The organism is Streptomyces sp. NPDC001709 (genome assembly GCF_053596375.1).
Map to the genome: position 1 here is coordinate 1 of NZ_JBSFGB010000005.1, position 56,567 is coordinate 56,567.

Here is a 56,567-nt window from a genome sequence, read left to right on the forward strand (position 1 = left end):
ACCGGCCCCTTGGCCAGTTCCTGCTCGAGCACCTGAAACAGTGCCTCACTCAGCTTGGGCTGGGACGCCGGCCCTTTCGACTCCAGGGCCGACGTCCCGCCGTGCTCCCATGTCTGGTGCCACCGCTGAACGGACCGCACACTGACACGTAACTGCTTGGCGACGGTGGCGTTGTCGTGTCCCAGGGCGAATAACTCGGCCGCCTGCATCCGGATGTGCTCGCGAAACGCCCGTCGCTCCGCGGTGAGCCCGCCCCCTTGCGGATACCTCATGTGACCGGCCTACCGCGACAACCACCACTTGTCAGCCACGACATCACGCCAACAAGGTCAGTAACCGCCAGGGCGATCGTGGGGAGCTCTCGAGGGGATCCTGATCGTGCGTGTGGCCGACGCACTGTTGTTGAGGTCCGACGATGGGGGGTCATGCCGATCGTGGAGCTGCCACACTGCCTGTGGCGGCTGCCGTTCGCTGTCGGTTTCCCTATGGGCATGATCGACCCGGCGGCCCCGGCCGCTCCCTGGTGGGCTCCGTTCTACGTCGTCGGGCTCAGTGTGCTCACCGAGGCGCTGGCTCTGCTCACCACCGGCTTGGTGAGCGGGTGGGGTGAGGTGGTGCCGCGCTGGGTGTCGTTCGTCGGGGGTCGGCGGGTGGCGCCGCTCGCTGCGGTGATCCCGGCGGTCCTGGGCGGTCTGGCGCTGGTGACGATGTTCGATCTCTACCCGCTCGCCTGGGCGGGTGTTGTGCCCGAGGTGGGGTTCAGCAACGGATGGTGGACGGCCCTGGCCCGCGTGTGCATCAGCCCGGCGATGCTGTGGGGGCCGATCGTGCTGGCCCTGGCCTGGGCCTACTACCGGCGGCGCCGACCTGCCTGAAGGGTTCGTCGGTCCAGGCCGGCCGAGCCCGGATGGCTCCGTGCATGCGAGCGCACGCAGGGCCGGACAGCATGATTCGCCGCGGCACAGTGGTCGTGATCGCCCGGCTCCTGGCAAAGGGGGGGACGCCCTAGGATGGGTGGTGGGGTGCCGGGTGTAGCAGGCTCGCGTCCACGGACGCGAGGTCGGTGCGGCCGCAGAGTGCCATGGCGGTCTCCAGATCGGCGCGCAGGATGGACAGTATGTCCCGTGCGCCCTGGGTCCCCGAGACGGCCATGCCCCACAGCACGGGCCGACCCACCAGCACTGCTCGGGCGCCCAGGGCCAGGGCGACCAGTACGTCCGAGCCTCGGCGGATACCCCCGTCGATGAGGACTTCACAGCGTCCGGCGACGGCGGAGACCACCTCGGGGAGCGCGTCGAGAGCGGTGACCGAGCCGTCCAGCTGTCGGCCGCCGTGGTTGGACACCACGATCGCGGCCACCCCCAACTCGGCTGCGTGGGCGGCATCCTCGGCGGTGAGAACACCCTTGAGGACGATCGGAAGCCGGGTCAGCGAGCGCAGCCAGGCCAGGTCGTCCCAGGTGAACGTGGGGTCGATGCGCCGGGCCATGTGTGCGGCCAGCTCGGCCGAAGAGCCGTCGGCGGGAGCGGAGGGAAAGTTTCCCGGTGCCAGCCCTGAGGGGAGGGTGAAGGCGTTGCGCAGGTCCCGTACCCGGCGCCCCCGGACCGGGGCGTCGACGGTGACGACGAGCGCCCGGTACCCGGCCGCCTCGGCCCGCTTGACCAGGTCCTCGCTGACCGTGCGGTCCCGGAAGACGTACAGCTGCATCCACAACGGTCCCCGTGCCGCCCGTGCCACGTCCTCGAGTCGCGTGGTGGCGAACGTGCTGACGACCATCAGCGCGCCCACCTCGCCCGCGGCGCGAGCACAGGCCGGTTCGGCCTCCGGCGTCACCAGCCCGTGAAAGCCGGTGGGGGCCACCGCGATGGGCAGGGCGACCGGGGAACCGAGCAGCGTGGTGGACATGTCGCAGCGGGAGACGTCGACGAGGATGCGCGGGCGCAGCCGGTAGCGCCGGTAGCCGGCCAGGTTCTCGCGCAGGGTCGTCTCATCTCCGCTGCCGCCGTCGATGTAGTCCCAGGCGGAAGGTTCGACCGAGGTACGCGCCGCGGCGTAGTAGTCATCCAGCGTGACCATGCTCCGGCCGCTGGTATCAGGGGAGTTGCCAGAGTTGCCTTCGCCAGAGTTGTCTATGTCCGCGTTGTCCTTGTCCGCCGCCACGACGGTCACCTCACCAGGCCGGCCCACTCGAGGCAAGCCGGGTTCCGGCCGGGATAGGCCGTGGCCGGGTGCCTGTCCGAACCGGACGGGACGTGGTGGCGACCGGCAGTGGACCTGTGGCCGTGCCTCGCTGGCTGATTCGGGGGCTCTCGGCGACACGGCGGTTGCGTCACGCGGGGGCGCGGCGTGAAGTACTGGGTGTCACTACAGGCGCGGAGGGGGTCGTCGTGGTCAAGACCAACCCCCTCTCCGAGCCGGACCGGCCCCGAGACCATCGACGCCGCGACCCGCCTGCCCGTTCACGCCGTTCGTGCCGAAGGTGGAGAACGCACAGGAGGCGGAATGGATCCACGAGATCTGCGAGAAGAACGACTTCACCGGTGGCGAGGAGGATCTGCGGGCCGACCTCGGCTGCGCGCGCTCCGAGCTCGGCTAGGCGCTCTCGCGGACCGTCATCGCCTCCCGCGCCGCTCGGCCGCTGCCTCCGGTGGTGTCAGTGTGGCCCTTCGTCGAAGGCCTTCGCGGGCTTGAAGAGTCGTCGCGGGAAGGCCGGGCGAAGGGTTGGGGCGCTGGGGGCGCCTGTGCGTCCGCCCGTCCCAGATCCCACCCGTCGACGAGGCGATCAAGGGCCGCGACGGCAACTACCTGTCCGTATGAGCCGGGAACGCCGCCCAGCGCACGCTGGCCGTCCCTGCGGCGTTCGGCACGGTCCAGGACGGCACGAGCGGCGCCCACCGGATCTGCCCGGCGCCTGGCGACGATCCGGACGCGAACGCCTAGGCCATTGGCCGCTGTTGAGGGGAGCACGCGAATGAGGGTCTTCATCTCGTCGGACATGGAGGGCACCGCTGGGGTCGTCGACTGGGACCAGTGCCGGCCATCGGGTTCCGAGTACGGCCACTATCGGGAGCTGCTGCAGCAGGAGGTCAACGCGGCGATCGAGGGCGCGGCGGCGGCCGGCGCACGGGAGTTCCTGGTCAACGACTCGCACTCGGCGATGTCCAACTTGCGGCCGGGCCGCCTGGCGCACCGGGCCCGCTACCTGTCCGGCCGGCACAAGCCGCTGTACATGATGCAGGGGCTGGACGCGTCGTTCGACGCGGTCTTCTTCGTCGCTTACCACGGCTCGATGTCCGGCGCCCCGGCCACACTGTCGCACACCTACAATCCGAGCGCGATCGCCGAGGTCCGGCTGAACGGCACTCCGGCCGGGGAGGCCGGAATCAACGCCCTGGTCGCGCTCGGACACCGGGTTCCGGTCGTGTTGATCACGGGCGACGACGTCACAGCCGCGCAGATCGAGCCGTTCTGCCCCGGCATCCGGGCGGCGGTGGTGAAGAACTCGGTCTCCCGCTTCGCCGCCGACAGCCTGCACCCGGAGCAGGCCCGCGAGGTGATCGCGCAGAGCGCCGCTGACGCGGTACGACGGCTGGCAGACGCCCCCTTGCCCGAGATTGCCCTGCCCGCCACGCTGACCGTCCGCTTCCGCAACGCCGACCTGGCCGAGATGGCGACCTGGATCGCCGGCGTGATCCGCGAGGACGACCTCACCCTCCGCCTCCGCGACGACGACCCCATCCGCCTGTACCGCACCTTCGTCACCATCGTCCTGCTCACCCGAGGCATCGCCGAGTAGCCCGCAGACTCACCAAATGCAACGACGTCCAAGGGTGGGCCACGGTCAGCGGGTGAGCAGCCGGACGAGCAAAACCGTCACCGTACCCACTGTGAATATCGACCCCAGTACGGTGAACAGCAGGTCGACTGCCCTCATGTCCCAGCCCTCGATCGTAAACCGGTGTGGGGCTTCCGGATCGTATCGGACCACGACGTGCGTCCCCACGCGGAAGTCGCTTCCGACGACTCCCCGGCCGAACCTGGAGGAGTACTCGCACGTGCGCCCGTCCCGGGCCGTCCAGGCGGCGACCGGATGGTAAAACGTGGCGCCTTCGTCGTCCCGCCTGACATCATGGCGGACAATCCGAGCCTCGGCAGTGACCCCCACGCGGCGAAGCGCGGCGGCGCGGCGGAGGCCGTGCACGCCGAAGGCGAGGAAGGCCACGCCGATCGTCAGAGGGATGAGAGAGAAAAGCCATTCGCGTTCCACGTGTTACGCGACGCGTGCGCTGGGCTGTCGGTTGCAGGTGGAGCGACAGCGAGAATCCTCAGGTGGGGCTCTTGTTGAGCTCCAGACCCCGTCATGGCCGTCACCCAGCCGGCCCTCTCCGCGGCTCAAGTTGCCCACATCTCCGAACTGCTAGCGCAGATCGACTTTCCGGCCCTCCTGGCCACTCTGCCGACCAACGACACACAGGCCGTCTCCTTGATCGGCAACGGCGCGGACCAGATCGTCGGTGGCCCGAGGACGTACCTGCTGCAACACTTCAATGCCCTAGGAGAGTTCTACCGTCGAGCGGCCCAGCGGCATCTCCTTCTCGTGCTCTGGTGGGACCGACACAGGGCGCGTCCTCCCCGCCTGCTCACACAACACCCAAAGAATTACGTGAACTTCCGCCTGGGACCTGTGTGCTGTGCGGGTGCGGAGAAGGCGAAAGGAGGCGCCGAAGTGGTGAGGCAGGTAGTCGACCGCCGACAGCACCTGTAGCGTCACGGTGTGGATCAGGGTGAGCGGCTCCTTCACTCCTCGTCGTTCGGCGCGGCGGCGGTCGCATACGCCGCACACCGTCCGGACTACGCGCAGGCCGCGGTGCGCTGGGCGCTTGAACCCGCGCCCGGCCCGCGCGTGCTCGACCTCGGCGCCGGGACCGGCAAGCTGACCGCCACGCTGGTCGCACTGGGTGCCGAAGTCATCGCGGTCGAGCCCGACCCGGGGATGCTGACCGAGCTGCGCCGCTCACTGCCGGCTGTCCGTGCCCTCTCGGGTAGTGCCGAGGCGATACCGCTGCCGAACGCTTCGGTCGATGCCGTGCTGGCCGGCAACGCCATGCATTGGTTCGACATGGCCGTCGCGGGACCCGAGATCGCCAGGGTCCTCGCGCCCGGTGGCATCCTGGCCGGCCTGTGGAACCTCATGGACGACCAGGTCGAGTGGGTTGCCGGACTCGCGCGGGTCAGCGGGAGCGCGGCCATCGGCCCGCGTGACACGCCTGCCAGCTGGCGCGCCGAGACGGCCGACATACACCTCCCCAAGACTGGCGCCACCGCCCGGTTCGGCTCGCCGGAGCAGGCTGAGTTCCCGCACGGGCAGCGCCGCACCGCCGACTCTCTCGTCGCGACCATCGCGACGCGCGCGGGAGTGTTGGTCATGTCAGAACAGGAACGAGAAGTCACGCTGGGCCGGATCCGCGCATTCCTCGCCGGCAGACCGGAGACCGCCCGTGGCGAGTTCACTCTCCCGATGCTGACCGGCGTGCTTCGCGTCCGACGGCTGTGAAGTCACGTCGACAGCGAACGGACGCCAGACGCCGTCTCACGAGGATGACGGATCCGCCAAGTTGGCCGTCAGGTTCGTGAAGGCGTGCTCCTCGGCGAGCAAGCGGTTCTGCGCGAGGCCCGCAGGCTCGCCTTACCGCACCGTCCGCAGGTGAACGCCGTACCTGCGCGCCAGAGCACGGAGGGGTTATTGTTCCGATCGCCTCGCGGTCAGAGCCTGCGGCGTGGGTCGGCGTCGGGGGTCCAGGGTGTGCGGTAGCGCGGGGCCGAAACGCCTGAGGTGAAGGCATTGACGCTGCTGGCGGAGGTGGTGATCCTCCAGTCGATCACCTTGACCGCCTCATACCAGATGACGCCGATGATGTCGGGGTGCCAGGGCAGCGACCGGAACATGTCCGCGATCCACTCCGCCTTGCGGCCGTCCGCGTCCGTGGCGCCTACCTCGGTGATCACGAGGGGCTTGGTGGTGAGGCGGCGCAGCCGCTTCTCGGAGTCGGAGAACAGCCGGTCGAACGACTGGTAGCTCTCCTTGCCGACGGTTCCGTAGTAGCCGGAGAGTCCTACCCAGTCCACGTATGCGTCGCCGGGGTAGAGCCGCTCGAACGGGGTGGCGTTCTCGTAGCCGACGTTGGGGCTCCACACCCAGATCGCGTTGGTCGCGCCCGCCCGCTCGAAGATGTCGTGGACGTGCCGCCAGGCTCGCACGTACTCGCCGGGGTGGTTGCCGTTGGACTGCTCGCACCACGGATACCAGTAGCCGTTCATCTCGTGGGCGAGGCGGATGCCCACCGTGTAGCGGAGTGAGGCGATGCCCTTGGCCCATGAGCGGAGGTAGGGGTCGTAGGTGCCGTCGATGATCCGGGCGAGCCGGTAGGCGGGCTGGTCACCGTGGAGTTGCGCCGCGTCCCCCTCCTTGCGGTGGTCCCAGGGTTCCCAGGCGAGCAGGGGCATCATGCCGCGCCGGGCCACATTGTCGATCAGGTCCGTGTCGAACCGGTCGTGCGCCCAGTCCTGGGAGAACTCGTAGACCTGCGGTCGGTGTCCGGTGCGGCGGGTGAATCGGGCCGCCTCCGTCAGGTCGTGTACGCCTGCGTCGGTCATGATGCCGACGAAGGCGTCACCGCGGGCGGGAAACACCCGGTGCCGACTTCCGGTCGCACGACTGTCGCCGGTGGGTTTCATGCTTGCGGTGGGCGGCAGCGCGGCATCGATGGCCGCATTCCGCCGCCGCTCCTTCTCCCCTGCGAGATGCGGTCCGACCACGAACACATATCCCCCGAGCGCGATGACGAGCACCGTGACGAGAAGCCTGGTGACCGTGAACTTCATCGGCGCTCCCCCTGCTGGGTGGGGAGGGGGGCACCTGTGGCGGGCGAGGCGGAAGGGGGATGTACTGCGGCATGCGAGGTGCAGGGGGTGGGGGCGGGGCTTGCGCCGGGTGGGGCGCAGGAGCCATGCCCCGCGCCGGGCGGCGCGGAAAAGCCGCTCGTTGTGCTGTGTTCGGCAGGCAGAGGCGGTCCGGCGGTCCGGGCGACGTATGCGGGGCCCTCGAGGTGCAAGGGGTACTGGACCGGTGCTGGAGAGGGAGTTGGCCCGGCGCCCGGCGTAGTGGGGATCGAAGACTCCGCGCCCTGGCGGGCGGATCCGGACGGCCCGGCGGCCCCCACAGCAGGCAGGTGAGCGACGTCTCCCTGTGGGACGGCTCGGGCGCCATGAAGAGCAGGCTCTGGAGCCTGTGGGACATGGACGGAAGGCTGCGCGGTGGCGGGGGCGAGAGCCGCGGGCCGGGGGGCGGAACGGGTCGACGCCAGGAGGGGTGGCAGCAGCCCCGTCAACACGGCCAGCATCGCCCACAAGCGGGGGGCCGGGTTGGTGTGCCCGAGGGCGTAGCTGGCCACCAGCGGAGCCCCGATGAGGGTCGCCCACACCAGGTGGAGACGGAAGGTGCGCAGTGAATCGGCGCTGCGCAGTGCTCCCTTGGCGGTGACCGCGTAGGCCAGGGGCCGGCGCAGCAGGGCGGAGACCGCTGCCGCCACGTAGACGGGGCCGGCGAACAGCGCCAGGGCAAAACCCTGGATGCCCAGTTCGCGCCTCTCGTGCTCAGCGAGGTTGAAGCGGCGCAGCCACCACCACAGCCACAGCCAGGCACCCATCCCCGCGGACCACAGGGCCAGCCAAGTGGGGCCGGGCAGTCCGGCCGACGTGACACCGAGGGTCAGCGCCAAGGCTGTTGCCGCGGTGCCGAGGAGCAGGGTCGCGGCGACGCTCGGGTAGTAGAACTGGACAAGGGTGTAGAGCAACCGCTGGCGCCGGTCGAGACGGATGCCCTCGGTGAGGCGGTGGTTGAGCTTGATCTCCCAGACGCCGTAGGCCCAGCGCTTCTGCTGGTTGAAGTAGTCGGTCCAGCTGGTGGGGCCCTCGCCGACAGCGATCACGTCCGGGGTGTAGACGCCCTTCCACCGGTTGCCGGTGGAAGGGTTGACCGTTCCCTGGACGCGCATGCTGGTCAGGTGGTCCTCGATGATCGAGTCCTGGTAGCCGCCGATGCTCCGCCATGCGGTCGGCCGGTACAGGTGGTTGGTCCCGATGAGCAACGGCGCGTCGAGTCCGTTGCCGCCGCGCTCGACGATGCCGCTGAAGAGGTACTGCTGGACGGAGGCACCGTGGGCGATCCAGTTGTCGTACATGTTGCCGTACACCTGGGGAGCAACGACGAACGCCACGTCGGGGTCGTGGAAGTAGCCGAGGGTGCGCTCCAGGAAGCAGGGCAGGGGGACGTGGTCGGGGTCCATCTGCGCGACCACGTCGTAGCGGCGCTCGTGCTCGGCGCGCCAGGCGTTGTGGTTGCCGGCCTTGGTTCGGGTCCGGAAGATGCCCCAGGGCCGGTTGTACTCGGGGCGTCCCTTGCGGGTGAAGTGGTGAACGCCGAGCCTGGCGGCCAGGGCTCGAACAGCGGGGTCGTCGCCCTCGTCGAGTATCCATACGTCGACGCTGCCGCCGTAGTAGGTGACCCGCAGCATGGCCTGAAGGGTGTGCTGGACGACGTCGAGGGGTTCCTTGCTCGGCACGATGGTGGTGAGCATCGCGATCCGCAGGCCCTTGGGAGGCGTGAGCGGCAGCGGGTCCTTGGCGTGCCAGGCGAATGTCCATACGGCGAAGACCTGCACCACCTTGATGAGTTCGATGGCAACGACCGCGCAGAAGGCGAGCCGGGCGAGCACGAGTCGCCAGTCGCCGGTCCTGGCGAGCCCGGGTCCGGGGATGTGCCCGGGCAGCAGCAGCCAGCCGACGAGGGTCATGCCGCCGACCGCTGTGAGTGCGGCGAGCGCGGTGAGCAAGCTTCGCTGGCGTGTGCTCAGGACGGCCCTGAACCGGACCCGCACCGGTCCCTCCGGGACAGCCGTCAGTGGTCCGGTGATCCAGGCGCAGCGCCGGTAGGCGGTCTGCGCGTCCTCGTCTCGAAGCCGGGAGACCGGCATGGTCCCTCCCCCCAGGAGCGCCGCACCCCCTGCGGCGCCAAGAACTCCGGCCGAACTCTACGCACGGTTTCAGACACGGTGCGCGGTCGGCCGGTTCCTGCTGCCGGGCGCGTGGGGGCGTGCCAGAGGTGTGTGGGGGCGCGCGAGCGGTTACGCGCGGACGGCGTAGAGCTGGCTGTCGGCCCCGCCGAAGTACACGGCGTCGGCGGTGACCGCCGGCGGGTGCACCTCCGCGCCGGCGGTGAAGGTCCAGCGTTGCTTTCCGTCGGCGGCGTCCACCGCGTACAGCTTCTGATCGCCGCTGCCGACGTACACGACCCCGTCCGCCATCACGGGTGCGCCCACGTCGCCCCCGGTGTTCAGCGACCACCGCTTCCTGCCCGTGATGGCGTCATAGGCTCGCAGGTCCCGGCCGCCGCCGCAGCAGACCAGGCCACGCGCCACCGCCGGCCCCGCCTTGGCGGAGACCCCGCCGGCCCGCCACACCTCTTGGCCCGTGCTGGCGCGGACGGCGTACAGGGTCTCGTCGGTACTACAGAAGTACACCAGTCCGCCCGCCACCACAGGGATCCAGGAGACGGCGCCGGCCGTGGTGAACGTCCAGCGCTCGCTGCCGTCGTAGGCGTTGACGGCGTACAGACGCGTATCGCTGCACCCGACGTAGACGGTGTCCTCGACGACGGCCGGACAGTGGGTGTCATGGCCGGTCCTGAACCGCCACAGACGCTTGCCGCCGGACACCTCGACGGCGTACAGGTATCCGTCGGAGCTGCCGACATAGGCGACTCCCCCGGTCACCACCGGCGAGTGCACGATCCCGCCGGTGGTGAAGACCCAGCGTTCCGCGCCCGTCCTCGCGTCGAGCGCGTACAGCTTGCCGTCGTCACCGCCCAGGTAGACCACTCCGCCCACGAGATACGGGGCTGAGCCCAGCGCCGCTTTGGTGGTGTACGACCAGCGCCGCTCGCCTTTGGCCGCGTCGACCGCGTACAGCGTGCCGTCATTGCTCGCCGCGTACACCAGATCGCCCGCGACCCCGGGATGGTTGACCAGGACGCCGGCGAGCGGGAAGCGCCACAGCCGGGTACCGGCCTTCGAGGGGTCGCCGTCCAGCAGCCGCCAGCCGGTGAACCCCAGGGCGGCTGAGACGGTGAGACCGGCGGCGGCCAGCAGCACACGCCGCCGGCCTGGCGCTGTGGCCACCGGAGCGGGGACCTCGCTCGGACCCGATCCGGTCGTCAGGGGGCGATCACCGGTGTCGCCGCGGCCGCCCGACGCGCGCACGAGGATGTGCCGCGGGTCCATGGTCGGCGTGGCCGCCACCGGGCGGGGCAGCCAGCCGGATTCGAACAGGGCGGCCGTGGGCCGGCCCCGGCCCAGCACCGCGCCGACCTCGGGCAGCCCGGGGCGCCGCGCCGCGTCCTTGTCCAGACAGACGGCGGCGATCCCGCGCAGCCGATCCGGTACCGCGCCGAGATACGGCTCCTCGTGCATGATGCGGTACAGCAACAGGTGGGCCGTGCCCTCACCGAACGGCCCCATCCCGGTGGACGCGAAGACGAGGACTGCGCCCAGCGCGAAGACGTCCACGGCGGCCCCGACGCCCTTGCCACGGATCTGCTCCGGCGCCATGTATCCGGGTGAGCCCATCATGGTCCCCGTGCCGGTCAATGCGCTCGCTTCGACGACCCGGGAGATACCGAAGTCGATGACCCTGGGACCGTCGGCCGCCAGTAGCACGTTGCCCGGCTTGAGGTCGCGGTGCACCACGCCGGCCGCATGAATGGCGGTGAGCGCCTGGACCAGCCCAAGGCCCAGCTCCCGCACGGAAGACTCCGGCAGCGGCCCCCGGGCCAGCACCGCATCCTGTAACGAGGAGCCAGGGATATAGGCGGTGGCCAGCCAGGGCGGCTTGCCGTCGGGCTCGGCGTCGACGACTCCTGCGGTGTAGGGCCCGGACACCGACCGGGAGGCGGCAACCTCCCGGGCAAACCTCCTGCGGAAGGTGGGATCCTCCGCGAGATCGGGGCGAATGACCTTCAACGCGACCAGTCGGCTCTCCGGCGACTGGGCCAGATAGACCCGCCCCATCCCCCCACTGCCCAAGCGGGCAAGCACCCGGTAGCGACCGACCTCGCGAGGATCGTTCGGCGTCAATGGCTCCATGCCGCCCGCCCCTCCCTGACTCCGTGGGGAGAGGAGCCTTCCCAGAGCCGCACAAGTACACACTGGTCGCAGCGCCCGCCCGGGACGCGCGCACAGCACGACCGGTACACGCGCGCCCACAGCCTGGTTGACGCCCCCGACCGGCTCGCCTCGCCCCGTTCTGCACAACTTGGCCGACCGTGATGACCACGACGAGGGCGGAGCCGCCGGGATCCGGGCCGTCCTGGAGACCGCTGGCGCCCGCTACGGCGTCGAACGGCTCATCGCCGACTGGCACCAACAAGCCCTGGCGGCCCTGGACCAGGCCGTGATGTGCACGCGCCCACCGAAGTACCGGGTTACACCGCGGCCAGCGTGAACGGCGTATGGGCGGCAACCTCGGGGGGGTGGAGCAACGGCCACGTCGACAACAGCAAGTGCGGCAAGACGCTGGTCGGCGGACGGCACGCGGGACAAGATCTTCGCGGCTGTCCGGGCTGACGCCACGGCGCCGTCATCGTCGCCTCGATCCGACTCCGGCTCCGCTCGTGATCCGCGACTGGCTAGTCGTCCGAGCCGGTAGCCGACGGCGGTACCTCGACGACGAAGAACAGGAAGCAGGTTTTGGTCGAAAGGTCATGGAAGCCGTCGGGGAACGCCTCACGGGCGGCGGGATCCGGCTGCGGCTCGCTGATGTCGGAAAGGCGGAAGCCGGCGGTGGTGAAGGCATCGGTCATCGCGTGCAACGGCCTACGCCAGAACCTCATCGGGACGGACTGCCCCTTGAACGTCCAGTCGAAGGTATAGCTGGTGGTCGCGAAATAGTCGGGCCGAGGATCCTCGATTGTGTAGGCCACGAAAGGGTGGTCCACCGACGCGATCAGCCGGCCGCCGGGCCTGAGCACGCGCCGCAACTCGGCCAGCGTCGGCCCCCAGTCCTGCAGGTAGTGCATCACCAGCGACGCGACCACGTCGTCGAACGCACCGTCGTCGAACGGCAGACGGCGCCTCAGGTCGACCACGTGCAGGGCTACGTCATCACCGAGCCGCCGCCTGGCCAACGCCAGCATCCCGGCGCTGGCGTCGATGCCGGTGACGACCGCACCGCGGTCGCGCAGTGCAGCGGACAGGGGGCCCGAGCCGCAACCGGCGTCCAGGATCCGGCGACCGGCCACGTCACCGGCGAGAGCCAACATCGCGGGCCGCTCGTAGTACGCGTTCACAAGGTTGTTCTCGGTTTCCGCCGAGTACGCCTCGGCGAAGCTGTCGTAATCATTCACCCGGCCCGGATCTGCAGACTGGGCGAAGCTCTCGGGCACGTCGGTTAAGCGTTCCATCGCCGCAGCCTAAAGGCTTTCCCTATGCCCGACACGCACATCGGGGGCGAGATAGAGCGAGGTTGGATGCATGTTGCCGGATGTAGGCAGAGTTCAGCGAAGGCATGCCCTCGGGGTGGACGAGGTGGCGGACCGTCGGGTCCTACCGCTCCGGGTCCCAGGCCACCAGCTGGTCGAACAGACGTCGGTTGCCGTCCAGCTTCAGGGAGTCCAACGGAATACGGCCGTAGAGGGCGAGGACCATTTCGTTGGCCGTGCCTCGGGCGGAGGCGACGGCCGCGTCCGGGGCCTCGCCGGTGGAGGTGGCGGTGACAGTGGCCGTGGCGGTGGCGGTGGCGGTGGCGGGCATTGTGCCGGGTGTGGGCAGGCGGGCGGCCCGTGAGCCGTCGCCGGAGAGCGTGTTGCGCCAGGAGCGGCCCTCGGTGGCGTGGTAATCGACGGCAGCGGGCTCGTGCGGCCAGGCGACCGTCGTCGTGCAGATGGTGGACAGGAACTCCTCGACGCCGTCGAGAGCCACCTCGTCCGGCAGCGGCTGCGGGGCGCCCAGGGTGAGCTGGGCGTCATAGGTGTGCACCGCGATCTCGTGGAGTTGGCGTCGGGCGGCGGCACCGCAGGTCTGCGGCGACTGCGACTTACCCCACCACGCCCAGCAACCGCGATCCGGGCCGGCCTCCCGCAGTGCGTCCAGTAGCTGCTGCGTCGATGCGGCCAACCAGGCCAGCAGGGCCTCGCGCTCCCTAGGTGCGGCCGGGTCGCCCTGCGGTGTGGACTTGGCCGTGGCGTCAGGCCCTGCGGCGATGGTGGCGGCCCAGGCTCGGCGCCCCTCGCCCAAGTGCTGCACCAGATCGAACAGCGTCCACTCGGGGCAGGTCGGCACCTGCACGTCGAGGCTGGGCGCGGCGGCGACCGCGGCGCGGAAGGCCGTCGACCGTTCGTCGATCAGTCGCAGCAGGTCAGGGAAGTCCAGAGTGTGTTGCACTCCGGATGTCTATCACTGTGCTGCGGCAACCGCAGAGCGATTGCCCGGCGCCCGCCGCGGCGGGCGCCGGCACGGGCCGCGCCCCGTATCCCTTCGTGTCGGGGCCTCTCGGGTTCTTCGTTCAACTGGCAGAACTCTCGTTGAGGAGTGAGGCTAGGCCGTCGAGGAGGCGCTGGAGGCCGAACTCGAAGAGGGCGTCGAGGTCGAGGTCGTAACTGGTCTCGGCGAGGCGGGAGAGCGCGGGGAACCGGCCGGTGGCCAGAATCGCCAGGAGTGCGGGCTCCTGGGTGTCCATCCACTCCTCGCTGTCCAGACCGCTGTGCGCCTCCGCATCCTTTTCCGCCTCCAGATTGACGGCGATTCCACGGGCGTAGTTGAGCAGCATGAGGTGCGCCGTGAAAGCGGAGTGCAGATCGAGTCCGTGCGCATGCAAGGTGGCGAGCATCCACTCGCTGTACGGCAGTGCCGAGGTGATCACCTGAGGCCGGGTCACGGACAGGGCCGGGGCTAGCCACGGGTGGCGGCGGAACAGGCCCCAGAGCTGCCGGGCCGCCAGCTCGATCGCTTCTCGCCAACCCGCCGGTGGGTCGGCGGGCAGCGGGCGCTCCGCGATGACCGTGTCCATCATCCGTGTCAGCAGGTCGTCCTTGTCGGCCACGTGCCGGTAGAGCGACATGGCTGCCACCCCTAGTTCGGCGGCCACCCGGCGCATCGAGACCGCGGCCAGCCCTTCTGTGTCGGCGACCGTGACAGCGGCGGCGACGATCCGCCCGAGCGTGAGTGCCGCCTGGCCCGATGAGGCATCGGTCGGCCCGCCCGAGCGTGGGGCGGTGGCGGGGCGGGAGTTGCGTACCGGGCGGCTCGGGGCCTCCACGACCGTCCCGACGCCGGGAACGGCGCGGACCATGCCCTCGCGACGCAGTTCGGTGAGCACCTTGGTCGCGGTCGCCATCGCGACGCCCCACTGCTTGGTGATCTCGCGGGTCGAGGGCACGCGATCGCCCGGCGCCAGTTCGCCCATCTCTATCTGCCGCCGCAGTTCGGCAACGATCTGCTTGTAGCGCGGTACCGCCTGTCCGCTCACCCCGACACCCTCCGCACTAGTGCACCTGGATGGGCGCCATCGTAGCCCGTCGACACCGGGCGATACGGCCCGCGCGACACATTCCACCTATCCCCGCACTAGTGCGGCACTAGCCAACGTCGCACAATGAGAAGGCATTTCATGCTTGCGCACTACTACGCGTACGGCGTACGTTCGCCATCATGCCGAACAACGAGATACTCATCTGCGGTGCTGGCATCGCGGGGCCTGCTCTGGCGTACTGGCTACGCAAGAGAGGCTTCACGGTCACGATCGTCGAACGCGCGCCGAGACCGCGGCCCGGCGGGCAGACCGTCGATCTGCGCGGTGCCGGCCGCACCGTGATCGAGCGGATGGGCCTGATGGACCAGGCAAGGGCGGAGAGCGTGGACCAACGCGGCCTCGCCCTCATCGACGCCTCCGGTCGCACCACCGCGCGCGTGCCTGCCGACAGCTTCGGCGGTGAGGGGATCGTCTCCGAGATCGAGATCCTCCGTGGCGATCTGGCCCGTCTGCTGTACGAGTCCACCCTGCCCGACACGGAGTACCTGCTCGACGACACCGTCACCGGGATCGCTCAGGACGCGGACGGGGTCACCGTCACCTTCGAGAAGGCTGCCCCCCGCCGGTTCGGGCTGGTCGTCGGCGCGGACGGACCGCACTCCGTGGTGCGTGCGTTGGCCTTCGGCCCGGAGCAGGAGTTCGTCCATCCGCTGGGCCTCTACACAGCCTGGTTCACCGCTGCCGACGACTTGGATCTCGACGGCTGGTACCTGATGCACAACGCGCCCGGCGGCCTGGTCGTCTCCGCGCGACCTGGCCGCGTCACCGGCGAGATCAAGGCCGGCCTCAGCTTCCGCTCGGCACCGATCACCTACGACCGCCGCGACGTCGCCGCCCAGCAGGAGCTTGTGGCCCAGCGTTTCGCCGACGTCGGCTGGGAGACCCCGCGCCTGCTGCAGGCGATGCGCACCGCCCCGGACTTCTTCTTCGACTCCATGGGCCAGGTCCGCCTCGACCGCTGGTCGCGCGGTCGCGTGGCGCTGCTGGGCGACGCCGGATACTGTGCAACTCCGTTGACCGGCCTGGGGACCAGCCTGGCTCTGGTCGGAGCATACGTACTGGCCGGTGAAATCGCCGCTGCCGCGGGCGACCACCGCGTCGCCTTCCGCCGCTACGACGAGGCGATGCGCCCGTACGTGAGCCAGGCCCAGCAGCTCCCGCCGGGCGGAGCCTCGGGATACGCCCCCTCGGGCCGGCTCGGCATCCGTCTGCGGGACCTCTCCATGCGGCAGATGACCCGCTGGCCGATGCGCAACCTGCTCGCCGCGCAGTTCGCCAAGGCCGGGAACATCGCACTTCCGGAGTACAGTCTCGCCGCGGACATACGGTGAGCGGCCTCAGCTACGGGGAGTCGTTTCACTTGGTCAGCCTGCGGTAGCCGATGAGGACTGATGACGCCGAAGGCAAGGAAGCGCTCGGCCGTGCGCTCGTAGCGGCGACGTAGGCGGCGGCATCCGGCCAGCCAGGACACTGTGCGTTCGACGACCCAGCGGTGCCGGCCGAGTCAGCCGGAGGATTCGATGCCTTTGCGGGCGACGGGGTGACGAATGCCGCGCTCGGGAAGCCAGCGGCGCAGGTGGTCATAGTCGTAACCCTTGTCCCCGTGCAGCTTGGTCGAGCGTCGACGTCTCGGTCCTCCCCGGGGTCGGACGGGCGGGATGCCGGGGACGACGCGGCTTGAGCGCAAGGTGTTGGTCAGCGGCTGTGCCTGGTCGGCTCTTCCGCCTTGGCTTCGGCATATCGAAGTCGACAGTCCACCGTCGCTTCCTCGTCTCCCGCGTCGTCCTCGACTCCCCCGCGCTCAGCGCCTCCATGCCCCGGTCACAGACGATGATCCCGGGGTGATCAGCCGCCGCGCGGCAGCATGTTCCAGGCCCGCCTCCAGGGGCAGCAGCCTGCGGTACGGCAACACCGACCACCACCCTGACCGGGACGCGGAAGGCATCACGCCGACGAGCGACACCCGCCAGTCGACGAGGACGTTCCCCGGTCCTCGTGACTCTTGACCTTGCCCAAAGGTGAAGGCCGACAGTGTCTGCGGCAACCAAGCCGGCGAGCTGAGCATGATGGGCTTTGACCGAACCCGGATGAGAGGAACCTGTATGGATGACGACGCTCTCCTGGCAGAGCAGAGGGCGTACTACAGGGCCGGCGCGGCCGAATACGACCGGCCCTACGCAGAGCACGAAGCCCTACAGGAATTGCTGGCTGTCGTCGATGACCTCCCGATTGCCGGGGATGTGCTGGAGCTGGCCTGCGGAACGGGCCAGTGGACCCTGAGGCTTGCCGAACGGGCACGTTCGGTGACGGCCGTCGACGCGGCAACCGAAGTGTTGGCCCTCGCTCAGGCGCGCACCGCATCCCACTCCGTCCAGTTCCTTGAGGCCGACCTGTTCGAGTGGCAGCCGCCACGACGCTACGACACCGTGTTCTTCGCCTTCTGGCTCTCCCATATCCCGCCGACGCGGTTGCCCGACTTCTGGAACACCGTCGCCGCCGCACTCGCGCCAGGCGGCAAAGCGATCTTCATCGACGACGGTCCCGCCGCAGCCGCATACGAGGAAGTCCTCGCGGACCAGCCGGCCCCTGCGGCGCTGCGCCGGCTCGATGATGGCAGCCAGTACCGCATCGTGAAGGTATTCCACGATGCCCAGACCCTCACGGACGATCTCACCGCGCTGGGGTGGTCAGTCCGTATCCGGACCATGGCCGGGAACTTCATCGGCATTGCGGAACCGCCGACCAGCGCAGGCTAGGAGACGCGGCGGCGTACTCAGGATGCTCGGACAGGTACTGGCGGCACCCCCTACAAGCACGTAAGCGAACCAAGTCGCCTGAGACCGAGCCAGATCGTGTCCTGTGCCACTGGGCCTTGAGCGTGTGCCATCGACGAGGCTGTCGAGAATGGCTTATCGCGCCGTCTCGGGGGCAGATACGGCCACCGTCGCCTACCAAGCGAAGACGTAAGCGGTGAGTTTCGAGGCGGAGCCGAGTCCACCAGTGCAAGGGAAACCGACGAGAGGAACGGCCATGGACGCCAAGCCCCCTCAAAGCACCGCCATCTCGCCCGCCCCTTCGCTGGTGCGCACGGAACGCCGGAGTGCAGGGGGAAAGGTGCTCTGGCACTTCACCATGTCGTTGGACGGGTTCGTGGCGGGGCCGAATCATGCGATGGACTGGATGACCGGCTTCTCGTTCCGGCCCGGCCTCATCGATGAGTATGTCCAGACGACCGGTGCCGTGCTGGGCGGTCGGGACGGCTGGGACGCCTATCCCGATGCCAGCACCATCTACGGGGGTGCCTGGCAGGGGCCACTGTTCGTCCTGACACACCACCCTGAAGACGCGCAGCCCGCCAACGGGGTGACGTTCTTGCGCTGCGACGTAGCCGAGGCGGTCCGGATCGGGCTGGAAGCAGCCAACGGCAAGAACCTCGAGGTCTTCTCGCCCACGATCGGCCGACAACTCCTGGAGCGCGGACTAATCGACGAAATCGATCTGCACATCGTGCCGGTGTTGCTCGGTGAAGGAATCCGGCTGTTCGACAACCCCGGAGGCACCCCTGTCCGGCTTGAGCTACTCAACGACGATGATCGCTCGGCGGCAGTGAACCTGCGGTATCGCCCGCTCCCAGCGAGCTGACACAAGCCGGGCGAACACTGCCAACCGCTCAAAATGCGCTTGGGCTTGCCGCCGGGGCGGCCGTGAATGCCGGCTTCTCCTATGAGGATGCCGTTGAGGGCTTTCAGTCGGCCGGTAGGTGCTGCTGTGGAAACTGGAGGCAGGTTGCCGTGGAGCCACAGTGCCGGGCCTGTCCACTGCGGCGTAGTGGCAGCGTCCGTCCAGACGGCGTGGATGGCGCACCGGGTTGGGGCTCAGCTCCAGCTCGGTGGCCTCGGTCAGCTGCCGGGCGAACTGCTCGGCGCGGTCGGCCAGTGGCCCCGCGGCTGCGGCCGGTCGGCGCTCCGTCGGGGGCCGGTCCGTGAAGAGCGGTCAGGGAGGCGCCCACGGTGTCTGCTGCCTCCGCAGCGGTGGCGGGAGCGCGGTCGGCAAGCGAGCTCGGCATCCAGATGGTGACGATCCAGAGCCGCGAAAACCGCTCGGTAGGCTCGCGGAGGCGCTGCGCGACGGGAACCGGCAGGGGAAGGTGCGGGACGAGGGAAGGAAGCCAGGCGGGCTCACTGCGCAGCAGCGCGTCCGGAGACTGCGTCGCTCAGGGCAATCGGACGGCGAGGTCGTCACCGAGCCGCCACAGCCGGTTGTCCCAGCCGCGCCCGCCAAGCCCCAAGGGGTGATCAGCAAGGTCGGGGTTCGTGCTGGTCGTGCAGCAGATCCCGGACCATCTCTGCGGTGATCTCGATCGCGGTGTGAGTCATACGGAGACAACGGTAGTCGGATGGTGATCCGCCGTTCCCGACGCCCCGCACCGGCTTCGTCGTCCCACCCCGCTGGGCCGTCGAACCAGCCCTGACCTGGACGATGAACGCCCACAGGCACGCGCTAGACTACGAACGGCTTGTCCAGCCCTCCGAAACCCTGATCACTTGGGCCGCCATCACACTGATGAGCCGTCGCCTCACACGCATTGCCTGGGCCTGACTTTGTCTCATCTCTGCCCCGGCTCCGCTGGCCGGGGCAGGCAGTTTCATGTTCGCGAGCAGGCGACCACACTGGGCACATGACGGAACCGGATCCCGAGTGGGACGCCCGCATCCAGCATGCGCCCGAGACCGACGATCATCTCCGGCGCATCAACTCGTGGGTGCCACCGGTCGAGGAGCTGCTCTGGCGGACGGCCAGGGCCAGCTCGCTCGTGCGGTTCATCCCTTTCTCCAGCCACAACTCCCTGCGCCTCGCGAGGGCCTTCGACTTCGCCGATGGAGACGTCGACCTCCTGGGCCCATGCATCCTGTACCGCTATGACGACTACGAAAGCCCGGATCGCAGGCCGGAGTACTGGGTCTGGGACGTCTGTCCGCAGGACTGGCTGTGCAAGCCCGTCCTGCGGACATACGACGTCCACGACGCCGTACACGAGCTGGAGCGGCTGACCGCGGGCTTCAGACCGGCAGAGGTCCCGGACCGAACGGCTGTCCGTCCGCATGCGATTCCGTCTTGAAACTCTGACAGAAGCCGTCGCCACAGCGGCACTCCGCGACCAGGCGGAGATCCCACGCGCAGAGTGGGACCAGTCCCAGATCACGCATCTCAGTCTGCATCGTCCCCCATCGCCACGTCATTACAGAAGGTCTCCCAGAACCCGTTCTGCACGAAGGCGGTTTCGTCAATGCCGGAGACGAGACGACGTAGCTCTTCCGTCACCTCCTCGCACTTCTCCTCGTCGCGTTCCGCAGAGAACGGGAAGCGCGCAATCCCGGCTGCGACGCATCGGTTGAAGGAGCCGAGGTCTCACCGATCCCCCGAAGTACATCGGCTTGCTCAGCGGCCGGTACTCGTATCCGATCAACCCGCCTGGGATACCCGTCTCCCCGAGATCGACAGCAATCCGGGTGGGCACCTCGCGATGCTCGCACGCTGAGTGACGGCTGACGCTCCGATCGGGCTCCGGAACGTTGCCTGAAAAATTGCATCGGGCGTCAGCTCCAGATGACCCACCGCACCGTCAAGAGCCTCGCCGACGCTGCGAAGCCGGAAGACCTCTTTCGTGGCCCGTGGCAGCACAACAGGACCTCCGTCCTCGATGAGTACAAGCCCTACCTGGACGAACGTTGACACGAGGGCTGCACCAACGCCTGGAAGCTCTGGGCGGAGATCCTTCCCTCGGGCTATCGACGCAGCTACGGCCGGGTCAGCGCCTACCTGTGAGGGAAGCGCACCTCGCCACGGCCGGTCACCGCGCAACCGCCGGCACCCCGCGTGGTGACGAGGTGGATCCTCAGTCGACCCGAGACGCTGACCGGCATCGAACAGCTCCGGCTCAAGGCCGTCCTGGCCAACTGCCCTGAACTCGACGCCGTCATCGCCGGCCTGACCCCGCCCTGGAACTCCGGCGTCGTCGAAGGACACGTCAACAGGATCAAGATGCTCAAACGCCAGATGTTCGGCCGAGCCGGTGTCAGCCTGCTACGCAAGCGCGTATTGCTGGCCACCTGATCAACCACCCGGCTCTCGGTGATAGGACTTCCTTCTACGGAAAGATGGATGAGAAGGCGACAGCGTGGACGCAGTAGTAGCGATCAGCCTGATCCGCATGGCCGCTGCAGACTTGGCCATGGAACTCTGGCGGCGCCCCTCGGACGCTTACCTGGTCCAGTTGGGCCTGGACGCCCTGATGGCTGACATCGACACTCCCTCGCTTCCCCTGCTGGCTGGCCTCGCGCGTGGTGAGTATCCCCAGGCCCGCGAGCTGTTCGACCATGTGCTGGAAGAGATGGGTCTGCTGTCGCTGACCTCGGAAGATCTTGCCAAGGCCCGATGGACCGCGGCCCAGTGGTGGGCAGGCCAGATCGTGGCGTGCCAACTCGATCCCGTGCACGGAGCGAAGCTGATCTTTGAGGAAGCTGCAGCCGAACTCGACTACCCCGACGCGCTCCAACCCATCGTTGATCTGGCGAGAGCACTCGACCTGTCGAACGATCAACCTCTGGACCAGCAGCACCTTCGCGACCGAATCACCTCCGCGGCGCGAGACTTTCTCGCCGCAGAAGCGCACCAGAACCACAGCCATTGAGCTACGTCGCATGGCCCACGGTGACCGGTTCAGGGAAAGCGAGCCAGAATCCGCTTTTCATGAACAGAGCCACTCGGGCGCTGTCGAAGGCGCGAGTGCCAGCCTGCCTCTTGGCGGCGGCCAGCGGCTCCGTTGAGGTTCGTAGGTCAGCGGAGCCTGTCCGGCGCCTCCGGCCAGGGCTGCATGTCCGAGTCGTCGTCCATCTGGTCTCCTTCGTACCCAACACGTCCGTCGAGTCAGGTCTGCAGCCACTCTCGGCCACGACTACGCGGCGTCGGAGCCGTCCGGGGAAGCGAGGGTGACTTGTTCCAACAGACCAGTCGACCCCGCATCTGCAGAGTGTGAGGCCGTCGCACGCCCGAGAATATGGGTGTGTGTTCCCGAATCAGGCGCTCGACGGCTCGCCTCGCGTCGCTGTCCAGTCGAAGTCACGGTCGGCCCTGGCGGAATTGCGGCGTCATGCGAGCAGGTGCTCCGCTACGGCCGTGTCCGTCACAATTCCGTTGAACAGGCCGGTCTTCAGGGCTGCGGAGGTGGCGGCGGCCCGCTTCTGGCCGTCGGCCAGGAGAATCACATCGGGTACGCGTCGTAGTTCTTCGAAGCTGATGGCGATAATGCGGTCGCTCAGTTCCGGGGCCACGATGTGTCCCTCGGCGTCGAGCAGCCGGCCAGATACTTCAGCGCACGCTCCTTGGCGCCGGTAGTCCTCACGCTCGGATTCGCTGAGGGCGTCGTAGACGGTGGACAACCCTGGTCCCCATGCGCCGACGGTGATGATCGCCTTGGTGATCTGGCCGAACCGGCTGACGGTCTCGGCGATGCCTGGCTGCCGGCGCAGCATGGTGGCTGCGGCACCGTCCGGCAGGAGGAGCGGCGCGTAGATGGGGTAGGCGGGACCGCGGGCCACCGACGCGGCTCGGCGCACGGCCTCCACGGCGTTGGCGTCCACCGGGCGCAGCGGTGTCACGCCGCACAGTTGCACGACCGTGCACCGGGGCAGGGTGGTCAGCTCAGGGCCGAGCGCCTCGATCTCGGGACCCCAGATGAGCCCCAGGACGTCTCCCTCGGTGACGATCTCGGCGAGCAGATCCGCCGTGACCGCGCCGAGCCGGTGAGTGACCAGCGCCGCACCGCCAGGATCGTGTGCTCCTGAGGTGAAGACGATGGCGTGGCGAAGGTCGTACCGCGTGCGCAGGGCGTCGGAGCGTTCGGCGTCCAGATCGGCGGGCAGGCGGATCTCCAGCCGGATCAAGCCGTCGCGGACGGCGGTCTCCAGGGTCCGGGCCACCTTGAAACGGCTGATACCGAACTCTTCCGCAATGTCGGTCTTGGACTTTCCCTCGAGATAGAACATCCGGGCCATGGCGGCCGTCTGCACCAGTTCCTCCGGGCCCGGGTGGTGTGCGCGGGCTCCACCCTTCGGTTTCTGCTGCGTGCGCATATGGCTACTCACTCATCGTCTTGACGACATTGTCAGCCGGACGCGCGGTGAAACGCATCGCTCGCGCCGAGGTGGGTGTACGGACGCCGAGAACCAGGACAGTTGTCAGCCCGCGTGGGCGTACCCGCGCGAGAGAGTGGCCCTGACCCATTTGCCGCCACCCCTCTCGCGGCCGCAGGTCCAGGACTCGGCGAGAGCGGCGATGATCGCCAGTCCGCGTCCGCAGTCGTCGTCGCACCCGGCCGCACGCCGGACAGGCAGGACTGCGGACCCGTCACGGACCTCGATGTGCAGCACATCCGGCCGCAACGCCAGGTTGAGGGTGATCGCCGAGTCTCCACCGTACTCACGCCCTGTGCGTTCACTCAGTCGCTGAACGCCGTAGCGGATGGCATTCGTGACCAGCTCGCAGACGACCAGCATGGCCGCGTCGACGACCTCCTCGCCCTCGCCCCAGAGTCGCAGAAATCCTTCCGTGAAGGCTCGTGCCTGACGCGCGGCGGAAGGGACTGCCCGCAGTTCCAGCGAGGCAGAGGCGGCTTCTGTATCAGGGGGAACGGCGCAATCCGCCACAGAATTCATTTTCTCGGCCCTTCAAGGAGGTGCGGCGACCCTTGAGGCCGCAACGGCCTCAACGACGGGATCCCCCCGTCTGCTGCAGTGCGGAGATCCAAGACCTGTACGCCTCGCAAGCGACTGGGACCGGGATTGACCGCGCTGCCACCTGTGCTCGATTGAGCACATACTTCTCGGATGTGCTCCTACTTCCATTAAGGCGCCCCGTCAGGCGAGGTCAACAGCAGAGGACCCGCTTACCCGAGATCTTTTGAAAAACGAGCGAATACTGCTCGAAAGAGCAGAAGGGGGGCGGCTTTGCGTGACGTCATGCAGTGCCCTGACAGCGATGGGTTATCGACTTTGGGGTGTGGGTGGGGGGTGGGGTGGGGTGCGCTGACTGTGAAGACACGTTGGCGCTGCACCGCGCTCGAAGTCGATCGTGGTGCGTGCCTCCCGAGGCGGCTGTCACCACCGCACAGCAGTGCGCAATTTCGCGGCCCGGGACGGCGGGCCGTGACTGGTCGCGGGGACCTGTGGGGAACCGGCCGCAGGACATACCCGGGATTGCCCCGACGGGAAGCGGCGGGCGGTGCCCGGAGGGTCAGGCCTCGTTCGCGAGCTTCTGGCGCACGACGATCGCGTTGAGCCGGACCGCGAACGGTGCGGTGTCGGTGAGGCCCAGGGTCCCCACACGGGACTTGCCAAAGCCGACGGTGACGTCGGCGCAGAAGGCAACGGCGTACAGGTACGGGCCGGCTTCCTGGTCCTGGAGGGCGAAGAACAAGTCGCGGTAGTAGCTCGTGTGGTCCGGACCCTCCTCGTAGTAGGCCAGTCCCGGTTCGCCCTCCTGCGCCGCGAGACCAGTGAAGGCATCCATGAGGTCGCGCTCGATGGTGTCCCAGAACGACGCCTGAGCCGCCTCGGGCGGTAGCGCTTGGCGGACGGCCTCCTTGAGGGAGAGCGCCATCACCAGGATCGGCGCCTCCTCCTGGAGCCCCCAACCCCGGATCATCTTGACGATGTCGCTGTCGGGAAGCACGGCGGCGGCATCGCGAATGTGACCGAAGTCGTAGTTGACGGTGGCGGGCGCGATCGCCTCCTGGAAGGCGCGGCCCAGGGCTTGCGCTTGGGCAAGGTGAGCCTCTCCCACCTCGGTGACTGTCCTGAAACGGGCTGCCAACTGCCCCTCCTTAAACATTTTGTTGCACTGGTGAGGCGTCAGTATGCCGTAGCGGTGCGCCACCCCGACCCGCGGGGCGCCAGTGCGGCAGACGCCCCGCATGACAGCGACGGGAACAGCAACTCCTCGACGGGAACGGCAACTCCTCGTACCCGACCGTTCGTCTCGCCGAGGCTGCCGCGGCTCAGTGACCGGCGGAGCCCTCGGGGCGTGCGTGGCGCGGCAGGAGGAAGGAGAGCAGGAACGTCAGGACGAGCATGCCGTCGACGATCCACAGCACCGTCTTCATCACCGACCCGAAGCCACTGCGGAAGGCCGACTTCGCGGTGGTCTCCAGCGCGCCGGGTATCCGGGCGCCGGCCTGCGGCGACGTCACGGCGGACCGGGTGTCCTCCTCCAGGTGGGCGCAGGACGCCGGGGTGGCGGCAGGATCCTTGGCGACGGCACGGTCCGAGGCGCACCGCCGCAGGTCCGCCACGACGCGGTCCTGGGCGGCCGGTGCCACGTGCGCGGCGCTCAGCTGACTCCGCAGGCCGGGCGAGTGGTGGTCGACCGCGGTGGCGATGCCGCCGCCCAGCAGGCCGAAGAACACGGTGCCGAGGAGCGCCACGCCGAAGGCGCCGCCGAGCTGCTGCATCGCGGTCATCGTGCCGGACGCCGAGCCCGTCTCGTGCTGCTCGACGCTGCCGAGCACGATGTCGAAGAAGGGTGCCATGAGCAGGCCCATCCCGATGCCGGTGACGAGCAAGGCCGGCACGAGCTGCCAGGGGCCGACGCCGCTGCCCACCGTGTCGAGAGTCAGCCACACGCCGAACACGCCGAGCGCCATGACCGCCGTGCCCGCCTGGAGCACGGCCCGGCCGAACCGGGCGACGGCCTGAGCGACACCGAAACCGACGATCATGCCGCCCGACCAGGGCACCATCACCAGTCCCGCCTTCAGCGGCGAGTAGCCGAGGCCGATCTGGGTGTAGAGGTTGAAGACCAGCATGAAGCCCTGCATGGTCGAGAAGAAGACCAGTCCGAGCGTCATGCCGCCGCTGAACCCGCGCTTGCGGAAGAGGCTGGGGACGACCAGCGGGTCACGGCCTGCCTTGCTGCGGCGCGACTCGTAGGCGGCGAAGGCGACGAAGACGGCCACCGACGCGGCCATCATCGCGAACGTCCACCCGGGCCAGTCGTACTCACGGCCCTGGACCAGCGGGAAGATGATGAGCAGCGCGGCCAGCGAGACCAGGAGCATGCCGGGTATGTCCAGGCGCGGCCTGTCACCGGACCGGCCCCTGGGCAGGTAGCGCAGCGCCCCGAGGAAGGCCGCGGCACCCAGCGGCAGGTTGATCAGGAAGATCATCCGCCAACCGGTGCCGAAGTAGTCGGCGTCCACGAGCCAGCCCGCCAGGATCGGCCCGCACACCGCGGACAGACCCATGACCGGGCCGAACATGCCGAAGGCTTTCTGCGACTCCGTCGGCGGGAACATCTCCTTGATCATGCCGAGGCCCTGCGGCAGCATCACCGCGCCGAACAAGCCCTGGACGACGCGTGCGGCGATCAGCATCTCGGGCGACACGGAGACCGCGCACAGCAGCGAGCCCAGGGTGAAACCGATGGCTCCCACCAGGAACATCCGGCGGCGCCCGTGGATGTCCCCGAGCCGGCCGCCGGTGACCAGTCCGACGGCCATCGAGAGGGTGTATGCGGCGGCGAGCCACTGGAGGGTGGAGGCGCCGCCGCCGAGGTCGGCCCGCATGGAGGGGCCGGCGATGTTCGTGACGACGGCGTCGAGGAGATCCATCACCTCGGCCGCGAGGATCACGAAGAGCGCAGCCCAGCGCCACCGGTAGGGCGCTGGCGAATCGGTGGGCGTCTCGACGGACGCGACACCGGTGGTGGACATCGCAAACTCCTCGCAGAAGGCCGCGTCGCGGAGAGGAGCCGTGGGCGCGGTGGGACGGTTGGGACCAAGGCCGCCCGGCTCGTTGGCAGGCCCAACAGGGCGACCGGACACTCTGAAGAACACTGTTCACCGAAGCAGAACAGTGCTCATCGAGAGAACGGCGTTCATTAAGATATAGCGCAATGGCTCGACCAAGACAAGATATATCGCGTCTCGGACTCGGCTGGGTGCCTCACCTCGGACTCGGCTGCGTGCCTCACCTGGGCAGAACACTGTTCTCCGGGTCCCTAGACTTGACCCATGAGCGACGCGGCCGCCGGCACCCCCGCACCCCCTCCGCCGTCCCCGTGGGAGCGCGAGCGCCCCGCTCGCACCCATGGCGCGCCCGCACGCACGCCGCTGTCGCGTGAGCGGGTCGTCAAGGCCGCCTTCACCGTGCTGGACCGGCATGGGCTCGACGGCCTCTCGATGCGTCAGGTCGCGGCCGAACTGGGGGTCACGGTCTCCGCCCTCTACGCCCACGTCAGCTCCAAGGACGACCTCCTGGAACTCATGTACACACGGATCTTCGACGGCTACGCGATGCCCCCACCCGATCCGGAGCGCTGGCAGGAGCAGCTGCGGGACTTCGCCCGCGCCGGACGCCGACGCCTGCTGTCCCACCGGGACATGGCCAGGATCTCCATGGGGCACGTCCCCTTCACCGCCGAACTGCTGCCGCATGTCGAGGCGTTGCTCGCCATCTTCCGCACCGCCGGGCTACCCGACCGCATCGCGGCGGAGGCCGGTGACCTGATCTCCACCTACATCGACGGGTTCGTCCTGGAGGAGGGCATGTGGCGGGACCGGGCCGCTCAGCACGGCGGCAACGCTGCCTCGCCGGCCCGCCCCGACTGGCACGAGATGGCCGACGAGATGCAGAACTACTTCGCGTCCCTGCCCGCGCAGGACTTCCCCCACCTGCGCGCCCTGTCCGGTCTGATGGTGACGGACTCCTCCGACGAGAGGTTCGACATCGGCCTGGAGATCATCCTGCGCGGCCTGGCAAGCTACCTGCCGGCCCCGGCGACCGGCCCGGTCCCGGAAGCCGACCGAGTCCCGGAATCCGGCGTAGCCCAGAAAGCCGGCGTGGCCCAGAAAGCCGGCCGAGAGGCAAAGTCCGAGGTGCGTACGGAGTCCGGGGCGGCCCCGGGAGCCGATGGGACCCCGGAGGTCGGCGCGGCCCCGGACGCAGGCCACGCCCCCGGCACCGCCTGAACCGCAGTGGTCCCCGCCATGAACACCTGAGGGGCCACGGGCCGTTCTCACTCCATGGCGAACTGGCCACGCTCTTCGTCAACGAGGCACACACATCTGCAGGAGGCATGGGCGCGCGACCTAGCCGATCTGCGCGAGGTTTAGGCCATGGCGTTCCTCCAGCTGTACAACCACAGGTGTGCGTGTAAGGCAGCTGCAGGCGTCACCGTATGACGCGGTCATTGTCCGAGCCGATGCTGACCGTGGCCGTGGACAGCCCCGCAGTGCCCGCCGGGTGGGCAGCGCAGCCGAAGTCGGACGGTTCTCCGGAACAAGGAAATCGCATACCGCGCCACCTTGTGGTGTGAGTGGCGCGGTATGCAGATGTCAGGGATCCAGTTCTAGTGGGGCGCTTGCCTGTTGCCGTGTGGGGTATTGGCGAGCCAGCAGGCGCCGCCCTGAGGGAGCCAGTCGAATTCTTCGAGTGTGGAGACGACTCGCTTCACGATGGCATCAGGAGTGCCACTCCACGCTTCGAAGCCACTGTCGCCGAGATCTCCCACTTCCATCAACCCGCCACTCACCAGTTGGGTGAGTGCTTCCGTGGCCACGTCCCGGAAGTCGCGGTCGGACTGCTCGACTGTCTCTTGTGCGAGCCCGACCAGACGGTCGACAGGTACCCAGTCGTCCAGTCCTTCTTCCAGGAGTTCGCGAATGATGTACTCAGTGCTCACTCGGCAGATGCACCTTCTTTCCCTTGCCTGTTACGGGGAAGATGTCGATGGTCTCTCCACCCGAGGTAGATGATGCACGCCACTGCATGATCGTGCCGTCGGGAAGCTTGTAGACATCCGGGATCTTCGGTCCGCGGGCCGGCAGCCGCTGGGCGCCCTTGGTCCACCGCTCGAAGGTCTTTCGCAGCTCTGCGGCGGTCGGGATCTCTTTGACGTGCTTCTGCTTGCCGTTGGGGAGGTCGTCGTACTCGGCCTTCCACTTGCCACAGCCGTTGGCGTTGTGAACCAGCAGCGGTGTGCTGCCGGCCATGACGTAGAAGGTGTGCAGGTCACCGACGGTGAGGTTGCGGACAGACTGGTCGGGAGCGGTCCAGGCCCTGACGGCGCTGACCTGCACCCGTGTACCCGCGCCGGTCCGGAGCCAGGCTCCCGGCTGCAGTTGGTCGGCTGCCGCCCAGGCTTCGAGGTCGTCGACCCAGAACGGATGCTCGTCCGTGGCGGTGACCTTGGAGGGGCCGTGATCGGTCTGTACGGTGACGTCGACGAGGTTCTTCTCGCCCTGACCCGTGATCAGGGCGGTGACCGGCTCCTGCTGCTGGCGGCCGGTTGCCGGGTCGGCGGCCAGGACGCGGTCGCCTTCCCGGACCTGCTCGATGGGCAGCTGTGATCCGTCCGCCATCAGCACCTTGGTGCCGTCGGGGAAGCTGTTGCAGGTGACGGCCTGTTCGCCCTTGCGAGCCTTGCGTACCTCGTCCGCCGTGAGCAGTCTGTCGCCGGCCCGCAGCCAGTCCAGGACGGACACCCCGCCCAGCATGCGCTCTTCGGCGGTCAGCTCCTGGCCGGTGACCAGGTCCTTACCGACGAGCGCTTCGACTATGCCCTTGCCATCGCCGACACCAGGCAGCAGGTCCAACAGCAGTGACATCCTGCGCTGCTGCTCGGCATCGTCCAGGAGGGATTTTCCGGAGGCCCAGGTGTCCCCGATGCGGGAGAAGTCGAAGTCGAGCCCCGACATGTCCCGGAGCTTCTCCGCACCCTTCTTGATACCGGGTACGTGCTTATTCGCCTCGTCTACGCCCTTGTTGGCCTCGCGGATGCCGTCGTTGAGCTCCTTCATGCCCTTGTTGGCCTTGTTGATGCCCTTGTTGGCTTCAGACAGGCCCTTGTTGACATCGCGCGCGCCCGAGTTCATCGTGTCCAGGCCGCGGTTCATCTTCTCAAAACCCGCGTTGATCTGGTCGAGCGCGTCGTTGAGCTCGTTCAGCTCCTTCTCGAAGTCGAAGACGGACTTCGCCTCCGGGTACTTCTTCGGCTCGGGAAAGTACTCGCCCAGCGCGACGGTCAGGAAGGTCAGAGCGAGCAGGGAGTCGTTCTGATCCCCGAGCAACGAGTCTGCCTTGGCCAGGTTCTTACCCAGTCTGTCCAGGTGCGGCTTGGCGCTGTCGAAGGTTTTGACAGCCTGTTCCAGCAGCTTTACCTGCTGGGCGGGGTCCGGCGACTTGCTGGGATCCACGAGGTCCAGCGGCTTGAGGGCTTCGACATCCTTGATGTTTTTGTCGAGGGCCTTGAAGCTCGCTCCGTGATCCTTCATGGCGTCCTGTGCGGTGTAGAGGAAAACCCCCACTCCCACGCCGAGCGCGATGGCCTTGCCCGCAAACTGCTTCAGGCACGCGGGCCTCTCAAGCAGCGGCAGACGGTCGCAGTTTGCGTACTGAGCCACCTTGCGGATGATCTCCGCAAGCCTTTCCACGCGATTCTGCTCTGCGGCCTGAGCACTGGCTGCGGATCCCACGCAGCCGGTGAACACGATGGCCAGGGCGACGAAGAACGCCGCGATTCTTGATCTGAAATTGTGGTGCATGCATTCCTTGGCCGGCGCGCGTCGCTTCTCACCGATGCGCCGGTCCTGATTCCCCGTGACAGATAGGCAGTCTTGTTACCGGCTAATAGCCGTTATGGTCCTGAACACCATAACTCACACACAGTCATGCACTCCCCCTCACCTCCGACAAGCAAGACAAAGCGACTCTGGTGAGAGATCCGTCACCCCCGCCACCACCAGGCTGGCGTCTGTCTCCACTGCAAGTGCGGTGGCATCACACTCACCTGACCGTCCACAGGTCCCCCGGCGTCGGTGCTCATCAGTTGCGTCTGCCGGCCTGATCCGCCTTCACCGACCGAGGGCGCCGGGTTCTGCGGCGCCTCGGGCGCCTTGACGACGAGAACTTCCGGGCAGCTCTCAGCCGTTGGCGACCCGGCCGTCCGCGAGACGCTCCAGTCCCGAATCGACCGCACCCCACCCACCTCGGTCCGGTCCCGAGTCGCCTCCACCAGCCCACCCGAGACCTGAGCCCGGCAGTACCGGCTGTACCGGCAGCACAAGCGAGGCCATGGCACCGCCCCAAAGTCAGGTGCGACGGTCGGTGACCTTGCCGCCCGCTTCACATGTTCGCTGAGGTCGTACGTCGCCGCCTTGGGATGGTGGCAGTTGTTCACTGCCCCGACCATGACGGCAACGCCGTCGGGCCGTCACAGCATGGCACTGGCAGCCGCGCCGGCACCGGGCGCCAGCTCGGGGCGGGGCTGGGCGAGGGCCAGGGGTTCGCACGTACATCGCATGTGACAGCGACGTACGAAATATGTCACAGGGCTCGTACCACCAGGTGCCGCTGCTTCCCCCAGAGCCCCACCGGTGAGATCTTTACGGGCGGGAGCGGCCAGCAGGCCGCAGGGAGGGATCGGGGTGGACACCTTGACGCGTCAACTACTACATGGCACCGGCAGCGACACAACCGCCGGAAGAACCCGAAGAATCGGCAGGACCGGCGCGAACGGCACAACGCGGCGCCGCCGGACGGCGGTGACCGTCACGGCGCTCGCCATGGCCGTGCCGCTGACCCTCGGCACCGCAGGAAACGCAGGAGCGGCGGGAGACCACCCGATCGTCTTCGCCCGCTACACCACAGCAGCGCCCACCGAAGACCTCTACGCGATCTCTCCCAGTGGCGGCACGCCCGTCAAACTCACGCACACCCCCACCGTCAGCGACGTGATGCCCAGCTGGTCCCCGGACGGAAAGCGGATCGCCTTTGCCCGCTACGGGTCCGGTGGCACCATCGACGGCATCTGGACCATGACAACCACGGGCGGCGACCTGAAGGTCATTCCCGGCACCAAGGGCGCCACCGACCCGGCGTGGTCCCCGGACGGCAAGCGGATCGCCTACGACAAGCCGGTCGGCACCCAGCGCGAGATCTACGTGGCCGACATCGACGGCACACCCGCCACCCGGCTCACCCACACCGCGGCCGACGACCTCCATCCGACCTGGTCCCCGGACGGCAAATACCTGGCGTTCAACCGCGCGGACACCAGCGGACACAGCAGAGTGATACGGATCCGGCTGTCCACCCTGACCCAGGCCGCGGTCACCGCGCCCGGCTCCCACGACTGGGCACCCGACTGGTCACACACCAACCAGATCGCCTTCAGCCGCGTGGACTCCTCAGGGTTCGCCCACCTGTACGTCGTCCGCCCCGATGGCACCGGACTGCACCGCATCACCGCAGCCCGCCTCAACGACAAGAACCCCTCCTGGTCCCCCGACGGCAGCCACCTGGTCTTCACCAGGGGCGGTACCGACGACGCCGACCCCGAACACCTCTACCTCGTACGGGCCGACGGCACCGCACCGACCCAGCTCACCAAAACTGACTCCCACGACCTGCAAGCCGACTGGCGCCCGTAAGACGCCAGACAACCACCGACAGCCCGCCCGGTGCACCAGGCCCCGGGTATAGGGCCACTTGGACAGCCGGGCTCCTGACCAGCAAGTGTTCCGTGATGGCAGCTGCGAGCCCTCGCCGAACAGGAACTCTCACACTGGCCCGGCTGGCCGACATTCCCGCCCACCGGCGGCGGCCTCAACTTCCCCGCTCGCACGTTTGAAAGGCCCGCTCAGGGCTCGGGGGTCCACTCCACGGGAGGGGGTGTGCGGCTGTAGTGGGCTCCTCTGGTGCCGTAGTGGGCGAGGTGCAGGGTTTCACCGTCGACCTGGAGCTCTGCCGGCGGAGGGTTGGGAACGGAGATCCCTGGGCGAGAGTGGCCGTCGATGCGGATGCACTCCCGGGGCTGGTTCCAGCTGTCCGCCCATTGCTGGGCCCGCTCGCGGGACCACGGGTTCTGCAGGGTCCGCGGGGCGGCCGGGTCGTGTAGGTGGCGATTGAGGCTGCGGACCAGACCTTCGCTGTAGACACCCTTGACCCTGAAGTTCTCCAGGTCCTCCGCGCGTACGACCATGTTGATGTACCGGCGGCCATTGCCTCGGTGCCGACCCACCGCAGGCCAGCGACAGTGGCCAGGGTCCCAGCGGACGGGCGGGATCCACAGCAGCGCGCCTGCGGAGAAGTGCTTCGTGCCGCGCTGGATGTCGAGGCCGCTCTCGCCGTGCGCGGTCTCCCGCGCCACGTTGGCCACCAGGCACCAGCCCAGCAGCTCGTCCGGGGTCTCATCGTCGGTAGGTTCCGTGTCTGCCACGCCGAGAATTTTGAGGCACGAGACGGGGCACGAGCCAGCTCTTATCAGCTGAGCCGACCGGAGCGAACGACATGCGGATGCCCGTCCGTACATCTGGCGCTTGATGGTCTTGATTCGGTTGACGTGTCCTTCGACTGCCCCGAGTTGTACGGGAGGGTGCGCGCCGGCGGTCCCGACCGGCGGACAGCGGGTGTACTGCGCCCAGTTCAAGGCGTGCTGGAAAAGATCCGAGTTACGCGCATCGGGCCAGGCCCCACGCACAAAACCCGACAGCCTCGCGGCCGGCAAGGGGTACTGCAACAGTCCGTGCCGCACCTACGTGCGGCGACGGCCATCCGGCTTCGGCGAAGAGCGCCGGACCTAGTCACGGGGTTCTGCGAGAAGGTCGTCCACCACATGACATCGAATGGTGGGGAGGTACTCAGCGATCGCCTCGCTCATCATGGCTTCCCCTTCGGGGTCGACGTCTGGGCACCGCTCGCGCGTGGTGGCGTCCGGCCACCGTGCGTACGCCACCCAGGTGCCGTCATCGGCCTCGTGCAGACGTGATCCGTAGCTACCGCAGTGCTTGTGCATCGCCTGTGTCACGCGGTGCCAACCAGCTGCGAACTGCTGCTCCTTGCCTTCGTGCAAACGCCACCGGTAGATCACCGCGAACATGACACGACCTCCCCCATAACCTCCGCGCCTCCGGAATCCGGTGGGCATGCCCCGCACACCCATCACACTCCAGATCAGAACTGTACATGTCAGCCTGGTTGGTGGGGGCGATCTCTGGTGGCCGGCCGTCGCAATCCGGACCCGGCTTGGGAGGGTCATACGCGGCTGCATCGATGGACAACATGCCCTCCATCAGGACGACTTGACATACCACCAACCGCGAGCCCTTTACGCCGTCCCTGGCGTGCGGCGCATCCGGCTGCGCCCGCTCAGGGGTGGCGGTGTGGCCCAGACGGCAGCCGGCCGCGGTGAAGGCGTCGGTCTGGCGGCCGAACTTCTGTCCACCAGTGGACAACCGGGCGCGGACGATGCGGATCTCGCTCCGGACAGCCAGCGGCCGGCCTCGTATCGCCGGTTTCCATGCTGGGCCGAACTGGCAGCTATTTCAAGGGAGTTTCTTGCCCTAACTGGTTTGTGATGCAAAGCTGATGGCATGACAGACGCCTCGGTGCCCTCGCCGGACACCCCACACGAAGTCCTCGCCAGCCTCGGTGACCTGACCCGCCGGGTCCGCGCCGCCCAACGCGGCACCTGGTTTCCCCTCCTGCTACTCGGCGTGCTCACGCTGGGCGGAATCCTGGTCAGCCGCTTCACCTTCAAGGTCGAGACCGTTTCCTGCCCGGCGGGTGCCGCAGTGACAGGCGGCGGCTGCACCCTGATCACTCAGGGCTCGGCGCTCTACTGGCCCCTCGGGCTCGCCCTCGCCTACGCCGCGACGGCGTTCTTCTACATCCGCCGCTCCCGCAACCGCGGAGTCGGCACCCCGGTCCGGCCGTACATCCTCACCGGGATCGCCCTGCTCGGTGTGGTTGCCGCCACCTCCTTCTGGAGCACCCGCCACGGGATCCCGCGGCCCGGTGAACCACTCGACTTCTGGGGCCTGCACCTCGACCCCAGCTCCGAGATGACGAGGTTCATCGAGCAACTCGTGGGGAATGCCACGGCCGTTGGGCTGCCGCTGCTGGTGCTGTCCTGGGTGGAACGCAGCCGCCTCCTGCTGCTGCTCACCGCGGTGTACCTGGCCATCGAATTGGTGCCGCCGTCCACCGGTTGGTCGGGGATCCCCGTCACCTCGCCTTGGTTCTTCCTGCCCCGCTACGCCGTCCCTGGCGTGCTCCTCCTGCTCGGCGCCCTCGGCTTTGGCCTGGTCGAGCTGCCCCGCAGGCGCAACGCGTCATGACCGATCAGCCCGAACAGCACCCCGTCACCGGTCTGGATGACGTGGTCCACCAGCGCGTCCGCCTCGGCATCCTCACCGTCGCCCACCAGGCGCGCCGGGTCGAGTTCGGCTTCCTGCGCACGGCACTCGGCCTCACTGCCGGAAACCTCAGCCAGCACCTCGCCGTCCTGGAGAAGGCCGGACTGGTCGATATCGAGAAGGGCTACGAGGGCAAACGCGCCCGCACCTGGCTCTCCCTCACCCCCGCGGGCGACCGCGCCCTGCGGGACGAGGTCGCCCAGCTCAAGCGCCTCATCCACCAGATCGAGCACGGCAGCTCAGCCCCGGAGTCCTGATCCGGACCCCGGCGAACCGTGGTGAGTCGTGAGCGGCTCCCGCCGACGTCCGGCGGACCCGGACAGCACGCCGAACACCGTCCACGAAATCCAGGGAGGACACGTGACCATCACACCGGACGTGACGCGCCGTCGCTTGCTCGCAGCCGCGCTGGTGACGGGGGTCGGGGCCGCCGTGCCGATCAGCGCAGCGCGCCAGGCGTGGGCGGCTTCGACCGCCCCCGGTCTGTCGCAGCTCACGCTGCCCAGGCCCACCGGGCCGCACCCGGTGGGCATGGTGCCGCTCCACCTCGTCGACACCTCGCGTCCGGATCCCGTGGCCGGTCCCGGGCATCACCGCGAGTTGATGACCAGCGTTTGGTACCCCGCTTGCAAGACGAAGGACCTACCGCGTGCTCCCTGGATGACCCAGGGTGCGCTGCGGGCGTTCCTGGCGGACGTCGGCTTCTCCCTTGATCCCGCCCTCGGCCCACTCACCGCCGCACACGTGGGCGCACCCGTGCACCAAACGGGCCGTCGCCTGCCCATCCTCGTGTACTCGCACGGCGCGGGCAGCCATCGCGGCGACCACACCATAATGGTCCAGGAACTCGCCAGCCACGGCTACGCCGTGGTCACCGTCGACCACACGTACGACGCGTTCAGCGAGTTCCCCGACGGCCGACTCACCGTTCCGGAAGAGGTCCCGCCGTTCCTGGGGCCCCCGGACTTCGCCACGGACATCCGGTTCGTGCTCGACGTCGTCGAGAGCCTTGCCGCCGGGCACAACCCCGACGTCGACGGCAGGCCACTGCCCCAGGGCCTGCTCGGCGCCCTCGACCCGCAGCGCATCGGGTCGTTCGGCTGGTCGAAGGGCGGCACCGCCACCGCGCTCACCATGCTCGCCGACCAGCGCGTTGGCGCCGGGCTCAGCATCGACGGCCCGATGCAGCCGACCATCACCGCCGACCTGGACCGGCCGTTCATGATGATGACCGCTTCGTTTACCCGGGCCGCCATGCCGGACGTCGCCGAGTTCTGGACACACCTTCGCGGTTGGCGGCTGAACATCCAGGCCGACGGGGCCATCCACAAGACGTACGGCGACGACGCGACACTGATCCCGCAAGCGGGCAAGGTCCTTGGCCTGACCAACCAGCAGATCCAGGACATGATCGGCACCCTCGGCCCGGCCCGGGCGGTACAGATCCAACAGGCCTACCCACTCGCGTTCTTCGACCTGCACCTGCGGCACCGCGGAAGCCATCTGCTCGACGGCCCGAGCGCGGCCTTCCCAGAGGTGAAGTTCATCCCGTGAAGCGTCGGACCGCGCAGCACTAGCCACGAGCTATTTGAACGTGTTCAAATAATGAGGTTCGTGATCGGAGAGAGGACTGCCGATGCACGCCGGGCGGGTGACAAGAGGGGGCAGGCAGGCATGGGTTCAGGTGCGGGTGTGATCGTCTTCGCCGTCTTGGTCGTCTGGCCAATCCTCATGGCGGCATTCGGCCTCTTCGTCGGGTCAAGGACATCCTGGAGGATGGGCTTGCTGATGTCGGTTCCCTTGATCCTCATGCCCTACGCGTTGTGGCTGTTCGGCGCGGCTACCCAGTGACTGCTGCTCCGTGAGGGAGGACTAGCCGGTGGTCGGGCGTGTGATGGTCCCGCGTCGCCGACGGCAACCTCGAGCGCCGTCAGCGGGAGCTAAGGAGGTGGGTTGACCGATGCCGGGAGGGCCGTGCGGGAGCGCATACGGCTGCAGGCGTGGAACGCTTCGCGGGCGGGGAGAAGAACTCACCAACCCGGCGAACCTTCCCGGTCAGAGCATTAGTGTGATGCGCCAGAAATCCTGAGGGTTAGTTACTACCCTGTTGTCATGTCGCATCCGGGGCCTTCTGCTGTGGCGATCACGTTGTCCGAGGCCGAGCGCGCCGAGTTGATGCGCCGCACGAAAATGCCGCACAGGCGCTCGGCTGAGAAGGCCCGCATCATCCTGGCGTGTGCTGACGGCTTGTCAAACGCGGGTGTCGCGCGGCTCGTCGGTGTCCAGGCCAAGACGGTCGGCAAGTGGCGTCGGGCATTCGCTGCAGAGCGGATGGCTGGGCTTGAGGACGCCGGCTGGATTGGCCGGCCGAAGGCCGACCTGATCCTCGACGATGCTGAGCGCAAGCAACTGCAGCAGTGGGCGCGGCAGGCCAAGACCGCCCAGTTCCTCGCGTTGCGGGCCAAGATCGTGCTGCGCTGCGCGGAAGGCGGGACGAACCAGCAGGCTGCGGCCGACCTCGGCATCGACAGGTCGGCCGTGGACCGCTGGCGGGCCCGGTTCATCGCAAAACGCCTCGATGGTCTGCATGACGAGCCGCGCTCGGGCCGGCCGCCTTCGATCCTCCTCGACCAGGTCGAGGAAGTCGTCGTGGCCACCCTTGAGTCGCTCCCGGGCCAGGACACGCACTGGTCACGGACCTCGATGGCCCAGCGCACCGGCCTGTCGAAGTCGACGATCGGGCGCATCTGGAAGCGGTTCGACCTCAAGCCCCACCTGCAGGACTCCTTCAAACTGTCCACCGATCCGCAGTTCGTTGCCAAGGTCGTCGACGTTGTCGGCCTGTACCACCACCCGCCCGAGAAGGCGGTCGTGCTCTGCGTGGACGAGAAGAGCCAGATCCAGGCGCTGGACCGGTCCCAGCCAGTGCTGCCGATGATGCCGGGCATGCCCGAACGCCGCACCCACGACTATCTGAGGCACGGCATCACCAGCCTGTTCGCCGCCTTCAACATCGCCGACAGCACCGTCATATCGGCACTGCACCGCCGCCACCGGGCGATCGAGTTCAAGAAGTTCCTGATCCGGATCGACAAGGCGGTGCCTGCCGGGCTCGACGTGCACCTCGTCTGTGACAACTACGCCACCCACAACACCGCCGAGATCAGGACGTGGCTCGGCAAACACCCCCGCTTCCACGTCCATTTCACCCCCACCGGCTCCTCCTGGATGAACCAGGTGGAACGGTGGTTCGGCCTGCTGACCGACAAGCTCATCCGCCGCGGCGTCCACACCTCCGTGAAGGCACTGGAGGACGACATCACTGCGTGGATCAACACCTGGAACGAGAACCCGCGGCCCTTCACCTGGACCAAGACAGCCGACGAGATCCTCAACTCCCTCGCCGACTACCTCACCAAGGTCGGAACCACCGGCCAGAAAACAGCGCAGAACTAACCCTCAGGATTTCTGGCGCATCACACTAGTCTGCCGTCCGGCCATCTGCGAGGTGAAGCGCGCGCTGCGCAGCGGCGGTCCAATTCCGCATCACCACGCCTGGCACGACGAAGGCTTCCACATCCATTCCGCACACCCTCGCCAAGCCCGGCGACGAACCAACCGCCTTCCTCGCCACCTTCCGCCCGGACCTGTTCGTGCAGTACTTCCCCGACCTGCGGGACACGCTCGCCGACGGCCGAGAGTTGACCGAGCAACTCGACCGGCACATTTGGTTCACGCCTGGGCCGACGGGGGTGGGTCCTGCGCAGTCTCCGTCTCCCGGGCGAGACGCCTCCGGTTGGCTCTCAACTGCTCGACACGTTCCGGCAGGTCAGGGAACTCATCGAGGACGCCGAGGTCCTCGCGGAGGGCATGCCGCAGCAGCCAGACCGCCTCCGCGAGCGGAGTGGTGAACCATGTCTCCGTCTGCCTCCATATCTCATGGCTGCCAGCAGAGTTGGGAAGTAACTTCACCAGCTTGTAGCCCAGACTCAGGCAGCGGTTGACTTCCGAGGCGACCTGCAGAGCGCGGCCTGGTAGCACCATCTGGGCTTGTGCGTACTGATCTCGATAGGAGCTGCGTGCAGCGTCCAGCGCCGATCCGTCTACGTTGTCGCCGCGCTTGAGAGCCAGGACGTAGTCGAAGGCGGCCGTCCGGTAGGCGCGGGCCGACGAGTTGAGCGCCGCGTACAGGTCACGCTTGCGCTGCAAGTCCCGCTCGTCACGGTCTTGCCGGCGTTGGCTCTCCGCTCGCTCAGCCTCCTCCGCCAGTTCGCGGCGTCGAGACCACTGGGCGAGTAGTGGTGCACCCATCGTGCCGGCCACACCGACGGCGGCGACCACCACTGCTGTCAGATCGGCGCTTGCCATGTGGTCCTTCCTGCTACGTCCGGGACCGGTGCACCATCCAAGGCACCAGCGCCTGGATGAGGCGATAGACAGGCTGCCCGCTCAACGCTCAATTGGCCAGCTGAAGGTTCTCCGCTGCAGTTCCAGCAGCCCCTGATGGAGGTCGGACCGGACGGAATACCGGGGCATCACCTGCGATCACGCAGGAAGGCGGGGATCTCCTCGCGAGTGGGGTAGTTCGGCAGAGGTGCCGGCTCACTCTGCAGGAACGCACTGACGACAGCGGCGGCTCGGGCGTTGTTGTCGTCCAGGCCGTTCCACATGTGATGGCCGACTCCGGGCATGTACTGGGTGCGCTGGATGACGGGGTCGTTGGCGAGGATCGCGGTCTCCCATTGGCGAACCTGGGAAGAACACTCGGCGATCATCAGCATGGCGGGCGTCTTTGAGTGCCTCAGTTGCCGGGCGATGGACGGGGAGTCCTTCACCGTCTGCTCGACGCGGAGGCTGGCGGCGGGGCTGAAGGAGAAGTTCTGTGTGGAGTCCTCGGACGGAATGCGATGCGCGTCGCGCGCGCAGTAGGCGGATGCAGTGTCGCTGCCGAGGTCGGCGGCGGTGAATGCGTTGTCGCCTTCCGCCTGTCCGACCAGTCCGGTGTCGGGGGTGAGGAGTCCGAGTCGCATGAGACCGAATGCCACGGCGTACCGAGGGATGTGCGTTGATCGCGGTCCGGTCATGCCCGGTGCGAGGCCGCGCGCGGACGGGCGTCCCTGGTGCCCGGCGATCCTCGATGTGGGGCCGTCCATCGGGCCGGGCTCGGCGATGATCACCCGGTGCAGCTGCGCGGCGACGGAGGGGTCGGCCAGTGCTCGAGTGAGCACGACCGCGCCTGACGAGAAGCCGAGGACGTCGGCCTTGCCCTTGCCCAGACGATGGATGACGGCGTTGAGGTCACGGACCGATCGGGAGACCGCGTACTGGTCCATGGGGAGCAGGTCACTGCGGCCGCCGCCGGCCTGTTCATAGGCGTAGACGTCGTAGCCCTGGCCTGCCAGGAGTTGCAGGAACCGGTGGTCGAGTTCCGATATGCCGCGGACCGGCCCCCCGTTGAGGTACACGAGCGGGATCGGGCGTCGGGGGCCGGTGCCTGCGGGCGGGTAGTGGTACACCGCGACTCTGCTGCCGGTTTTCAGGCTCCAGTGCTGTGTGGCCACGAAGTGCAGGGCGGGCGGGTACTGCCGGTTTGCGGGAACGGTCGGAACGCAGACCGTCGCCGTCAACGCCGCCGCAAGAACCCCCGGCACGAACGGCACGAGTCGCCCCGCCCTGGTGCGGCGCCGGCTGCGCCACAGTCCGGCGACGGAAGCAACACCGAGGGTCGTCAGCCAAGCGGCGAGTCCCGAGCCGGCCCCGTCCGTGAGAACGATCAACACGAGAAAGACAACAGCCAGCGCCGCTACGGCGGACAGCACCAGCAGTAAGCGTCCGGTGAAGCGGACAAGGCGTTTGGCGAATGCGGCCATGGTGGACTCCCAAGTTTCAGAGCGTCGTTTCAGAACGCTGTTTCAAAACGACGTTATCAGATGGAGTAGGCTTCTCGTCGTGGGTAGACCGAGGACGAACGATGAGGCGGTCAAAGAGCGGCTCGTGGCGTGCGCGACCGAGATGTTGGCCACGGGTTCGCGGGAGTCGGTCACGGTCCGCTCCGTGGCGGCTGCCGCCGGCGCCTCAACGACGGCGGTGTACTCGCTGTTCGGGGGCAAGGACGGACTGATCGGAGCGGTACGCGACAGGGCTGTCGCCGGCCTGTTCCAGGAGTTGTCGGCGGTGCCGACCTCTGACGATCCCCTCGCCGACCTCTATGCCCTGGCCATCGCATATCGGCTATGGGGACGCGGACACAGCCACCTGTACACGGTGCTGTTCGGAGGGGCGCAATCCTTCGATCCGTCGGGCACGGTCGGCACCCATGACCCCGTCCGGCCACTCATCGCGGCGATCGACCGGGCCGTGACGAGTTCCGTCCTCGCCGGCGAAGCGACGTCGATCGCCCTCTCGCTCTGGGTCACGCTGCACGGGCTTGTGATGCTCGAACTGGCTGAAGCGCTCGACACCCCTACAGCGGAGGCCGCGTTCCGATCGGCGATTCACGCTGCCCTGCGCGGCTGGGCAACCCCCGCAGTGTTCGGGAGCCTTCGCCACGCAGAACTCTCTCCCTGACAGGGTCAGCCCAGGACGACCAGCTGTGCACTGGTGGCCGCGCGCGCAAACGGCTCAAGGTGCCGACGCGGTAACGTCGGACGCGATCAACACGAGCGAGGGTCAGACGTCGCAACGGAGCGTGTTCAGCTCCGGAGCGCGCTGAGGATGTGAGGCCAGGCAGCTGCCCCCAAGAGCGCGTCGGCTTCGGGTGTGCCTCCGTACAGGAATTGCGGGGATGCCGACGCGGGGCTCTCGCCAGGAAGTCGCGGGCGGTGACCGGCATCGTGGCGGGTGATCAGACGCACGGTGGCCCCGGCTGAGCGCCGGCGTCGTGCCAGTTGTTCGGCGAAGGGAAGGGACGGCCACATCGCGTCGTCGCCACCTGCGACCAGCAGGAGATCGGCCCGGGCCTTGTCCACGGGGATCTCCGCAGGAGGGAGCAGGTGAGGGAAGGTCAGCTCACTGCGTTCGTACCATCCGCGGATGGCGACCGGCCCGCTGCCCGGCTCTGCGGGAGCCCAGGAATCATCCATCGGGACGAAAGGCAGCGCCTGCCCTCGCCAGGTCCAGGACGATCGATAGGGGCGCCGCGCTCCGTCACGGCCTGGTCCGACGTTGCACCAGATTCGAGACGTGGGCGACAGCGCGATGACCACGTCCACGCGCGGATCGTGCACTGCCGTGAGCAGGGCTGCCTCAGCTCCCTTCGAGACACCCAGGATCCCGATGCGTTCTGCGCCGTTCGCTTGGAGGAAGTCGACGGCGGTCGTGAAGGTCTCCAGGGGGATCTCGCAGATTCCCGGGGATTGCCCCGGCCCGCCGAACCAGCGGATCGACAAGGCCGTCATGCCCTGCTCGGCGAGGATGCGTGCTCTCTCCCGTTCGACGCGCCCGCTGGAACCCGCCAGAACCAGAACGCCGGTGTCGCTGCCGCGGGCGGGAGCGACCAGAACCCCCTCCCAGGGGTCGGTCAGCTTGCGCTCAATGACATCCACAGGGCCCCCGTCGGTCCGTCTCGGCCTGTCAGCGCAGCCCGATCGGCTTTGCCGCTCCTCCCAGACCGACCGTACCCACCGCGCACAGCGGTCGCCAGTGTCATTCCGCCGCCCGGGCGGTCCTTCGTGGCCAGCTTGATCGGCAGGCGGATGAGGTACGTCCGGGACGCTCAACATCCCCTGATGGAAACGGAGTTGCTCTGTAGGATGATCGCCCGCAGCGCGGAACTCCACGCCGACGCCAAGTTGAGTGGAACTGAGGGACATGACTGCATGGTCCACCCGGGTGGCTCGCCCGGCTGATCTGGCCGAACTCAGCTCACTGTTGTCCGACACTTGCGACGCCGGTGCCATGCCGTCGTCGGAACTTCTCGCCGACGCCATTGCGCGCGGTCTGGTTCGGGTGGCCGAAGCCGACTCGGACATGGTGGGCTGCATAGCCGCGGAAATGCCGGCACCAGGACACATACGCTTGTCGGTGATATCGGTCCGGGACGGGATGCGTCGCCAGGGCATGGCCTCCCGGCTCCTGGCCGAGATGGTGGAGGAAGTCCCGCAGAATCCGAACGAACCGCCGCTGATATCCGCCGTGGCAACGGTTGATGAACTGGCCGTGGTCCGGCTTCTACTGAAGGGCGGCTTCATAGGGACGCGGGTCATGCGCACGGGCCGTACGGGCGACGGCGTCCAGATCCACTATCAGTACAAGTTACGTGTTGAATACATAGACCCGGACGCACGGCATCTCGTACCCGTCAGTGCGCGGGAGCAGCTCACCGAGTCCCTGGCACCCGGCGACCACGCCGTGACCGCGCTGGTGACCCTGGCCGGTGAACCCGCCTTTGAGATAGCCCGGTTCGAGCAGGACGACCCGGCGGCTCTGCAGTCCGGGGAAGCCGCGGCGGGCATCGCCTTCTCCGGTTCGATACTCGCAGCCATCACCTTCCTGCTCGGCTTCGCCTTTGCCTCGAGCCGGTTCCCGGATGACGTGCGCCTGCTCCTCATCGGAGCGACGTTCAGCACCGTGCTGTCCCTGATCGTCTATGCGAATGCCTCCGGCGAACTCGCCCGGATCCGCTCGAACTCATTCGGCAAGATCATGAAATGGGGGAACGTACTGTCCGAGTACGGCGGCGTCCTTCCCTTCCTGATCTCGCTGCCCGTCACCTACGCACAGGTCAGCGACGACCCGTGGACGACCATAGTTCTCGCTGTGGTGATCAGTGCCGGAATCGCCTGGTACGAGCGATCGGAATTCTCCATAGCCCACCGATTCCGCCGGAGCCCGAGCGAGGTCACCTTGATGACGCTCACGGCCGTCTCGCCGACGGTTGGTTCCGTGCTGGTGGCCGCGCAGGTCACGAGCTGGCCGTGGACCATGGTTCTCACGGCAACGTTGGCAGCGCGCACCTGGCTGTATCTCTTTCGCAGAGGACCGGAGAGCGGGATCGAGGAGCGCCGACAGTGGCAGATCAGGGAGTGAGCCCCGACGCTCCACGAACCCGCTCGGCAACCTCGCGGGCGCAGGCCCAGGACAGCGTCAGTCCGGCTCCGCCGTGACCATAGTTGTGCAGCAGCAGCGTGCCGTCGCGCCTCTCCTCGCCGAGCCTGACCCGTGTGCGGGCCGGCCGCAGCCCGACCCGGTGCGTGATGACCCGGGCTGCGGCGATCGACGGCTCCACGTCGGCGCAGCGCCGGATGATCTCCCTGGCCGCGGTCTCGTCGGGCCGGAGGTCCCAGTTGTCCTGTTCCGACGTTCCGCCCAGGACCAGCACGTCGGAGTGCGGGTAGATGTAGGTGAGTTCCTCGGTCCCGGGAGTGTCGTCGCAGAAGAACGATGGGATACCGGGGTTCTCCACCACGACGAGTTGGCCGCGCACCGCCTCGACGAAGGCGTCGGCCGCCAGCAACCGGGCACCGACCCCTGAACAGTTGACGATCACCGGCGCTTCACGCGCCGCCTCTTCTAGAGTGTTGTAGTGGTGACGGCGCATGTGTCCGCCGGCCTGGGCAAGGCGACGGGTGAGATAGTGGAGGTAGCGGGGCATGTCGACGACCGGGGCGCGGTACCTCCATCCTGTGACGAAGCCCGGGTGGAGTTCGTCGGGTGCGCATGCCTCCGCGCCGACCGAGGTGCCCCAGGCGGGCATGTCGCATGGGATGCGGGACTCGTGGGTTCCCTCCAGCAGCCGGATTCCCGTGTCCGCATCGGCGCTCAGCGAGGTCAGAACCGACAGCGTCTCCTGACTCCACGGGCCTACCAGGTGTGCCGGCTCGACCAGATACGGGTCCCACATCGCGCCCGCGGCCGCCGAGGTCGTCTCACCGGGTGACTGATCACTGTCGACGCGTACGTCCCAGCCCGACTCTGCCAGACACACTGCCGTGGTGAGCCCCGCGACCCCGGCACCGATCACCACCACGCGGCCCTGCAATGGTCGCCTCCGTCCTCCTCATCGCGCTGTCGACCCTATAAGGCACGGGGTTCGCGCGTCGATTCACAGAAGACATCGTGACGGGGCTGCCGCCCAGGGGGGACTCGGCGTAGCTCGGCCTCCAGGTAGATCCATGAACTGTGATCGCTGAACCCATCGCTGGAGTAGGGCTCGTTGCGGCGCGCCTGGGCAGCGGTGGTAAGTCCCGGGGTCAACGACGGCACGGAGATCCGTGGGCGACGCCCGGCCGCAGGCCGGAGGGACCGGGACACCTGATGAACTGGAGGGTGGCCGCGGGCATCGTCACCAAGGTGGGCGCCGCGATGTCGCCGGACGATCTGGGCGACCTCGACGCGGCCAGTGTGGTGGGGACAGAGTCGGCCGACGGCCGTCCATCCTCGACACCGCTGCGAAGCACCGGGCGTGCGCCGGGCATGCGGTCGCTTCGGCAGCCGACCGGCAAGGACACCAAACGACGGAAGTCAGCCTGTTTCGTACCCTGGCTGCATGCGCATGCGCCCCACCCTGAGCTGGACCCCCACCGAGGACCTGCCGCCGGGCACCACGGATCTCGAACCGGTCGCCGATGTGCTGAGCACCGGCGGTGTGCTGGTACTCAGCGGGGCGGGCATCTCCACGGAGTCGGGCATCCCCGACTACCGGGGCCAGGGCGGGAGCCTGAGTCGGCACACCCCGATGACCTACCAGGACTTCACCGCAAGCGCCCAGGCCCGGCGCCGGTACTGGGCGCGCAGCCACCTCGGCTGGCGCACCTTCGGTCGCGCACGCCCCAACGCCGGGCACCGGGCCGTGGCCGCGTTCGGGCGGCACGGCCTGCTCTCGGGTGTGATCACCCAGAACGTGGACGGCCTGCACCAGGCCGCCGGCAGCGCGGGCGTCGTGGAACTCCACGGAAGCCTGGACCGGGTTCTGTGCCTTTCCTGCCGTGCCCTCAGCCCGCGCCGTGAACTCGCCCGGCGGCTGGAGGCGGCCAATGCGGGCTTCGAGCCGGTGGCCGCCGGAATCAACCCGGACGGCGACGCCGACCTCACCGACGAACAGGTCGGGGACTTTCGTGTGCTGCCCTGCACGATCTGCGGCGGCGTACTCAAACCGGACGTGGTGTTCTTCGGCGAAGCCGTTCCGCCGCAGCGGGTCGAAAACTGCCGCCGGCTGGTCCGTGAAGCGGCCTCGCTGCTGGTCCTGGGCTCCTCGCTAACGGTGATGTCCGGGCTCCGGTTCGTCCGCCAGGCGGCTCAGGCCGGAAGGCCGGTGCTGATCGTCAACCGGGATGCGACCCGGGGCGACCGGCACGCCCTCACCCGGGTCGCGCTCCCGCTGGGCGAGTCCCTCACCACCGTGGCCGGCCGGCTGGGCATCCCCGTCGACGGCCCGGCTGCGGCCGGGGTGACGTCGTGACGCTGGCGGGGCATCACCGCAGTTCACCACGCCGGCCTTTCGGGGCGCCGTAGAGCCGCAACGCCGGTGCAGGAACGGCTCCGGTGCTCACCCCACGCTGTCCCTCTCAGGGACTGGTGGCGAGGTTGGTGGCCGCGCTGGCCGTCCGGAGGGTGCGGGCCAGGGACACGGCGTCGCCGATGGCCCAGAGGTGGAGGTAGAAGAGGCGGGGATTGTCGCTCAGAGCGTGATTGTGCAGCTCGACGACCTTGATACCGCCGTCCCGCAGGACCTTGATGACCCGCTGGACCTCGTCGGCGATCATGACGAAGTCCCCGCTCACCGCGGCACGGCCGTTGCCGACGGAGTGGAAGGTGAAGGAGGTGGTCACACCCATGGCGGGCGCAACCACGCGGTTTTCGTCGCTGATGGTCTCCTTGCGGGCGAAGGAGAAGCGGTAGCCGTCCTCGCTCACGCCTTTCGCGCCGAGCGCGGCGTCGATCGCGGCGGTGTCGAGACCGGGCGGTGGCGTCCTGTCGGGGTCCCGGGGCCCGGGGGTGGCGGTGGCATCCAGGCAGGCTCGCATGGCGAAGGCCAGGGCCACCGGGTCGGTGGAGATCCCCCGGAGGTGCGTCCACCACAGGGTTGGGCGGTGGGCGAGCAGATGTTTGTGGATCGCGCACTGTTCCAGGCCTTGGGCCTGGAGGGCATCGGTGACCCTCTGCAGCTCCGCCTCGGTGGCGACCACGTCGCCCATCATCATCGTGCGGCCGTCAGGGTAGCGGGCGAAGGCCGCGTACGACGCCTCCACCAGGCCGCTGACCCCATACGAGGACACGTTCAGGTCGTACCGGGGAAACGTGACCCGGTACACGATGCCGTCCGCGCCCAACCGCCCAGCCCGGTCGAGTTCCTCGGCCACCGGCTCCCAGTCCGCCGGGCGCGTCACCACGGGGCGCAGCAGCCCCCCGGGGACTGCTCCCCTCGTGTCCCGCGCATGGGTCAGAGCCTGTGCCACAGGGGCCTCGGTCAGGGCGGAGGCCAGTGTGCCGCCCGCGAGGAAGAAGCCACGCCGCGATGTCTGAAAGGTGCTGCATTCCGGCTTCATGTGTCGTCCCCTTGTTCTCCGGCTGATTGTTCGGGCCAGACCGGGATAGCGGCTCTGGCGGCCGGGGTGTGGGCGACACGACCGAGTTTCGCCTGGTCGTGGGAGACCGGGTACGGCGTTCTGCGCCCTCGCCGTTCGTGGTCCAGCGCGCGGCGGCTCCTCCCCTGCGGGGAAGCTTAAGAACCGGTATGAGGCGGAGATCTTCGCCCGGCTCTCCCACCTAGGCGTTTTACGGAGAACTTAGCTGTTTCTGGCGTTTCTCACACTCATCCTGCGATGCCGGATCCGGTCGGAGCGGCGACCCTGAAGACACGACCGCCGTGCTGCCATCGAGGTGGGTGCCATGCCTGCAAGGACAGGGCGGCGGCGCGTGATGACGGCGGCAGCCGCATGCGCGGCCGCGGCCGCGCCGCCGACCGCCGCCGCGCTCCCCCGCGCGCCCGCCGGACCCTCCCGATCCGCCGTCGCGACATCGGCTCCCGTCGTCGACTGCCGGGTCGCCAAGTGCGTCGCCCTGACCTTCGACGATGGGCCGACCGCCTACACGGTGCCCATTCTCGCGACACTGGAGCGCCGGCATGCCGTCGCCACCTTCTTCCTCATCGGGCCACGGGCCCTGCAGTACCGGAACGTTGTCCTCAGGGAGCAGCGCGACGGTGACGCGATCGGTGATCACACAGTCACCCACCCACGCCTCACCCGCCTCCCGGCCGCCCGGATCGACCGTGAGCTGGACACCGCGGCGGCGCAGATCGCCTCGGTCACCGGGCACCGCCCGAGCCTCTTCAGGCCCCCCTTCGGAGCCTGGAACGCCAGGGTGCGGGCGGCGGCCGGTGCGGCGCGGCTGTCGGTGGTGATGTGGAGCGTCAGCGCCAAGGACTGGAAGAACCACAATGCCCGCCTCATCGAGCACCGGGTGCTGACCCTCGTGCGACAGGGAGCGATCGTCGTCCTGCACGACCGCTACGCGACAACCCCGCCGGCGGTCCCCACCATCGTCCGCACGCTCCAGTCGCGCGGTTACGTCCTGGTGACGGTGCCCCAGCTGTTCGCCACGTCCGCGGGTCTGCACCCCGGGTCGGTGTACCACCACGGTCCATAGCGGCGGTGGTACGGGCGACGAGTGGGACGTCGACACGGCGGTCGACGCCGGCAAACAGGCCGTCACGGTGCCGGCGGGGCGGGCGGGGCGAGGACCCGGTTGTGCCGGCTCTCAAGCCGCCTCGTGCTCCGGCTGCACGCCTGATGCGTGCGGTGGAGGCATCGTCCGACCGGGGTGTCGTAGCCCTCGGGCAGCGCGCTGACGAAGTCATGGGCGTCCGCCGCGACGGCGGCGGCGCGCGCGTCGGCCTCGGAGGCCTCGGTACGGCCGTAGGTGTGTTGCCGCGGACCGTGCCGTCGAGAAGCATGCTGCCCTGTAGGTACACCCGTTCCATCACGGGGTGTCCACCACCGGCATACGAGAAGCCGGCGGCACGTCCTCGGGAGATCGGCCAGGCCCCGGCGCCGATGACGGCCAGCACACTGGACGTCTCGACCAGTTCACCCATCGGCCCGTACACCGACGCTCGGTCTGCTGCCGGCCGTAGGCCTGCACCCGGGACTGATCGCGGCTCGCAGCTGGCCGACCGTGTTGAGGCACCGCAAACGCAGGGGACTTGTCGCGGGGGAAGCCGGCGCGGCCGGCGTATGGCACCGGCTCGGTCTCGATCTCGATCACCTGCGCCGGTCCCGCCCGGAACGCCGGGCTGGCGGCATCGGCCTCGACCATGTGGGGGGTGACGTCGTGCGCGGCCAGCGCTTCCCGCGACGCCCATTGCTCGACGAGCACGAACCGATCCGGATCGCCCACCACTCGGTGCAGGTCGTATTGCAGGCATCTTTCCTCGGCCCGAACGATCGGTGCGAGCCGCTCATAGGCGTCGACCTGCTCCTGGCCGCGGCCGGGGAGGGCGGTGATCAAGACGTGGAGTCGAACAGGCTGTGACATGCGGCGAGGGTAGATCAACAGGCAGGGCGGGCACATGTAATTCCGATAGGTGAGCAGTCGGCCTGGGGCCTGGACCAGTCGCGATGTCCTCGGGTGGCGGAAACGGAGCACGGGGAGGCCACCGCGGTGTGCGGCGGCTCCCCATGGCGCATCCCGGCGCATCCTTCATGAAGTACCGCGACCGGTCCTCCCGGAGCACGTAGGCGCTCAGTCTCGTGGTTTCGGGATGGCCGGGACGGCGATCAGGGCCTGCAAGACGTCGTCGGGGGTCGGCTGGTTTTCGTGGGATACGGACTGGGCGACCAGGCAGTAGAGCAGTTCGCGGCGGGCTGTGGGGTCGGGGAGTGCGGTCCAGGTGGGGTGCAGGGCCGGGTCCTCGGCGGCGGCGCGTTCCAGGGCGCGGACGCGCTGGGAAGCGGTGGTGGGGGCGGTGGCTCGGGCCGCGAGTTTCCCGGCCAGGGCCGGCAGGTGCCGGGCCGCCTGGGGTTCGTACAGACAGCGGGCCGGGCAGTCGGCGCAGCCGGGGTGGGGGTTCACCGGATGGTCGGCGACGAGCGTGCGCAGGGAGCGGTGGGTGTCGGTGAAGCGCATGCGGGTGGTCTCGTCGAGGGTGTCGGCGGCCAGCCAGGCGGCGCAGAGGCGGGCCAGGGCGCGGGATGCGTGGTCCACGGCGAGGAGGCGGTCGGGGGCAGGGAGGCGGACAGTGCCGTCGGCGGCGCGGGCACGGTCGTCCTCGCGGGTGCGCAGCCAGCGGTGGCCGGCCTGGGTGGCGGTGCAGTAGAGGCGGCCCGTACGGGTTTCCTCGTCCTGGACACGGGTGCCGGTCTGCCAGGCTTCGCGCCAGATGGTCCAGGCGTCCCAGGCCTGCTCCGGATCGGTCTCCCGCAGAACCGCCTCGAAGAAGGTCAGGAGCGCGGGGTGGGTGGGGGCGAGGTGGCGGGTGGTCGGGCGGTAGGTGCAGGGGCGGGGGCATTTCACGCAGGCGGCGTTGCGGTGGAGGTACGTGCGGTCGGCGGCGCTGTCGGGGACGGTGTCGGGCACTGTGCCGGGATGCTGCGCGGTGATGGCGGTCAGCGCTGCCGCGTGCATGCGGTCGTCGTGGACCACGGCCTCGCCGGGCGGGAGCGTGGCGAGGTGGCGGCTTTGGGCGTCGTCGAGGTTGGTGGCGGCGGCGACGGCCGCGCGGTCGTCGTGGGCGGTGAGCCGGTGCAGGATCTTGACGTTGGAGTTCTTGAGCGTCTCGGGGGCGAGTTTGGACGGGATCTGGTCGGCGACGATGAAGCCCTCTCCATAGGCGCGCATCTCGGCGAGCAGGTCGGTGAACAGGGTGACGGCCTTGGCCTGGGCGTCGGGTGACTCGGCACTGGCCGCGCTGCGCCCGGCCCGCAGCAGGCGGTGCGCCTCCTCGATCAGGGTCAGGTGGCGCAGGCTGCTGGGCGCGTCGGGGCGGGGCTGATGCTGACGGGACTCGGCGTGTTCGTACAGGAGGCTGAGGAGCAGGGCCATGACGAAGGCCTTCTCCTCGTCGTCGCCGAGGTTGCGCAGTTCGATCACGCAGGGCCGTTCGAACAGGTCGCGTGGGTCGAGGCTGCGCCGGGTGTCCAGGGCCAGGCCCTTGGCGCCGACGAGCAGGCTGCCGATGCGGGAGCGCAGCGCGGCGCCCATGTTCTGGTGCACCTCGGGGCCGTACCCCCGGCGTTGCAGCACTTCCTCGATCTTGTCGTGCAGGTCGCGCAGGCGGGGGGTGAGGGCGGCGCGGTCCTCGGACGAGGGGTTGGTGCCGAGGGCGTCGTTGAGGGAGGTGTGCAGGTTCCAGCCGCGCTCCTCGTACACCTCCAGCAGCGCTTCCTCCAGGACGTAGGACATGCCGGCGAACATCGGGAAGGCCGCGTTGAAGACCGCTTTGAGCAAGTCGATGTGGCGCAGCAGGGGTACGGAGTCGACCGGCGCGAGGGGGTTGAGGCGCAGTGGGAGCACGCCGTCGGTGCCGATGGCGTAGACGCGCAGGCGGCCGCGGAGTTCGGGGTGGGCGGCGAGGGCGCGGTACTCGGCCTTGACCGGTTCGATGACGAGGAACGGCACGTCGAGGCGGGTGTGGGCCTGGGTGAGGATGCCCTTGGCTGTGGTCGTCTTGCCGTAGCCGGTCATTCCGGCGATGAGGACGTGCCGGTTGAGGGCCTCGGCGGTGAGGGTGACGGGCTGCAGTGGCCGGCCGAGCGGGTCGAGCAGCTGTCCGAGGTGCACGGCGGCGCCGGGATCGTCGGGCCCGGGCGGTGCGGTGAGCGCGAACTCGCCGGTCTCCCGCATCGGCACCCCGGCGATCTCGCGTTGCGGCGGTCCGGTCAGGACGGCCAGTTCGGCGGAGGTGACGCAGGTGCCGAGGGAGTCGAAGGCCGCGCCGAGCGGATGCGCGGGTCCGCCCAGGGCGGAGCGCAGGTACAGGGAGCGGGCGCCGGTCATGGCGGCGCGGACGGCCCACGGGTCGGGACGCAGGACGCGGATCGGGTCGAGTTCGGTACCAGGGCCCGTGCAGATGCCACGCAGGGCGCCGGTGACCGCGGCGAGGGTGGTGTCGCCGTCGGCGGCCACGTACACCGAAAGCCGCCACCAGCCGTCGCCCCTGGCCCCGGTCATCCGGTCGAGGTGGCGCTGGAGCACTTCCTCGCAGGCCTGTGCGTTCGCGTCGAGGACCTCCATGGTGGCGCCGCGTGCCACGGTGCGGCTTGTCCCGGTCTCGCTCGTCGTCGAGCGGGACGGTCCTGCCATGGCGGCGGGCAATGCGCTGAGTCCCGTCATGGCGGCACCCCCGAGGCCCATCGCACGGCGCCGCGGCAGGGACACGACGGCACTGCCTGCCGCGGTGCAGAATGCGCCCAGCACCGCGAGGTATCCGGCCGTGTCCGCGAGAGCGCCCTGTGCTCCGCCTTCCATGTGGGACTCGCCGTGGGACGCCGAGACGCCGTCGGACCGGGAGATGGAGAGGGTGCGCCGCACATGGGCGTGGGTGTCGCCGCGCAGCCGGCGGGTGCGGTCCAGCGTCTCGTCGAGCACGTCGGCGCCGAGCGGTTCGGCGACCGTCACCAGCGCGTAGCGGCGTCCGCCGAGCGCCGCGGCCAGCCTGTCCATGCTCTGCAGCGTCCGCCCGGCGACGTCGGTGCGGGCCGACGGGATGCCGGTGACGACGGCGAGCGCGGGCGCGGAGTGCAGGAAGGCCGCCACATCCGACAGGGCGGGTTGGTCCGGGCTGCTGGTGCCGCTCAGCGGGAGGGCGGGGCCGAGGCGCAGTCCGGGGAAGTGCGCCTGCAGTGCGCCTGCTTGTCCGGCGAGGAAGTCGGCGGCGCTGCCGCCGCCCGCTCCGGCGGTGCGCCGCCCGCCGAAGAAGACCCGGTGGCCGGTGCCGTCGCCGAACAGGACGGAGACAGTTGCCTGGCCCGGGGTGTGGCAGGCCGTCAGGACCTGGGTCATCGCGGGGCCGGGCGGCACCTGGGTGTGGGGGCGGCCCAGACCCAGCACCTCGTGCAGCAGGGGCCGGGCGTGTCCGTCGGAGGCGGGGGTGACGTGCCAGCGGGACGGCTCGAAGGCGGTCAAGTGGCGGCGCTCCAGCAATGCGAGCATGAGTTCGGGCAGGTCTTCGGCGGCCCAGGCCGCGTCGAACGCCTCGGTGGGCCCGAGGGCGTCGGCCGTCACCGCCCCACCGGGGGTGACGGGGGGCAGGGCGGGAAGGTCGGGAAGCGCGGTCATCGGGGCCTCCGGCGGATGACGGGCGGGCAGGGCGGACGGTTCGGCGGGCGGCGCTGCCACGGGCGGGGCGATGTGGTGGGCGGCAGCGGTGCCGCGGGAGTACCGGGGGACGGGTGTACCGGGGGACGCGTGTACCGGCGTACGGGAATACCGGGGTACGGGGAGTACTGGGGTACGGGAGTACCGGCGCACGGGGCGATCGGGGTTCCCTGTCGGCGTCGTACGGATGCTTCACGTCGGCACATGACGGCGTGGGCTCAGGGGCGAAGGGTTCGGCGATGCCGGTCACGGCAGGCAGGAGCGCGGATCCACGAGCGCGTGCTGCCCCCAGCTCTACGGGCGTTGCCAGGGCGGGATCTCGTCGTACGGGGAGGTGCCCGGCGGAGCGGTGCCCGCAAGGCTGCCGGAGCCGACGGGTTCATCGGGACCGGAGAGGCCCTGCGCACTGTCAGGGCCCCCAGCGGCGCCGAGCCCACCGGCGGCGCTCGTCGCCCCTCCCCCGCCGACCGCCGGCACAGCCTGCACGCTCCCGTCGGGTCTCCCCCGGAACCATCCCCGCAGGCTCGGCCACCAGCTCGCCCCGCATGCGAGGTCCAGGCCGGGATCCGTGCTCTGCCACAGGGTGCCGAGGCGGGGCGAGAGTGCCGAGCGCAGCGGCCACACGGCGCCAGGGCCGCCGACCACGATCACCGGCGCCTCCGCGTCGCCGGCGCCGGCGCCGAGGTCCCGTACCGCCCTCTGCACCGCCAGGGTGAGACCGGCTACGGCGGGTCCGGTCCCGGGGTCCGCGATGAATTGACGTGGCGTCAATTTCAAGGGCGTGTAGAGGATGTCGGCCAGCGGCCCCGCCCAGGTCACCTGGCGGTCCGGGTCGCCGAGCCGGAGCCCGGTCGCGAACTCCTCGACGCCGTCCAGCACCGCGAGGACCAGCGGCCCGAGGACGGCCGGGGGGCAGCGGTCGAGCACGCGCCGCAGCAGTGCGCTGCGCCAGGTGCCGGTCCCGTCGGCGCGCCGCAGGGCACCCACACGGGTGATACGCCGCCCGTCCGCCGTGTCCTCCAGGCGGTACGCGCCGGTGAGACTCCAGGTATCCCCCACGGCGACGGCTACGACCGCCCGACCGCCTGGGCCGCCGGTGAGCCAGCGGCACAGCAGCGCATCCGTCGGGCCGACCGGTTCGGCCTCCGGCCAGCACTCGTCCGCCTCGCCCGGGCCGGACGGCGGGACCGCCACACACGTGCGGTAGCCGTGCAGCGCAACCGGTGGCACCTCCCCGAGGTAGCGGGTGAGGCGGCGGTGGAGTCCGGCTCGGAATTCGGGGGACCAGGCATCGCACCGCCACCCGTACAGTTCGGTGTCCGCGTCCGTGGGCCGTACCCCGACCAGCCGCTGCGCCGCGGCCTCGCTGCCCCAACGCCCTTCCGTGTCAGCCGCGTTGGGAACCGAGCGGCGCACGCCGTCCCCGACGGGGGCCGGCCGGGCGGCGGGCCCGTCGCCCTCGCGGAGCACCACCGTGGTCCGCAGATGTTGCGGGTCGATCCCGATGACTCCGACCACACCGTTCATCTCGTGTCCTCCGACATGACCGTCCCGCCGGACCGTGGTGCGGCCATCTCCGCAGCGGCTGCCGTCAGCCGCTCCGCTTGCGCCCGCAGATGGTCATGCAGCCGGTCGAGCGCGGCCGTCGGCCGGGGGTCGGTGACGGGCGCAGGCACCGGCAGCGGGGTGCAAGCCTTCGTGAACAGGCGGGTCACGGCGGGCCTTCTGGCCTCGAGGGCCCGCGCCGCGTCCTCGGCCGCGCGCAGGGCGTCGGCCTTCGCACCCTCGCGATCGCGGCCGACAGCGACTTCGGCGGCGGATACGGCCCCGGTGAACGATCCGGCGAGCGCGCCGAGGACCGTGCCGACCCCGGGCAGCAGCAGGGTGCCGAGGGCGGCCCCGAGCGCCCCGCCCGCTCCCCCGCGGGCCACCCCGAGCGGGGTGTCGGGCACGTTGAGGGTCAGCGTGCCGGGGTGGAGCGTGCGGCCGAGCGCGGTCCGTACGTCGGCGCCGGGCAGCCGGTGCTGCTCCTCCTGCGCCACCTTCGTGACGGCGGTCATGAGGTCGTCGGCGAGGGCCTTGCAGACGTGCTCGACGCGCTGGTTGAGCGAGGCGACGTACCGTCCGTCGCGGGACAGGGGGCCGCTGTCGCCCATTTCGGCGGCGACTGCGGGCCCGCAGCGCTGCACCTCGCGCCCGCGCCGCTCGAAGCATGTCGCGATGAGCCGCGCCGTCTCATCCCGCATCCGTTCGGCGCGTACCGCCGCCGCCTTCCGCTCCAGCTCGGCCCTGCGGCGCTCGCTCGCCCGGTTCTCCCGGTGCAGCCGGGTGCGCCGGTCCGCGGTCTCGTCGGCGAGCCGGTCGAGCACCAGGGCGGCTCGGTGCAGGCGTACCGCACGCACCCGCGGGTGCGTGCGCAGACCGAGGGCGTCCAGGTGCTGACGTACGTCGCTGAGGCCGAAGCCAGGCCCGCGGTCCGCGCTGCCGGATGCCGCCCGGGCCGAGACGAACACGACCACGGCGGCCGTGTCGTCGAGCGCGGCGATCCGCGCGCGGAAGTAGTCGGCGCGGCTCAGGAACCGCCCCCAGTCCGCCGTGGTGTCCTCGGGCAGAAAGGCGTTGACGACGAACAGCGCCGCGCCCGTCCCGGTGCGCTCCCGGTGTTCGCGCAGGAACTCGGTCTCACCGACCGAGAGCGGTCGCCGCGAGTCCACCACCCACACCAGCGCGTCGGCGGTATCGGCGGTCCGTACGGCCCGCTCGTGCACGGCGGTCGTGTCGTCGATGCCGGGCGAGTCGATCCAGCAGGACCCCTGCGTGGCCGGTCCGCCGTCCGTGACGGTCACGCGGACCTCACGCACGGCATGGACGGCCTCGCGGTACTCACCGTCCGCGCCGACGAGGGAGACGACACCGGAGAGCGCGGCACGCCCGAAGGCGAGTTCGACGTCGCCGTCGACGGTCTCGGCGACGGCCCGATCGCGGGGACCGCTGGTGATCCGGCAGGGCACGCCGGTCTCGGGAAAGTCGTCGGTCGGCAGGAGGTCGCGGCCCAGCAGGGCGTTGAGCAGCGTCGACTTGCCACAGCTGAAGTGCCCGCCGAACACGACGGTCGTGGCCGGCGCCTGCGCCCTCCGCACGCCCGCGAGCACCCTCCGCTGCACCTCGGTCGTGTACGCGCCACCATGCTGTTCGGCGAGTTGCCGCCGTAGCGCCGCGGGCAGATCGGGCGTGCCGATCCCGTCCCAGGGGTACGTCATCGTGCTCACCCCTGTTTGGCGACCGTGAGGGCCGCTTTGAGGGTCGCACGGTGCTCGGTGAGCTGCTCGGTAAGGGCTGCCAGCTCGGTGAGGGTCTTGGCGCGGGCGGCGCGGTCGGCCTGGTTGAGCTTGATGATGTCCTCGACGTTGCGCCGCTCTTC

The 56,567-nt window shown here is 69.0% G+C and carries 49 protein-coding genes and 4 pseudogenes (1 of these 53 running past the window's edge); 24 read left to right on the forward strand and 29 right to left on the reverse strand.

Annotation, left to right across the window (positions count from 1 at the left end):
- On the reverse strand, positions 1-272 hold a 272-nt coding region (locus tag ACWC0C_RS08970; protein ID WP_450862733.1), incomplete at its 3' end, for a helix-turn-helix domain-containing protein.
- A gap of 153 nt (positions 273-425) precedes the next feature.
- On the opposite strand from ACWC0C_RS08970, the gene ACWC0C_RS08975 reads away from it, so the two are divergent.
- A complete protein-coding gene (locus ACWC0C_RS08975; protein WP_450862735.1) occupies positions 426-875 on the forward strand; it encodes a hypothetical protein in 450 nt (149 codons plus the stop codon).
- Between the two features lie 130 nt (positions 876-1,005).
- Here the strand turns inward: ACWC0C_RS08975 and ACWC0C_RS08980 are convergent, their stop codons facing one another.
- A complete protein-coding gene (locus ACWC0C_RS08980) occupies positions 1,006-2,076 on the reverse strand; it encodes an alpha-hydroxy acid oxidase (protein WP_450862737.1) in 1,071 nt (356 codons plus the stop codon).
- A gap of 895 nt (positions 2,077-2,971) precedes the next feature.
- On the opposite strand from ACWC0C_RS08980, the gene ACWC0C_RS08985 reads away from it, so the two are divergent.
- A complete protein-coding gene (locus ACWC0C_RS08985; protein ID WP_450862738.1) occupies positions 2,972-3,796 on the forward strand; it encodes a M55 family metallopeptidase in 825 nt (274 codons plus the stop codon).
- Between the two features lie 45 nt (positions 3,797-3,841).
- On the opposite strand, the gene ACWC0C_RS08990 is transcribed toward ACWC0C_RS08985, so the two are convergent.
- The gene (locus tag ACWC0C_RS08990) at positions 3,842-4,267 is read right to left on the reverse strand and encodes a DUF3592 domain-containing protein (RefSeq protein ID WP_450862740.1); all 426 of its coding nucleotides are present in this window, start codon (positions 4,265-4,267) and stop codon (positions 3,842-3,844) included.
- A gap of 93 nt (positions 4,268-4,360) precedes the next feature.
- On the opposite strand from ACWC0C_RS08990, the gene ACWC0C_RS08995 reads away from it, so the two are divergent.
- Both ACWC0C_RS08995 and ACWC0C_RS09000 read left to right on the forward strand, forming a co-directional pair.
- Positions 4,361-4,765 (forward strand): DUF1877 family protein, encoded by a 405-nt coding sequence (locus ACWC0C_RS08995; protein WP_450862741.1) that lies wholly within the window; start codon positions 4,361-4,363, stop codon positions 4,763-4,765.
- Positions 4,766-4,774: 9 nt separating this feature from the next.
- Positions 4,775-5,554 (forward strand): class I SAM-dependent methyltransferase, encoded by a 780-nt coding sequence (locus ACWC0C_RS09000; protein WP_450862743.1) that lies wholly within the window; start codon positions 4,775-4,777, stop codon positions 5,552-5,554.
- Between the two features lie 209 nt (positions 5,555-5,763).
- On the opposite strand, the gene ACWC0C_RS09005 is transcribed toward ACWC0C_RS09000, so the two are convergent.
- The 3 genes from ACWC0C_RS09005 to ACWC0C_RS09015 form a co-directional block, all read right to left on the reverse strand.
- Positions 5,764-6,882, reverse strand: coding sequence for a glycoside hydrolase family 26 protein (locus tag ACWC0C_RS09005; RefSeq protein ID WP_450862745.1), 1,119 nt, complete (start codon positions 6,880-6,882; stop codon positions 5,764-5,766).
- Positions 6,879-9,032, reverse strand: coding sequence for a glycosyltransferase family 2 protein (locus ACWC0C_RS09010; RefSeq protein WP_450862747.1), 2,154 nt, complete (start codon positions 9,030-9,032; stop codon positions 6,879-6,881). Before ACWC0C_RS09010 ends, ACWC0C_RS09005 begins: the two co-directional genes overlap by 4 nt.
- Before the next feature lie 150 nt (positions 9,033-9,182).
- Entirely contained in the window at positions 9,183-11,198 is a 2,016-nt protein-coding gene (locus ACWC0C_RS09015; protein WP_450862749.1) for an outer membrane protein assembly factor BamB family protein, read from the reverse strand.
- Between the two features lie 169 nt (positions 11,199-11,367).
- Between ACWC0C_RS09015 and ACWC0C_RS09020 the strand changes: the two genes are divergently transcribed.
- Positions 11,368-11,556 (forward strand): hypothetical protein, encoded by a 189-nt coding sequence (locus tag ACWC0C_RS09020; RefSeq protein WP_450862750.1) that lies wholly within the window; start codon positions 11,368-11,370, stop codon positions 11,554-11,556.
- A gap of 184 nt (positions 11,557-11,740) precedes the next feature.
- On the opposite strand, the gene ACWC0C_RS09025 is transcribed toward ACWC0C_RS09020, so the two are convergent.
- The 3 genes from ACWC0C_RS09025 to ACWC0C_RS09035 form a co-directional block, all read right to left on the reverse strand.
- Positions 11,741-12,514, reverse strand: a complete 774-nt coding sequence (locus ACWC0C_RS09025) for a class I SAM-dependent methyltransferase (RefSeq protein ID WP_450862752.1) — start codon at positions 12,512-12,514, stop codon at positions 11,741-11,743.
- Between the two features lie 142 nt (positions 12,515-12,656).
- The gene (locus tag ACWC0C_RS09030) at positions 12,657-13,493 is read right to left on the reverse strand and encodes a maleylpyruvate isomerase N-terminal domain-containing protein (RefSeq protein WP_450862753.1); all 837 of its coding nucleotides are present in this window, start codon (positions 13,491-13,493) and stop codon (positions 12,657-12,659) included.
- 121 nt (positions 13,494-13,614) lie between these two features.
- Entirely contained in the window at positions 13,615-14,577 is a 963-nt protein-coding gene (locus tag ACWC0C_RS09035; RefSeq protein WP_450862755.1) for a TetR/AcrR family transcriptional regulator C-terminal domain-containing protein, read from the reverse strand.
- A 182-nt stretch (positions 14,578-14,759) separates the two neighbouring features.
- Here ACWC0C_RS09035 and ACWC0C_RS09040 point away from each other — a divergent pair, with 182 nt between their 5' ends.
- Positions 14,760-15,971, forward strand: coding sequence for an FAD-dependent monooxygenase (locus tag ACWC0C_RS09040; RefSeq protein ID WP_450862757.1), 1,212 nt, complete (start codon positions 14,760-14,762; stop codon positions 15,969-15,971).
- 56 nt (positions 15,972-16,027) lie between these two features.
- Here ACWC0C_RS09040 and ACWC0C_RS09045 read toward each other — a convergent pair.
- Positions 16,028-16,312, reverse strand: a pseudogene (locus tag ACWC0C_RS09045) (transposase); the annotation flags it as partial.
- A 13-nt stretch (positions 16,313-16,325) separates the two neighbouring features.
- Here ACWC0C_RS09045 and ACWC0C_RS09050 point away from each other — a divergent pair.
- The 3 genes and pseudogenes from ACWC0C_RS09050 to ACWC0C_RS09060 form a co-directional block, all read left to right on the forward strand.
- Positions 16,326-16,413 (forward strand): annotated as a pseudogene (locus ACWC0C_RS09050) (IS5/IS1182 family transposase); the annotation flags it as partial.
- A gap of 329 nt (positions 16,414-16,742) precedes the next feature.
- Positions 16,743-17,396, forward strand: a complete 654-nt coding sequence (locus ACWC0C_RS09055; protein ID WP_450862759.1) for a class I SAM-dependent methyltransferase — start codon at positions 16,743-16,745, stop codon at positions 17,394-17,396.
- A 274-nt stretch (positions 17,397-17,670) separates the two neighbouring features.
- Positions 17,671-18,282: a dihydrofolate reductase family protein gene (locus ACWC0C_RS09060; protein ID WP_450862760.1), complete on the forward strand. Its 612-nt coding sequence runs from the start codon at positions 17,671-17,673 to the stop codon at positions 18,280-18,282.
- Between the two features lie 44 nt (positions 18,283-18,326).
- Here ACWC0C_RS09060 and ACWC0C_RS09065 read toward each other — a convergent pair.
- A pseudogene (locus ACWC0C_RS09065) lies at positions 18,327-19,016 on the reverse strand (phosphotransferase); the annotation flags it as partial.
- 58 nt (positions 19,017-19,074) lie between these two features.
- Here ACWC0C_RS09065 and ACWC0C_RS09070 point away from each other — a divergent pair.
- The 4 genes and pseudogenes from ACWC0C_RS09070 to ACWC0C_RS09085 all read left to right on the forward strand — a co-directional run.
- Positions 19,075-19,224 (forward strand): annotated as a pseudogene (locus ACWC0C_RS09070) (IS5-like element IS4811 family transposase); the annotation flags it as partial.
- A gap of 94 nt (positions 19,225-19,318) precedes the next feature.
- A complete protein-coding gene (locus tag ACWC0C_RS09075) occupies positions 19,319-19,759 on the forward strand; it encodes a hypothetical protein (protein WP_450862762.1) in 441 nt (146 codons plus the stop codon).
- 761 nt (positions 19,760-20,520) lie between these two features.
- A complete protein-coding gene (locus tag ACWC0C_RS09080; RefSeq protein WP_450863200.1) occupies positions 20,521-20,754 on the forward strand; it encodes a hypothetical protein in 234 nt (77 codons plus the stop codon).
- Positions 20,755-20,818: 64 nt separating this feature from the next.
- Positions 20,819-21,331 (forward strand): hypothetical protein, encoded by a 513-nt coding sequence (locus tag ACWC0C_RS09085; protein ID WP_450862763.1) that lies wholly within the window; start codon positions 20,819-20,821, stop codon positions 21,329-21,331.
- A 457-nt stretch (positions 21,332-21,788) separates the two neighbouring features.
- On the opposite strand, the gene ACWC0C_RS09090 is transcribed toward ACWC0C_RS09085, so the two are convergent.
- From ACWC0C_RS09090 to ACWC0C_RS09105, 4 genes are all read right to left on the reverse strand, one after another.
- Entirely contained in the window at positions 21,789-22,772 is a 984-nt protein-coding gene (locus ACWC0C_RS09090; protein WP_450862764.1) for a sugar-binding transcriptional regulator, read from the reverse strand.
- A gap of 105 nt (positions 22,773-22,877) precedes the next feature.
- Complete coding sequence (locus ACWC0C_RS09095) at positions 22,878-23,345, reverse strand: ATP-binding protein (RefSeq protein ID WP_450862766.1); 468 nt, start codon at positions 23,343-23,345, stop codon at positions 22,878-22,880.
- A 586-nt stretch (positions 23,346-23,931) separates the two neighbouring features.
- Positions 23,932-24,528 carry a Type-2Aa cytolytic delta-endotoxin gene (locus tag ACWC0C_RS09100; RefSeq protein WP_450863175.1) on the reverse strand — a complete coding sequence of 199 codons (597 nt, stop codon included), beginning with the start codon at positions 24,526-24,528 and terminating at the stop codon, positions 23,932-23,934.
- Between the two features lie 166 nt (positions 24,529-24,694).
- The gene (locus tag ACWC0C_RS09105; protein WP_450862767.1) at positions 24,695-26,407 is read right to left on the reverse strand and encodes an MFS transporter; all 1,713 of its coding nucleotides are present in this window, start codon (positions 26,405-26,407) and stop codon (positions 24,695-24,697) included.
- A gap of 300 nt (positions 26,408-26,707) precedes the next feature.
- On the opposite strand from ACWC0C_RS09105, the gene ACWC0C_RS09110 reads away from it, so the two are divergent.
- On the forward strand, positions 26,708-27,664 hold the full coding sequence (locus ACWC0C_RS09110) for a TetR/AcrR family transcriptional regulator (RefSeq protein ID WP_450862769.1): 957 nt from the start codon (positions 26,708-26,710) through the stop codon (positions 27,662-27,664).
- Positions 27,665-28,044: 380 nt separating this feature from the next.
- Here the strand turns inward: ACWC0C_RS09110 and ACWC0C_RS09115 are convergent, their stop codons facing one another.
- Both ACWC0C_RS09115 and ACWC0C_RS09120 read right to left on the reverse strand, forming a co-directional pair.
- Positions 28,045-28,377, reverse strand: coding sequence for a hypothetical protein (locus ACWC0C_RS09115; RefSeq protein ID WP_450862771.1), 333 nt, complete (start codon positions 28,375-28,377; stop codon positions 28,045-28,047).
- On the reverse strand, positions 28,367-30,097 hold the full coding sequence (locus ACWC0C_RS09120; protein ID WP_450862773.1) for a polymorphic toxin-type HINT domain-containing protein: 1,731 nt from the start codon (positions 30,095-30,097) through the stop codon (positions 28,367-28,369). Before ACWC0C_RS09120 ends, ACWC0C_RS09115 begins: the two co-directional genes overlap by 11 nt.
- A 1,140-nt stretch (positions 30,098-31,237) precedes the next feature.
- On the opposite strand from ACWC0C_RS09120, the gene ACWC0C_RS09125 reads away from it, so the two are divergent.
- Positions 31,238-32,125 (forward strand): hypothetical protein, encoded by an 888-nt coding sequence (locus ACWC0C_RS09125; protein ID WP_450862775.1) that lies wholly within the window; start codon positions 31,238-31,240, stop codon positions 32,123-32,125.
- Between the two features lie 209 nt (positions 32,126-32,334).
- Here ACWC0C_RS09125 and ACWC0C_RS09130 read toward each other — a convergent pair whose 3' ends face one another.
- Positions 32,335-32,913 carry a hypothetical protein gene (locus ACWC0C_RS09130; protein WP_450862777.1) on the reverse strand — a complete coding sequence of 193 codons (579 nt, stop codon included), beginning with the start codon at positions 32,911-32,913 and terminating at the stop codon, positions 32,335-32,337.
- Between the two features lie 360 nt (positions 32,914-33,273).
- On the reverse strand, positions 33,274-33,573 hold the full coding sequence (locus tag ACWC0C_RS09135; protein WP_450862779.1) for a hypothetical protein: 300 nt from the start codon (positions 33,571-33,573) through the stop codon (positions 33,274-33,276).
- Positions 33,574-34,066: 493 nt separating this feature from the next.
- On the opposite strand from ACWC0C_RS09135, the gene ACWC0C_RS09140 reads away from it, so the two are divergent.
- The 5 genes from ACWC0C_RS09140 (at position 34,067) to ACWC0C_RS09160 (ending at position 38,347) form a co-directional block, all read left to right on the forward strand.
- Complete coding sequence (locus tag ACWC0C_RS09140; RefSeq protein ID WP_450862781.1) at positions 34,067-34,813, forward strand: hypothetical protein; 747 nt, start codon at positions 34,067-34,069, stop codon at positions 34,811-34,813.
- A complete protein-coding gene (locus tag ACWC0C_RS09145; RefSeq protein WP_449196582.1) occupies positions 34,810-35,148 on the forward strand; it encodes a winged helix-turn-helix domain-containing protein in 339 nt (112 codons plus the stop codon). Before ACWC0C_RS09140 ends, ACWC0C_RS09145 begins: the two co-directional genes overlap by 4 nt.
- Before the next feature lie 103 nt (positions 35,149-35,251).
- Positions 35,252-36,445 (forward strand): alpha/beta hydrolase family protein, encoded by a 1,194-nt coding sequence (locus ACWC0C_RS09150; RefSeq protein ID WP_450862783.1) that lies wholly within the window; start codon positions 35,252-35,254, stop codon positions 36,443-36,445.
- A gap of 60 nt (positions 36,446-36,505) precedes the next feature.
- A complete protein-coding gene (locus ACWC0C_RS09155; protein ID WP_450862785.1) occupies positions 36,506-36,742 on the forward strand; it encodes a hypothetical protein in 237 nt (78 codons plus the stop codon).
- A gap of 261 nt (positions 36,743-37,003) precedes the next feature.
- Positions 37,004-38,347: an IS630 family transposase gene (locus ACWC0C_RS09160; protein WP_450862786.1), complete on the forward strand. Its 1,344-nt coding sequence runs from the start codon at positions 37,004-37,006 to the stop codon at positions 38,345-38,347.
- 276 nt (positions 38,348-38,623) lie between these two features.
- Here ACWC0C_RS09160 and ACWC0C_RS09165 read toward each other — a convergent pair whose 3' ends face one another.
- Both ACWC0C_RS09165 and ACWC0C_RS09170 read right to left on the reverse strand, forming a co-directional pair.
- Positions 38,624-39,259: a hypothetical protein gene (locus ACWC0C_RS09165; protein ID WP_450862788.1), complete on the reverse strand. Its 636-nt coding sequence runs from the start codon at positions 39,257-39,259 to the stop codon at positions 38,624-38,626.
- A gap of 167 nt (positions 39,260-39,426) precedes the next feature.
- Positions 39,427-40,761 carry an alpha/beta fold hydrolase gene (locus ACWC0C_RS09170; RefSeq protein WP_450862790.1) on the reverse strand — a complete coding sequence of 445 codons (1,335 nt, stop codon included), beginning with the start codon at positions 40,759-40,761 and terminating at the stop codon, positions 39,427-39,429.
- A gap of 79 nt (positions 40,762-40,840) precedes the next feature.
- On the opposite strand from ACWC0C_RS09170, the gene ACWC0C_RS09175 reads away from it, so the two are divergent.
- Positions 40,841-41,458 (forward strand): TetR/AcrR family transcriptional regulator, encoded by a 618-nt coding sequence (locus ACWC0C_RS09175; RefSeq protein WP_449196576.1) that lies wholly within the window; start codon positions 40,841-40,843, stop codon positions 41,456-41,458.
- A 125-nt stretch (positions 41,459-41,583) separates the two neighbouring features.
- Here ACWC0C_RS09175 and ACWC0C_RS09180 read toward each other — a convergent pair whose 3' ends face one another.
- Entirely contained in the window at positions 41,584-42,702 is a 1,119-nt protein-coding gene (locus ACWC0C_RS09180; RefSeq protein WP_450862791.1) for an acyl-CoA thioester hydrolase/BAAT C-terminal domain-containing protein, read from the reverse strand.
- Here ACWC0C_RS09180 and ACWC0C_RS09185 point away from each other — a divergent pair.
- A complete protein-coding gene (locus ACWC0C_RS09185; protein ID WP_450862793.1) occupies positions 42,701-43,918 on the forward strand; it encodes an N-acetyltransferase family protein in 1,218 nt (405 codons plus the stop codon). The genes ACWC0C_RS09180 and ACWC0C_RS09185 overlap by 2 nt on opposite strands.
- Here ACWC0C_RS09185 and ACWC0C_RS09190 read toward each other — a convergent pair.
- Positions 43,908-44,870, reverse strand: coding sequence for an FAD-dependent oxidoreductase (locus ACWC0C_RS09190; protein ID WP_450862795.1), 963 nt, complete (start codon positions 44,868-44,870; stop codon positions 43,908-43,910). The two genes, ACWC0C_RS09185 and ACWC0C_RS09190, sit on opposite strands and share 11 nt — an antisense overlap.
- 507 nt (positions 44,871-45,377) lie before the next feature.
- Between ACWC0C_RS09190 and ACWC0C_RS09195 the strand changes: the two genes are divergently transcribed.
- Positions 45,378-46,289, forward strand: coding sequence for an NAD-dependent protein deacetylase (locus ACWC0C_RS09195; protein WP_450862797.1), 912 nt, complete (start codon positions 45,378-45,380; stop codon positions 46,287-46,289).
- A 106-nt stretch (positions 46,290-46,395) separates the two neighbouring features.
- Here the strand turns inward: ACWC0C_RS09195 and ACWC0C_RS09200 are convergent, their stop codons facing one another.
- A complete protein-coding gene (locus ACWC0C_RS09200) occupies positions 46,396-47,376 on the reverse strand; it encodes a DUF1259 domain-containing protein (RefSeq protein ID WP_450862799.1) in 981 nt (326 codons plus the stop codon).
- Positions 47,377-47,719: 343 nt separating this feature from the next.
- On the opposite strand from ACWC0C_RS09200, the gene ACWC0C_RS09205 reads away from it, so the two are divergent.
- Positions 47,720-48,478, forward strand: coding sequence for a polysaccharide deacetylase family protein (locus tag ACWC0C_RS09205; RefSeq protein WP_450862800.1), 759 nt, complete (start codon positions 47,720-47,722; stop codon positions 48,476-48,478).
- Positions 48,479-48,811: 333 nt separating this feature from the next.
- Here the strand turns inward: ACWC0C_RS09205 and ACWC0C_RS09210 are convergent, their stop codons facing one another.
- The 5 genes from ACWC0C_RS09210 to ACWC0C_RS09230 all read right to left on the reverse strand — a co-directional run.
- The gene (locus ACWC0C_RS09210) at positions 48,812-49,528 is read right to left on the reverse strand and encodes a putative quinol monooxygenase (RefSeq protein WP_450862802.1); all 717 of its coding nucleotides are present in this window, start codon (positions 49,526-49,528) and stop codon (positions 48,812-48,814) included.
- 45 nt (positions 49,529-49,573) lie between these two features.
- On the reverse strand, positions 49,574-53,167 hold the full coding sequence (locus tag ACWC0C_RS09215) for a helicase HerA domain-containing protein (RefSeq protein ID WP_450862803.1): 3,594 nt from the start codon (positions 53,165-53,167) through the stop codon (positions 49,574-49,576).
- 273 nt (positions 53,168-53,440) lie between these two features.
- On the reverse strand, positions 53,441-54,673 hold the full coding sequence (locus tag ACWC0C_RS09220) for a hypothetical protein (RefSeq protein WP_450862805.1): 1,233 nt from the start codon (positions 54,671-54,673) through the stop codon (positions 53,441-53,443).
- Complete coding sequence (locus tag ACWC0C_RS09225; RefSeq protein ID WP_450862807.1) at positions 54,670-56,406, reverse strand: dynamin family protein; 1,737 nt, start codon at positions 56,404-56,406, stop codon at positions 54,670-54,672. The genes ACWC0C_RS09220 and ACWC0C_RS09225 overlap by 4 nt, the downstream gene beginning before the upstream one ends.
- A gap of 5 nt (positions 56,407-56,411) precedes the next feature.
- Positions 56,412-56,567, reverse strand: the end of a protein-coding gene (locus tag ACWC0C_RS09230; RefSeq protein ID WP_450862809.1) for a dynamin family protein. It continues 1,890 nt past the right edge of the window; only the last 156 of its 2,046 coding nucleotides appear in the window; the start codon falls outside the window, past its right edge; its stop codon occupies positions 56,412-56,414.

Excerpts from the sequence above, each read along its gene's own strand:
- ACWC0C_RS08975 (WP_450862735.1), top strand. The coding sequence starts at position 426 with ATGCCGATCGTGGAGCTGCCACACTGCCTGTGGCGGCTGCCGTTCGCT.
- ACWC0C_RS08980 (WP_450862737.1), bottom strand. The coding sequence starts at position 2,076 with ATGGTCACGCTGGATGACTACTACGCCGCGGCGCGTACCTCGGTCGAA.
- ACWC0C_RS08985 (WP_450862738.1), top strand. The coding sequence starts at position 2,972 with ATGAGGGTCTTCATCTCGTCGGACATGGAGGGCACCGCTGGGGTCGTC.
- ACWC0C_RS08995 (WP_450862741.1), top strand. The coding sequence starts at position 4,361 with ATGGCCGTCACCCAGCCGGCCCTCTCCGCGGCTCAAGTTGCCCACATC.
- ACWC0C_RS09005 (WP_450862745.1), bottom strand. The coding sequence starts at position 6,882 with ATGAAGTTCACGGTCACCAGGCTTCTCGTCACGGTGCTCGTCATCGCG.
- ACWC0C_RS09010 (WP_450862747.1), bottom strand. The coding sequence starts at position 9,032 with ATGCCGGTCTCCCGGCTTCGAGACGAGGACGCGCAGACCGCCTACCGG.
- ACWC0C_RS09015 (WP_450862749.1), bottom strand. The coding sequence starts at position 11,198 with ATGGAGCCATTGACGCCGAACGATCCTCGCGAGGTCGGTCGCTACCGG.
- ACWC0C_RS09025 (WP_450862752.1), bottom strand. The coding sequence starts at position 12,514 with ATGGAACGCTTAACCGACGTGCCCGAGAGCTTCGCCCAGTCTGCAGAT.
- ACWC0C_RS09040 (WP_450862757.1), top strand. The coding sequence starts at position 14,760 with ATGCCGAACAACGAGATACTCATCTGCGGTGCTGGCATCGCGGGGCCT.
- ACWC0C_RS09055 (WP_450862759.1), top strand. The coding sequence starts at position 16,743 with ATGGATGACGACGCTCTCCTGGCAGAGCAGAGGGCGTACTACAGGGCC.
- ACWC0C_RS09060 (WP_450862760.1), top strand. The coding sequence starts at position 17,671 with ATGGACGCCAAGCCCCCTCAAAGCACCGCCATCTCGCCCGCCCCTTCG.
- ACWC0C_RS09075 (WP_450862762.1), top strand. The coding sequence starts at position 19,319 with ATGACGGAACCGGATCCCGAGTGGGACGCCCGCATCCAGCATGCGCCC.
- ACWC0C_RS09090 (WP_450862764.1), bottom strand. The coding sequence starts at position 22,772 with ATGCGCACGCAGCAGAAACCGAAGGGTGGAGCCCGCGCACACCACCCG.
- ACWC0C_RS09100 (WP_450863175.1), bottom strand. The coding sequence starts at position 24,528 with ATGTTTAAGGAGGGGCAGTTGGCAGCCCGTTTCAGGACAGTCACCGAG.
- ACWC0C_RS09105 (WP_450862767.1), bottom strand. The coding sequence starts at position 26,407 with ATGTCCACCACCGGTGTCGCGTCCGTCGAGACGCCCACCGATTCGCCA.
- ACWC0C_RS09110 (WP_450862769.1), top strand. The coding sequence starts at position 26,708 with ATGAGCGACGCGGCCGCCGGCACCCCCGCACCCCCTCCGCCGTCCCCG.
- ACWC0C_RS09135 (WP_450862779.1), bottom strand. The coding sequence starts at position 33,573 with ATGTTCGCGGTGATCTACCGGTGGCGTTTGCACGAAGGCAAGGAGCAG.
- ACWC0C_RS09140 (WP_450862781.1), top strand. The coding sequence starts at position 34,067 with ATGACAGACGCCTCGGTGCCCTCGCCGGACACCCCACACGAAGTCCTC.
- ACWC0C_RS09145 (WP_449196582.1), top strand. The coding sequence starts at position 34,810 with ATGACCGATCAGCCCGAACAGCACCCCGTCACCGGTCTGGATGACGTG.
- ACWC0C_RS09160 (WP_450862786.1), top strand. The coding sequence starts at position 37,004 with ATGTCGCATCCGGGGCCTTCTGCTGTGGCGATCACGTTGTCCGAGGCC.
- ACWC0C_RS09165 (WP_450862788.1), bottom strand. The coding sequence starts at position 39,259 with ATGGCAAGCGCCGATCTGACAGCAGTGGTGGTCGCCGCCGTCGGTGTG.
- ACWC0C_RS09170 (WP_450862790.1), bottom strand. The coding sequence starts at position 40,761 with ATGGCCGCATTCGCCAAACGCCTTGTCCGCTTCACCGGACGCTTACTG.
- ACWC0C_RS09185 (WP_450862793.1), top strand. The coding sequence starts at position 42,701 with ATGACTGCATGGTCCACCCGGGTGGCTCGCCCGGCTGATCTGGCCGAA.
- ACWC0C_RS09180 (WP_450862791.1), bottom strand. The coding sequence starts at position 42,702 with ATGTCCCTCAGTTCCACTCAACTTGGCGTCGGCGTGGAGTTCCGCGCT.
- ACWC0C_RS09195 (WP_450862797.1), top strand. The coding sequence starts at position 45,378 with ATGCGCATGCGCCCCACCCTGAGCTGGACCCCCACCGAGGACCTGCCG.
- ACWC0C_RS09200 (WP_450862799.1), bottom strand. The coding sequence starts at position 47,376 with ATGAAGCCGGAATGCAGCACCTTTCAGACATCGCGGCGTGGCTTCTTC.
- ACWC0C_RS09205 (WP_450862800.1), top strand. The coding sequence starts at position 47,720 with ATGCCTGCAAGGACAGGGCGGCGGCGCGTGATGACGGCGGCAGCCGCA.
- ACWC0C_RS09210 (WP_450862802.1), bottom strand. The coding sequence starts at position 49,528 with ATGCGCCGGGATGCGCCATGGGGAGCCGCCGCACACCGCGGTGGCCTC.
- ACWC0C_RS09220 (WP_450862805.1), bottom strand. The coding sequence starts at position 54,673 with ATGAACGGTGTGGTCGGAGTCATCGGGATCGACCCGCAACATCTGCGG.
- ACWC0C_RS09225 (WP_450862807.1), bottom strand. The coding sequence starts at position 56,406 with ATGACGTACCCCTGGGACGGGATCGGCACGCCCGATCTGCCCGCGGCG.